The sequence below is a fragment of the Micromonospora sp. L31 genome (genome assembly GCF_052068075.1).
In the GTDB taxonomy this organism is placed as follows: domain Bacteria; phylum Actinomycetota; class Actinomycetes; order Mycobacteriales; family Micromonosporaceae; genus Micromonospora; species Micromonospora purpureochromogenes.
On the sequence record NZ_JBQHDC010000004.1, the window covers coordinates 338443 to 396113 of the forward strand.

General features: G+C 70.2%; 52 protein-coding genes and 1 pseudogene (1 of these 53 running past the window's edge). 23 read left to right on the plus strand and 30 right to left on the minus strand.

The features are described from left to right. A protein-coding gene (locus ACTMS9_RS14295; protein ID WP_441165158.1) for a peptidoglycan recognition protein family protein crosses the window boundary here: on the plus strand, positions 1–179 show its end. It extends 1564 nt beyond the left edge of the window; the window shows 179 of its 1743 coding nt (coding positions 1565–1743); its start codon lies off the left edge, out of view; its stop codon occupies positions 177–179. Between the two features lie 313 nt (positions 180–492). Next, complete coding sequence (locus tag ACTMS9_RS14300) at positions 493–1164, plus strand: DNA alkylation repair protein (RefSeq protein ID WP_441165159.1); 672 nt, start codon at positions 493–495, stop codon at positions 1162–1164. Positions 1165–1317: 153 nt separating this feature from the next. On the opposite strand, the gene ACTMS9_RS14305 is transcribed toward ACTMS9_RS14300, so the two are convergent. Beyond that, the gene (locus tag ACTMS9_RS14305) at positions 1318–1881 is read right to left on the minus strand and encodes a PadR family transcriptional regulator (RefSeq protein ID WP_441146485.1); all 564 of its coding nucleotides are present in this window, start codon (positions 1879–1881) and stop codon (positions 1318–1320) included. Between the two features lie 77 nt (positions 1882–1958). Here ACTMS9_RS14305 and ACTMS9_RS14310 point away from each other — a divergent pair, with 77 nt between their 5' ends. From ACTMS9_RS14310 to ACTMS9_RS14330, 5 genes are all read left to right on the plus strand, one after another. Beyond that, the gene (locus ACTMS9_RS14310) at positions 1959–2375 is read left to right on the plus strand and encodes a nuclear transport factor 2 family protein (protein WP_441165160.1); all 417 of its coding nucleotides are present in this window, start codon (positions 1959–1961) and stop codon (positions 2373–2375) included. A 16-nt stretch (positions 2376–2391) separates the two neighbouring features. Then, positions 2392–3417, plus strand: coding sequence for an LLM class F420-dependent oxidoreductase (locus tag ACTMS9_RS14315; protein WP_441146489.1), 1026 nt, complete (start codon positions 2392–2394; stop codon positions 3415–3417). A 117-nt stretch (positions 3418–3534) separates the two neighbouring features. Continuing rightward, positions 3535–3687: a hypothetical protein gene (locus tag ACTMS9_RS14320; RefSeq protein ID WP_441146491.1), complete on the plus strand. Its 153-nt coding sequence runs from the start codon at positions 3535–3537 to the stop codon at positions 3685–3687. Next, complete coding sequence (locus ACTMS9_RS14325; protein WP_441146493.1) at positions 3684–5150, plus strand: carboxyl transferase domain-containing protein; 1467 nt, start codon at positions 3684–3686, stop codon at positions 5148–5150. Before ACTMS9_RS14320 ends, ACTMS9_RS14325 begins: the two co-directional genes overlap by 4 nt. 170 nt (positions 5151–5320) lie before the next feature. Next, positions 5321–6508, plus strand: coding sequence for a hypothetical protein (locus ACTMS9_RS14330; protein WP_441165161.1), 1188 nt, complete (start codon positions 5321–5323; stop codon positions 6506–6508). Between the two features lie 218 nt (positions 6509–6726). Here ACTMS9_RS14330 and ACTMS9_RS14335 read toward each other — a convergent pair whose 3' ends face one another. The 3 genes from ACTMS9_RS14335 to ACTMS9_RS14345 form a co-directional block, all read right to left on the minus strand. Continuing rightward, the gene (locus ACTMS9_RS14335) at positions 6727–8451 is read right to left on the minus strand and encodes an FAD-dependent oxidoreductase (RefSeq protein WP_441165162.1); all 1725 of its coding nucleotides are present in this window, start codon (positions 8449–8451) and stop codon (positions 6727–6729) included. An 82-nt stretch (positions 8452–8533) separates the two neighbouring features. Beyond that, positions 8534–10048 (minus strand): glycerol kinase GlpK, encoded by a 1515-nt coding sequence (gene glpK, locus ACTMS9_RS14340; RefSeq protein WP_441146499.1) that lies wholly within the window; start codon positions 10046–10048, stop codon positions 8534–8536. Between the two features lie 47 nt (positions 10049–10095). Next, a complete protein-coding gene (locus ACTMS9_RS14345; protein WP_441146501.1) occupies positions 10096–10929 on the minus strand; it encodes an MIP/aquaporin family protein in 834 nt (277 codons plus the stop codon). A gap of 193 nt (positions 10930–11122) precedes the next feature. On the opposite strand from ACTMS9_RS14345, the gene ACTMS9_RS14350 reads away from it, so the two are divergent. After that, complete coding sequence (locus ACTMS9_RS14350; RefSeq protein WP_441165163.1) at positions 11123–11890, plus strand: IclR family transcriptional regulator; 768 nt, start codon at positions 11123–11125, stop codon at positions 11888–11890. A 40-nt stretch (positions 11891–11930) separates the two neighbouring features. After that, on the plus strand, positions 11931–13454 hold the full coding sequence (glpK, locus tag ACTMS9_RS14355; RefSeq protein WP_441146505.1) for a glycerol kinase GlpK: 1524 nt from the start codon (positions 11931–11933) through the stop codon (positions 13452–13454). Between the two features lie 50 nt (positions 13455–13504). On the opposite strand, the gene ACTMS9_RS14360 is transcribed toward glpK (ACTMS9_RS14355), so the two are convergent. Beyond that, positions 13505–14833, minus strand: a complete 1329-nt coding sequence (locus tag ACTMS9_RS14360; RefSeq protein WP_441165164.1) for an RICIN domain-containing protein — start codon at positions 14831–14833, stop codon at positions 13505–13507. Positions 14834–16146: 1313 nt separating this feature from the next. Between ACTMS9_RS14360 and ACTMS9_RS14365 the strand changes: the two genes are divergently transcribed. After that, the gene (locus ACTMS9_RS14365; RefSeq protein ID WP_441165165.1) at positions 16147–17346 is read left to right on the plus strand and encodes an SMI1/KNR4 family protein; all 1200 of its coding nucleotides are present in this window, start codon (positions 16147–16149) and stop codon (positions 17344–17346) included. A 144-nt stretch (positions 17347–17490) separates the two neighbouring features. Here ACTMS9_RS14365 and ACTMS9_RS14370 read toward each other — a convergent pair whose 3' ends face one another. The 4 genes from ACTMS9_RS14370 to ACTMS9_RS14385 all read right to left on the minus strand — a co-directional run bounded on the left by ACTMS9_RS14370 (position 17491) and on the right by ACTMS9_RS14385 (position 23340). Continuing rightward, a complete protein-coding gene (locus ACTMS9_RS14370; RefSeq protein WP_441165166.1) occupies positions 17491–18654 on the minus strand; it encodes a type III PLP-dependent enzyme in 1164 nt (387 codons plus the stop codon). Beyond that, complete coding sequence (locus tag ACTMS9_RS14375) at positions 18651–20345, minus strand: IucA/IucC family protein (RefSeq protein ID WP_441165167.1); 1695 nt, start codon at positions 20343–20345, stop codon at positions 18651–18653. Before ACTMS9_RS14375 ends, ACTMS9_RS14370 begins: the two co-directional genes overlap by 4 nt. A 143-nt stretch (positions 20346–20488) precedes the next feature. Continuing rightward, a complete protein-coding gene (locus tag ACTMS9_RS14380; protein WP_441146514.1) occupies positions 20489–22144 on the minus strand; it encodes an IucA/IucC family protein in 1656 nt (551 codons plus the stop codon). Beyond that, positions 22141–23340 (minus strand): ATP-grasp domain-containing protein, encoded by a 1200-nt coding sequence (locus tag ACTMS9_RS14385; protein ID WP_441165168.1) that lies wholly within the window; start codon positions 23338–23340, stop codon positions 22141–22143. Before ACTMS9_RS14385 ends, ACTMS9_RS14380 begins: the two co-directional genes overlap by 4 nt. 957 nt (positions 23341–24297) lie before the next feature. Between ACTMS9_RS14385 and ACTMS9_RS14390 the strand changes: the two genes are divergently transcribed. The 3 genes from ACTMS9_RS14390 to ACTMS9_RS14400 are packed head-to-tail and all read left to right on the plus strand — an operon-like array spanning position 24298 to position 26600. Then, positions 24298–25284, plus strand: a complete 987-nt coding sequence (locus ACTMS9_RS14390; protein WP_441165169.1) for a serine hydrolase domain-containing protein — start codon at positions 24298–24300, stop codon at positions 25282–25284. A 32-nt stretch (positions 25285–25316) separates the two neighbouring features. Beyond that, positions 25317–25601 (plus strand): hypothetical protein, encoded by a 285-nt coding sequence (locus tag ACTMS9_RS14395; protein WP_441146520.1) that lies wholly within the window; start codon positions 25317–25319, stop codon positions 25599–25601. A gap of 6 nt (positions 25602–25607) precedes the next feature. Then, positions 25608–26600 (plus strand): DUF1152 domain-containing protein, encoded by a 993-nt coding sequence (locus ACTMS9_RS14400; protein WP_441165170.1) that lies wholly within the window; start codon positions 25608–25610, stop codon positions 26598–26600. Positions 26601–26684: 84 nt separating this feature from the next. Here ACTMS9_RS14400 and ACTMS9_RS14405 read toward each other — a convergent pair whose 3' ends face one another. Continuing rightward, positions 26685–27536, minus strand: a complete 852-nt coding sequence (locus ACTMS9_RS14405) for an ATP-grasp domain-containing protein (protein WP_441165171.1) — start codon at positions 27534–27536, stop codon at positions 26685–26687. 286 nt (positions 27537–27822) lie between these two features. Then, entirely contained in the window at positions 27823–28839 is a 1017-nt protein-coding gene (locus ACTMS9_RS14410; protein ID WP_441165172.1) for a hypothetical protein, read from the minus strand. 26 nt (positions 28840–28865) lie between these two features. On the opposite strand from ACTMS9_RS14410, the gene ACTMS9_RS14415 reads away from it, so the two are divergent. Next, a complete protein-coding gene (locus tag ACTMS9_RS14415) occupies positions 28866–29051 on the plus strand; it encodes a hypothetical protein (protein WP_441146526.1) in 186 nt (61 codons plus the stop codon). 59 nt (positions 29052–29110) lie between these two features. Here ACTMS9_RS14415 and ACTMS9_RS14420 read toward each other — a convergent pair whose 3' ends face one another. From ACTMS9_RS14420 to ACTMS9_RS14460, 9 genes are read right to left on the minus strand one after another with little or no spacing between them, the layout of a single operon-like run. Continuing rightward, positions 29111–29512: a hypothetical protein gene (locus ACTMS9_RS14420; RefSeq protein WP_441146528.1), complete on the minus strand. Its 402-nt coding sequence runs from the start codon at positions 29510–29512 to the stop codon at positions 29111–29113. Further along, positions 29512–30678, minus strand: a complete 1167-nt coding sequence (locus tag ACTMS9_RS14425) for an acyl-CoA dehydrogenase family protein (protein WP_441165173.1) — start codon at positions 30676–30678, stop codon at positions 29512–29514. Before ACTMS9_RS14425 ends, ACTMS9_RS14420 begins: the two co-directional genes overlap by 1 nt. Before the next feature lie 20 nt (positions 30679–30698). Further along, positions 30699–31730, minus strand: a complete 1032-nt coding sequence (locus ACTMS9_RS14430; protein WP_441165174.1) for a YeiH family protein — start codon at positions 31728–31730, stop codon at positions 30699–30701. Next, a complete protein-coding gene (locus tag ACTMS9_RS14435; RefSeq protein WP_441146534.1) occupies positions 31727–33286 on the minus strand; it encodes a long-chain-fatty-acid--CoA ligase in 1560 nt (519 codons plus the stop codon). The genes ACTMS9_RS14430 and ACTMS9_RS14435 overlap by 4 nt, the downstream gene beginning before the upstream one ends. Then, positions 33283–33870 carry an RBBP9/YdeN family alpha/beta hydrolase gene (locus ACTMS9_RS14440; protein ID WP_441165175.1) on the minus strand — a complete coding sequence of 196 codons (588 nt, stop codon included), beginning with the start codon at positions 33868–33870 and terminating at the stop codon, positions 33283–33285. The genes ACTMS9_RS14435 and ACTMS9_RS14440 overlap by 4 nt, the downstream gene beginning before the upstream one ends. Further along, positions 33867–35183 carry an MFS transporter gene (locus tag ACTMS9_RS14445; protein WP_441165176.1) on the minus strand — a complete coding sequence of 439 codons (1317 nt, stop codon included), beginning with the start codon at positions 35181–35183 and terminating at the stop codon, positions 33867–33869. The genes ACTMS9_RS14440 and ACTMS9_RS14445 overlap by 4 nt, the downstream gene beginning before the upstream one ends. A gap of 42 nt (positions 35184–35225) precedes the next feature. Continuing rightward, positions 35226–36278, minus strand: coding sequence for a 3-keto-5-aminohexanoate cleavage protein (locus ACTMS9_RS14450; protein WP_441146540.1), 1053 nt, complete (start codon positions 36276–36278; stop codon positions 35226–35228). Between the two features lie 34 nt (positions 36279–36312). After that, positions 36313–37215 carry a TauD/TfdA dioxygenase family protein gene (locus tag ACTMS9_RS14455; protein ID WP_441146542.1) on the minus strand — a complete coding sequence of 301 codons (903 nt, stop codon included), beginning with the start codon at positions 37213–37215 and terminating at the stop codon, positions 36313–36315. 26 nt (positions 37216–37241) lie between these two features. Continuing rightward, positions 37242–38231: a quinone oxidoreductase family protein gene (locus tag ACTMS9_RS14460; RefSeq protein ID WP_441165177.1), complete on the minus strand. Its 990-nt coding sequence runs from the start codon at positions 38229–38231 to the stop codon at positions 37242–37244. A 26-nt stretch (positions 38232–38257) separates the two neighbouring features. Between ACTMS9_RS14460 and ACTMS9_RS14465 the strand changes: the two genes are divergently transcribed. After that, entirely contained in the window at positions 38258–39436 is a 1179-nt protein-coding gene (locus tag ACTMS9_RS14465) for an AraC family transcriptional regulator (protein WP_441165178.1), read from the plus strand. A gap of 605 nt (positions 39437–40041) precedes the next feature. Here the strand turns inward: ACTMS9_RS14465 and ACTMS9_RS14470 are convergent. Both ACTMS9_RS14470 and ACTMS9_RS14475 read right to left on the minus strand, forming a co-directional pair. Beyond that, positions 40042–40221, minus strand: a complete 180-nt coding sequence (locus ACTMS9_RS14470; protein WP_441165179.1) for a hypothetical protein — start codon at positions 40219–40221, stop codon at positions 40042–40044. Between the two features lie 638 nt (positions 40222–40859). Beyond that, positions 40860–42056, minus strand: a complete 1197-nt coding sequence (locus ACTMS9_RS14475; protein WP_441165180.1) for a helix-turn-helix domain-containing protein — start codon at positions 42054–42056, stop codon at positions 40860–40862. A 367-nt stretch (positions 42057–42423) separates the two neighbouring features. On the opposite strand from ACTMS9_RS14475, the gene ACTMS9_RS14480 reads away from it, so the two are divergent. The 4 genes from ACTMS9_RS14480 (at position 42424) to ACTMS9_RS14495 (ending at position 45696) form a co-directional block, all read left to right on the plus strand. Further along, positions 42424–42885, plus strand: a complete 462-nt coding sequence (locus tag ACTMS9_RS14480) for a hypothetical protein (protein ID WP_441165181.1) — start codon at positions 42424–42426, stop codon at positions 42883–42885. A 239-nt stretch (positions 42886–43124) separates the two neighbouring features. Continuing rightward, a complete protein-coding gene (locus ACTMS9_RS14485; RefSeq protein ID WP_441165182.1) occupies positions 43125–43472 on the plus strand; it encodes a hypothetical protein in 348 nt (115 codons plus the stop codon). A gap of 78 nt (positions 43473–43550) precedes the next feature. Continuing rightward, positions 43551–44350, plus strand: a protein-coding gene (locus ACTMS9_RS14490; RefSeq protein ID WP_441165261.1) for an IS5 family transposase whose coding sequence is annotated in 2 segments (ribosomal slippage) — positions 43551–43887 and positions 43887–44350 — 801 coding nt in all. Because the reading frame shifts where the segments join, the coding sequence is not laid out codon by codon here. Between the two features lie 239 nt (positions 44351–44589). Further along, positions 44590–45696, plus strand: a complete 1107-nt coding sequence (locus ACTMS9_RS14495; protein ID WP_441165183.1) for a S8 family peptidase — start codon at positions 44590–44592, stop codon at positions 45694–45696. A 619-nt stretch (positions 45697–46315) separates the two neighbouring features. Here ACTMS9_RS14495 and ACTMS9_RS14500 read toward each other — a convergent pair. Beyond that, positions 46316–47956 (minus strand): RecQ family ATP-dependent DNA helicase, encoded by a 1641-nt coding sequence (locus ACTMS9_RS14500; protein ID WP_441165184.1) that lies wholly within the window; start codon positions 47954–47956, stop codon positions 46316–46318. A gap of 209 nt (positions 47957–48165) precedes the next feature. Between ACTMS9_RS14500 and ACTMS9_RS14505 the strand changes: the two genes are divergently transcribed. Both ACTMS9_RS14505 and ACTMS9_RS14510 read left to right on the plus strand, forming a co-directional pair. After that, positions 48166–48300: a hypothetical protein gene (locus ACTMS9_RS14505; protein ID WP_441165185.1), complete on the plus strand. Its 135-nt coding sequence runs from the start codon at positions 48166–48168 to the stop codon at positions 48298–48300. A 270-nt stretch (positions 48301–48570) separates the two neighbouring features. Then, a pseudogene (locus ACTMS9_RS14510) lies at positions 48571–49756 on the plus strand (IS3 family transposase). A 73-nt stretch (positions 49757–49829) separates the two neighbouring features. Here the strand turns inward: ACTMS9_RS14510 and ACTMS9_RS14515 are convergent. The 7 genes from ACTMS9_RS14515 to ACTMS9_RS14545 form a co-directional block, all read right to left on the minus strand. Continuing rightward, positions 49830–50807: an ABC transporter permease subunit gene (locus ACTMS9_RS14515; RefSeq protein WP_441146554.1), complete on the minus strand. Its 978-nt coding sequence runs from the start codon at positions 50805–50807 to the stop codon at positions 49830–49832. Beyond that, positions 50804–51703, minus strand: a complete 900-nt coding sequence (locus ACTMS9_RS14520; protein WP_441165186.1) for an ABC transporter ATP-binding protein — start codon at positions 51701–51703, stop codon at positions 50804–50806. The genes ACTMS9_RS14515 and ACTMS9_RS14520 overlap by 4 nt, the downstream gene beginning before the upstream one ends. Beyond that, complete coding sequence (locus ACTMS9_RS14525) at positions 51700–52095, minus strand: GntR family transcriptional regulator (RefSeq protein ID WP_334613590.1); 396 nt, start codon at positions 52093–52095, stop codon at positions 51700–51702. The genes ACTMS9_RS14520 and ACTMS9_RS14525 overlap by 4 nt, the downstream gene beginning before the upstream one ends. Before the next feature lie 282 nt (positions 52096–52377). Beyond that, positions 52378–53364 (minus strand): nucleotide-binding protein, encoded by a 987-nt coding sequence (locus ACTMS9_RS14530; RefSeq protein WP_441165187.1) that lies wholly within the window; start codon positions 53362–53364, stop codon positions 52378–52380. 85 nt (positions 53365–53449) lie between these two features. Next, complete coding sequence (locus ACTMS9_RS14535; RefSeq protein ID WP_441146561.1) at positions 53450–54439, minus strand: LLM class flavin-dependent oxidoreductase; 990 nt, start codon at positions 54437–54439, stop codon at positions 53450–53452. Between the two features lie 31 nt (positions 54440–54470). Continuing rightward, complete coding sequence (locus tag ACTMS9_RS14540; RefSeq protein WP_441146563.1) at positions 54471–54863, minus strand: SCO5389 family protein; 393 nt, start codon at positions 54861–54863, stop codon at positions 54471–54473. Positions 54864–55000: 137 nt separating this feature from the next. Further along, positions 55001–55405: a Fur family transcriptional regulator gene (locus ACTMS9_RS14545; RefSeq protein ID WP_441165188.1), complete on the minus strand. Its 405-nt coding sequence runs from the start codon at positions 55403–55405 to the stop codon at positions 55001–55003. Between the two features lie 336 nt (positions 55406–55741). On the opposite strand from ACTMS9_RS14545, the gene ACTMS9_RS14550 reads away from it, so the two are divergent. Then, on the plus strand, positions 55742–56800 hold the full coding sequence (locus tag ACTMS9_RS14550) for a permease (RefSeq protein ID WP_441146566.1): 1059 nt from the start codon (positions 55742–55744) through the stop codon (positions 56798–56800). Then, entirely contained in the window at positions 56797–57597 is an 801-nt protein-coding gene (locus ACTMS9_RS14555) for a TIGR03943 family putative permease subunit (RefSeq protein WP_441165189.1), read from the plus strand. Before ACTMS9_RS14550 ends, ACTMS9_RS14555 begins: the two co-directional genes overlap by 4 nt. The last annotated feature ends 74 nt before the right edge of the window (positions 57598–57671 follow it).

The window sequence follows — 57671 nt, forward strand, 5'->3', positions numbered from 1 at the left end:
AGGTGGTGCTCACCACGGCGGGCACCGCCCGGTCGGCCACGGTCACGGTCACGCCCGGCGCGCACACCCTGCAGATCCGTGCCGTGCACCGGCTGGGGTGGACCGACACCACCACCGCACAGTCCGTCATCGGCGACGCCGCCCAGCCGACCATCGGGACGCAGAGGAAGACTCGCTGACCGACGCGTGGGCGACGTCGGCGACAACTCGGCACCGGTACGCGCGGCTTAGGCACGCGCGTACCGGTGCGCGAGGTGAGCGTGCCGACTCCCCAAGGGCAGGGGCGCCGGTCAGCGCCCTGGGCACGCATTCGGCTTCTCCACTTCGTGCTGTGTTGAGGAACGCTCGCTCCCAGGTGGCGCCCGAGAACCGCTGCAGATTTGTGAGGACGAGTGATTTCGGGTCGGTGGTTGTCGCCGAACCGGCGTGTACGACTGGAGGCCGCCCTCCCGTCGTAGGCTGCATCCCGCACGTGATGGACAGGAGGCTGAGGTGGCCGAGACGACGCTGACCGAGGTGATGGCCGAGCTGGCCGAGCTCGAGGACCCGAAGGCACGCCAGGTGAACGAGAGACACGGCGACGATCACGGTGTGAACCTCAGCAAGCTGCGCGCGCTCGCCAAGCGGCTGAAGACGCAACAGGAACTCGCGTGCCAGCTCTGGAAGACGGGTGACACCGCGGCGAGACTGCTGGCGATCCTGATCTGCCGCCCGAAGGCGTTCGAGCGTGACGAGTTGGACGTCATGTTGCGCGAGGCGCGCGCACCCAAGGTGCACGACTGGCTCGTGAACTACGTGGTGAAGAAGAACCCGCACTCCGAAGAGCTGCGCCTGGCCTGGTCCGCCGATCCGGATCCGGTGGTCGCGAGTGCCGGCTGGGCGCTGACCACCGAACGCGTGGCGAAGAAGCCCGAGGGCCTGGACCTCGCAGGACTGCTCGACGTCATCGAGGCGGAGATGAAAGACGCCCCGGATCGCCTGCAGTGGGCGATGAACCACTGCCTGGCTCAGATCGGGATCGAGCACGCCGAGTACCGCACCCGCGCAATCGACATCGGTGAGCGCCTGGCGGTGCTCAAGGACTACCCGACCTCCCCGGGCTGCACATCTCCGTTCGCGCCCACCTGGATCACCGAGATGGTGCGCCGACAGCACGACAAGTAGGAAGGTCCGCGCTCACACCCCAACACGGGCTGCGCCTTCATGGCGCCATCCCGCGCGGCTGACAGCCACTCTTCGCGAGGTAGGTGCGTAGCGCCGCCATGATCACCTTGGTTCGTAGCGCCCCACCCTGCGCTGATGGCACTGATAGCGGGGTCAGGCCGGCAGCGGCGCCCGGGCGCGCAGCAGCGCCGCGGCCTGCTCGCACCACTCGCGGTTCTCCTGCTCGAACCGGCGGCCGCGCAGACACGTCAGGTACGGCCCGATCCGGTCGCCTTCGCGCAGGAACGTCTCCTCGTCCAGCTCGCCACGCAACCGCCGGAGCATCCGGTCGAAGATCTCCACCTTCGCCGCGGCCGCGACCGCCCGCTCCTCGAGCTGGGCGATGACCGGGGCCGGGTCCAGCCGGTCGACGGCCTGGACCATGACGAGCAGGTCCTCCCGGATGGACGTCGGCTTCGACGGCGTCGCGGTGAACGCGGCCAGCTCCGCGAGGCCGGCGTCGGTGACCGTGAACAGTCGCTTGTTGGGCCGGTCGTGCTGGATGACCTTTCGGCCGACGATCAGCCCCTCGCGCTCCAGCTTGGCCAGTTCGCCGTAGAGCTGCTGGGGCACCGCGTACCAGAAGTTCGCCAGCGACACGTCGAAGACCTTGGCCAGCTGATACCCGCTGTACTCGCCGTCGAGCAGTGCCGCCAGCACCGCGTGGCGCAACGCCATCGGCGCAACCTCCCACTTCCCTCGTCGCATAGTCAGTGATATGACTATTCCTATCGTTGACTATAGGGGAGGCCGCCGTGACGACCGTCGAGCGGTTCCGTGCCGCCGTCGAGGACCGCGACCTGGACGCGTTCGACGGGCTGTTCAGCCCGGACGTCCGCTTCTTCAGCCCGGTGAAGTTCACGCCGTTCGAGGGGGCGCAGGCCGTTCATGGGCTCCTCGGCGTCCTCCTGCGCACCTTCGAGGACTTTCGGTACGTCGGGCAGCTGGCCGGCGAGGCCGAGATCGGCACGGCGGGCCGGCCGGTCGAGTCGCACATCCTCATCTTCCGCGCGACCGTGCGCGGCAAGCAGATCCACGGCCTCGACCTGCTCCAGCTCGGCGACGACGGTCTGATCGAGGAGTTCACGGTCATGGTCCGCCCCCTGTCCGCCGTCACCACGTTGAGCGAGGCGGTCGTCGCCGGTCTCGCCGCCGACGGCATCGCCCCGTGACATGGAAGGTCGCGCGATGAAACTCGGGTACACCACCGGCTACTGGTCCTCCGGCCCACCCGCCGGCGTCACGGAGGCCATCGCGGAAGCCGACCGCCTCGGCTTCGACTCGGTCTGGGCCGCCGAGGCGTACGGGTCGGACTGCCTGACCCCGCTCGCCTGGTGGGGCGCCAGCACCTCCCGGGTGCGGCTGGGTACCAACATCATGCAGATCTCGGCCCGTACGCCGACCGCCGCCGCGATGGCGGCGCTCACCCTCGACCACCTGTCCGGCGGTCGGTTCATCCTCGGGCTCGGCGCCTCCGGCCCGCAGGTCGTGGAGGGATGGTACGGCCAGCCGTACCCGCGGCCGCTGGCCCGCACCCGGGAGTACATCGAGATCATCCGCACCGTCCTCGCCCGCACCGGCCCGGTCCAGTACGACGGTGACTTCTACCAGCTGCCGCAGCGCGTCGGCACCGGCCTCGGCAAGCCACTGAAGTCCACCGTCCACCCGCTGCGCACCGACATCCCCATCTTCCTTGCCGCCGAAGGGCCGAAGAACGTGGCGCTCGCCGCCGAGATCGCCGACGGCTGGCTGCCGTTGTTCTTCTCCCCCAAGGCGGACGGCTTCTACCGCAACGCGCTGGCCGAGGGCTTCGCCCGCCCGGGCGCCCGCCGCGGTCCGGACGAGTTCGAGATCGCCGCGACAGTGCCGATCGTCGTCGACGACGACGTGGAGCGGGCGGCCGATCGGATCCGGCCGTTCGTCGCGCTGTACGTCGGCGGCATGGGTGCCAAGTCGGCCAACTTCCACCGGGACGTCATCGCCCGTCTCGGCTATGAGCGGGAGTGCGACGTCATCACCGAGGCGTACCTTGCGGGCAACAAGCAGGAGGCGATCGCCGCCGTGCCGACCGCACTGGTCGAGGACATCGCGCTGATCGGGCCGACCGCAAAGATCAAGGACGAGCTGCAGCGGTGGCGCGAGAGCGTGATCACCACGCTGCTGGTTTCGGGCGGCCCACGGCAGCTGCGCCAGATCGCCGAGCTGGTCGACTGACGACACGGGTCGACCGTGGAAGGCACTCCCCTACGCGGGACCCCCTTGACGAGAACCAATCTTCCGAGGTCTTCCTCTCTCTCCATTGCCGGAGCCCGCGACGACTATGGTGTGATCATGGCTGGCGACGAGGTTGACGAGGCCGCCTCGGAAGCACTGTGCCCGACGCTGTGGAGCCGGCGCACCGGTGAGGAGTCATTCTTCGACCGCGGTCCGGGCTGTGCGCGGCTCTCCGGCGGCCGCCCGTACGCGGAGGTCGACCGGGTGTGAGGAGATCGGCACGGGACCTGATCGAACTGGTCATCGACCCCGGCACGTGGGTGTCGTGGGATGAGGCGGTTGCGGATCCGACCCCGCTCGACGCCGATTATGCGGCTGCCCTGGCCGCCGCGCGCCGGACTACCGGCGTCGACGAGGCGGTCATCACCGGCGCGGGCCGGCTCGGCGGGCGGCGGGTCGCCGTCATCGCCGGCGAGTTCGCATTTCTCGGCGGCTCGATTGGCGTCGCGGCGGCCGAGCGGCTCACCCGGGCCGTCGAGCGGGCGACCGCCGAGGGGATTCCGTTGCTTGCCGCGCCCGCGAGCGGCGGCACCCGGATGCAGGAAGGATCGATCGCGTTCCTGCAGATGGTGAAGATCAGCCAGGCGATCACCGCGCACAAGGCCGCGGGGTTGCCATACCTCGTCTATCTACGACATCCGACAACCGGCGGCGTGTACGCGTCGTGGGGGTCCCTCGGGCACCTGACAGTCGCCGAGCCGGGCGCGCTGATCGGCTTCCTCGGGCCGAAGGTGCACGAGGCGCTGACCGGCTCGCCGTTCCCGGCCGGCGTGCAGGTTGCCGAGAACCTCCACAAACACGGTCTGATCGACGCGGTCGTTGCGCCGGAGCAGGTGGCGCCGCTGGCCGACCGAGCGCTGGCCACTCTTAGCGCGCCGCGCCGTCTCCCCCGTCCGCCGAGCCCGGTGGAGGACCCGCCCGGCGAAAGCACCGCCTGGGACGCCGTCCGGCGATCCCGCCGGGCAGACCGTCCCGGAATCCGTCGACTGCTGAGACACGCCGGCCGGGATGTCGTGCCGTTGCACGGCACGCAGAGCGGCGAAACCGGAGCCGGTGTGATGGTGGCGCTGGCCCGCTTCGGGGAAGCCCCCGCCATGGTCGTCGGACACGATCGGCGCGACAGCCCGCCTGACCCCGCCGGCCTGCGGGCCGTCCGGCGGGGGTTCAAGCTCGCCGCAGAGTTGGGGCTGCCCGTCGTCACCGTTGTCGACACGCCGGGCGCCGCCCTGTCGCCACAGGCCGAGGAGGGTGGCCTGGCCGGAGAGATCGCCCAGTGCCTTGCCGATCTCGTCACCCTGCCGGTGCCGACCCTCTGCGTGTTGTTGGGTCAGGGCAGCGGCGGCGCCGCCTTGGCCCTGCTGCCGGCCGACCGTGTCATCGCCGCGGCGCACGGCTGGCTCTCGCCGCTGCCGCCGGAGGGCGCGTCGGCGATCCTCCATCGCACCGTCGAGCGGGCGCCACAGGTCGCCGCCGCGCAGGGCATCCGCGCGCAGGACCTGCGGGCAAGGGGCATTGTGGACCGGATCGTGGCCGAGCGACCCGACGCCGCCGACGAGCCCGCGGCGTTCCTCGACCGGCTGGGGGCGGTACTGGCGCACGAGCTGGCCACCCTGCTCGACGTCGACCCGGCGGACCGCCGCCAGACCCGCCGGGTCCGTTACCGTCAACTCTGACCGCAAACTCTCGCCGCCCCGCGCCGCGCGCGAGATCCCGGGCGCTCTGTCAGCGGCAGAAGAGGATGGCGAAGCCGGGCGGGCATCGCGAACGTGGATCGGCGTCGCGGTGTGCGACGTGCGTACGGTAAGGACCTGGGCCGCTACCTGTCCGGCCGTACCATCTCCCGGTGATCTCCCCCCGCCGACGGCTGGTCGCCGCGTCCATCCTCCTGATGTTGGAGGCGGTGGCGTTCGCGCTGTTCGTCACCGAGTCCGTGACGGGTGCGATCGTCGCCGTTGGCTTCACCTGCGTGTCGTTGTGGGTGCACGTCGTCCTGCACGAGTGCGGGCACCTCGTCGTGGCGAAGCTGCTGCGTCTGCCGGTCATCGCGGTCCGTATCGCACCCTTTACCGGGTGGCGGAACGAAGTATCGGTCCGGCCGGCGCCGTCGGCGACGGCGTTGCCGCTGCGGATGGTGCTGTTCTACCTCGGTGGCCCGATGGCGAACCTGTGCACTGCGACGGTGCTCGGTACCGCAACAGCGTTGACGAGCACGCCGTTGACACGCGTCGCACTGCTCGGCGCAGCGCTTTGTGCGGCGCTGCTCGGGGTGGTCAATCTCATTCCCGGGATATCGCCCCGCAGTGACGGCCGCAACCTGCTTCGCTGGCTCCTGACGCCAACAGCCACCCGCGCCGCGCTACGGGCGGGCTACTACCAGGAGGAGGTAAGCAGGACGTTCCGGACGATTGCCCGAGGGGAGGTTGACGACGATCGTCTCGGAGATCCGGTTCGCGACGGCAACGACCCGCGACTCGCGCTCGCTGCCTTCCAACGGCGCTGGAGCACGGGACACGCGCAGTCGGCGGCGGACTTCATCGCCGACGCGGAGCGGCTCGCGGCGCTGGCTCGCGCCGACAGCACCGATCCCATGGCCGCCGCCGCAATCGGGCAGGTACTCACCGTCCAGTTCGGCTTGTGGTACCTGTACGCCGCAGTGGTGAACGGATCGCCGGTCGAACACCGAGAGGTGTTGGAGATCTCGGAACTGGCTCAGCTCGCCTTCCACGTGCAGCCGCACATGTTGTCCGCGCGTGTCGCCATGAGCCTGGCTCATCTGCTCAACCAGCGGCCGGAGCATGCGCGGTCGCTGCTTCTCGACATTCGGCCGGGTGTTGATCCGCCGGACCTGTGCAGCGTCGCGTTTCTCCTGCGGGCCATCGCCGAGTGTTACCTCGGCAACCACGCCGATGCGGACACCCTCATCAGGGCGGCCGGCGGCGACTACCAGCAACTGACACAGGTCGTTGCCGCGATCCAGGCAGCCGATCCGGTGCCGCCCTTGTTCGCCCTGGCATCGATGGCTAACACCTGACCGGCTTGCCTGCGCCAGCAGACGCGGACCGTGTCAGGCTTGGTCGAGGTGACCGGCGGGATGGCTCCCTCATCGGCTGCCCACCGCGATTTGGTGTGGCTCTCAGATGGCATGCGTCCTGCCGGTCACCGTGGCGGGAGAGGCTCAAGTGCTTGGTGACCTCTTCGGGGCCGCCGAAGAGGTCACCACGCAAGACCCGCTGACCCGCCGGAGCCCGCTCAGGCTGCCATGGCCGCCACCGGCACCACGTCGGGCGTGCCCAGCCGGACGGCGTCGGCCCCCGCGTCGTCGGGCTGCTCGTGCGCGGCCCGCTCGGCCCGGACGCGCGCGACGTAGTGCGCCACCTCCCGGTCGACCCGCTCGTCGTCCCAGCCAAGGACCGGCGCCATCAGTGTCGCCGCAGGCCGGGCGGCCAGCAGGCCACGGTCGAAGGTCTCGATCGAGATGTGGGTGCGCCGGGTGAGCACGTCCTCCAGGTGCAGCGCCCCCTCGGCGGACGCCGCGTAGACGACCTCCACCCGCAGGTAGTCCTCCGCGCCGTCGAGCGGCTCACCGAGCGTGGGATCCTCCCGCAGCAGCGCCAGAACCTCGTCGACGGCGGCGCCGTAGCGCCGCAGCAGGTGCTCCACGCGCTCGGTGTGCATGCCGAACTGCTGCGCCAGCCGGCGACGCTGGTTCCACCGGGCGACGTAACCCTCGGCGCCGAGCAGCGGCATCCGGTCGGTGCAGGAGGCGGGTACCGCAGCGCCGAAGCCGCGCACCGCCTCGTCGACCGCGTCGCGCGCCATCACCCGGTACGTCGTGTACTTGCCGCCGGCCACCACCACGAGCCCGGGCACCGGGCTGACCACGGTGTGCTCCCGCGACAGCTTGGCGGTCGCCTCGGACTCCCCGGACAACAGCGGGCGCAGGCCGGCGTACACGCCCTCGACGTCATCGCGGGTCAGCGGGGTGGCCAGCACCGCGTTGACGTGCTCCAACAGGTAGTCGATGTCCCGGCTGGTCGCCGCCGGATGCGCCTTGTCCAGGTCCCAGTCGGTGTCGGTGGTGCCGATCAGCCAGTGCCGGCCCCACGGGATCACGAACAGGACGCTGGACTCGGTACGCAGGATCAGGCCGGTGCTGGACCGGATCCGGTCGCGTGGGACCACCAGGTGGATGCCCTTGGAGGCGCGCACCTGGAACTGCCCCCGCTCGCCGACGAGGGCCTGGGTGTCGTCGGTCCACACCCCGGTGGCGTTGATGACCTGCCGGGCGCGCACCTCGAACACCTGGTCGGTTTCCAGGTCGTGCACCCGCGCGCCGGTGACCCGGGCGCCCTCGCGCAGCAGACCCACGACGCGAGCCCGCGACAGCGGGTGCGCCCCGTGCCCGGCGGCGGTGCGGACGAGGCAGGTCACCAGCCGGGCGTCGTCGACCTGCGCGTCGTGGTACTGCAGGGCGCCGACCAGCGCCTCCGGCCGCAGCGACGGGCAGGCGCGCAGCGCCCCGCGGCGGCTCAGGTGCCGGTGGGTCGGCACGCCGCGCGCATGGGTGCCGGAGAGGCTCATCGCGTCGTAGAGCAGCACGCCGGCGCCGGCATACAGGCGTTCCCAGCCCCGGTGGCGCAGCGGGTAGAGGAACGGCACCGGGCGGACCAGGTGCGGCGCGAGCCGCTGCAGGAGCAGACCCCGCTCGCGCAGGGCCTCGCGGACCAGCCCGAAGTCCAGCATCTCGAGGTAGCGCAGGCCACCGTGGATGAGCTTGCTGGACCGGCTCGACGTGCCGCTGGCCCAGTCGCGGGCCTCGATGAGCCCGACCGACAGGCCGCGGGTGACGGCGTCGAGAGCGCAGCCGGCGCCGGTGACGCCGCCGCCGATCACCAGGACGTCCAGTTCCTGACCGCTGCTGAGGGCGGCCAGGGACCGCTCACGGGCGGCCGGTGACAGTGTCGCGGAGTGCATCCGTCTTCTCTCTCCTGGGAGGGGTGGGGGCGGCCGGCGACGGGCGCCGGCCGCCCGGATCCTTGAGGGGTGGGGCCGGCGGTCAGTCGACGTCGACCCAGTCGAGGGTGCGCTGGACCGCCTTCTTCCACCGGGTGTAGCCGGTCTCGCGCTGCTCCGGCGACCAGGTGGGCTGCCAGCGGTGGCTCTCGTTCCAGTTCTCGCGCAGCTCGTCGGTGTTCTTCCAGAAGCCGACGGCGAGGCCGGCGGCGTACGCGGCGCCGAGCGCGGTGGTCTCGGCGACCACCGGCCGGCTCACCGGCACGCCGAGGATGTCCGCCTGCAGCTGCATGCACAGGTCGTTGACGGTGACGCCGCCGTCGACCTTGAGGACCTCGAGGTGCACCCCGGAGTCCTGCTCCATGGCCTCGGCGACGTCCCGGCTCTGGTAACAGATGGACTCGAGGGTGGCCCGGGCGATGTGGGCGTCGGTGTTGAACCGGGAGAGGCCGACGATCGCGCCGCGGGCGTCGGAGCGCCAGTACGGGGCGAACAGGCCGGAGAACGCCGGCACGAAGTACACGCCGCCGTTGTCCGCCACCTGGCGGGCCAGGATCTCGCTCTGCCCGGCGTTACTGATGATCTTGAGCTGGTCGCGCAGCCACTGCACGGCCGAGCCGGTGACCGCGATCGAACCTTCGAGCGCGTACACCGGGGCGTCGTCACCGAACTGGTAGCACACCGTGGTGAGCAGCCCCGCCTCCGACCGTACGATCTCCGTGCCGGTGTTGAGGAGCATGAAATTTCCCGTGCCGTAGGTGTTCTTCGCCTCGCCCGGGGCGAAGCAGACCTGCCCGACCGTGGCGGCCTGCTGGTCGCCCAGGTCGCCGGTGAGCGGGACCGGGCCGTTGAACGGGCCGTTCACGGTGCTGCCGTACGAGCGCGGGTCGGACGACGGCCGGATCTGCGGCAGCATGGCCCTGGGGATGTCGAAGAACGACAGCAGCTCGTCGTCCCAGTCCAGCGTCTCCAGGTTCATCAGCATCGTGCGGCTGGCGTTGGTGGGGTCGGTGACGTGCACCCCGCCCTCCGTGCCGCCGGTGAGGTTCCACAGCAACCACGTGTCGGTGTTGCCGAAGAGTGCCTCGCCGCGTTCGGCGGCCTCCCGGACCCCGTCGACGTTCTCGAGGATCCACTGGATCTTTCCGCCGGAGAAGTACGTCGCCGGCGGAAGGCCGGCCTTGCGCCGGATGATGTCGCCCTTGCCGTCGCGTTCCAGGGCCGAGGCGATCCGGTCGGTACGGGTGTCCTGCCAGACGATGGCGTTGTAGTAGGGCCGCCCGGTGCGGCGGTTCCACACGACCGTGGTCTCGCGCTGGTTGGTGATGCCGAGCGCGGCCAGGTCGGAGGCGGTCAGGCCGCGCTCGTTCATCGCGGTCTGGATGACCGTCTGGGTCCGCTCCCAGATCTCGAGGGGGTTGTGCTCCACCCAGCCGGCCTGCGGCAGGATCTGCTGGTGCTCGAGCTGGTGGCGGCCGACCTCGTTGCCGCCGTGATCAAAGATCATGAATCGGGTGCTGGTGGTGCCCTGGTCGACCGCGCCGACGAAGTCAGCCATTCGGGTGTCTCCTTCTGTGTTCGTCGTGAGGATTCAGGTCGGCGATGTCAGACGCGGGCGAGCTCGTCCTCGGCCGCGGCCTTCTCGGTGGCCAGGGCGCCCGGCTCCAGCTCGTCCTCGCTGGGCAGGAAGCGGCCGATGATCAGCTCGTAGAGGCCGGCGCCGATGACGCCACCGACGAGCGGACCGACGATGGGCACCCAGAAGTACGGATATCCGCTGGTGTCCTGGAAGGCCGTTTCGTAACCGGTCAGGAACGAGGCGAGGCGGGGGCCGAAGTCGCGGGCGGGGTTGATGGCGTAGCCGGCGTTGACGGCGAAGGCCATGCCGATCGCCACCACGATCAGGCCGACGATCAGCGGGGCGAGGTTGCCGGCGGGCAGCGAGTTACGCGCGTCGGTGACCGCCAGGACGAGGAACAGCAGGATGGCCGTACCGATGATCTGGTCGCGCAGCGCGCCCCACTCGGTCACACCGGCGCCCGGCAGGGTGGAGAAGACGCCCTGGCTCTTGCTGGTCAGGCCCGGGTCGAACCGGGACAGCACCTCGCTGTAGTTCCAGCGGATGATCAGGGCCGCGACGAACGCGCCGGCGGTCTGGGCCAGCGCGTACGGCATCACCTTGCGCCAGGAGAAGCCCTTGAAGACCGCCAGGGCGAGGGTGACCGCGGGGTTGAGGTGCGCGCCGCTGATCCGGCCCGCCACGTACACGCCGAGCGTGACGCCGAGGCCCCAGGCCCAGGCGATGCTGTCGAACTCTCCGGTCCCCGCTGCGGCCACCTGGGCGACCACGCCCACGCCGAACAGGATGAGGATCGCGGTGCCGGCGAACTCGGCGGCCAACTCGCCGACGAGCCCGGGGACTTTCAACCGTTGCGCCATGGGTGCCTCCAGAGGTGGTGGGGGGTGACGGCTTTCTCCGTTCGGGGGAAGCGGAGGGCCGGTCGGTTACGCCGAGGCGTCGGACGTCACCGTGTGGTGAACCGTAGGAAACCCGCGAGACCAGGTCAACGAACCCCGGTCGACAATGTCGAACACTGTTGCGGCGGCCGAAATGCCGTTAGCATTCCGGCCCATGCCGGGTCAGGTGCAGTCCATCGCGCGGGCCGCGGCGATCCTCCGCCTGCTCGCCAGCAGCTCCGGCCGGCTCGGCATCGGGGAGATCGCCCGGTCCCTCGACCTGCCCAAAGGCACCGCGCACGGCATCGTCCGCACCCTGCAGGACGTCGGCTTCGTGGAGCAGGACAAGACCTCCGGCAAGTACCAGCTCGGGGCGGCGCTACTGCACCTGGGCACCAGCTACCTCGACGTCAACGAACTGCGCTCACGCTCGATCAACTGGGCCGACCCGCTGGCCGCGCGCAGCGGCGAGGCCGTCCGCATCGGCACCCTGCTGGACGGCAAGGTGCTGGTGGTCCACCACGTCTTCCGACCCGACGACACCCTCCAGACCCTCGACGTCGGGTCCCTGCTCCCCCCGCACGCCACCGCGCTCGGCAAGGTCCTGCTCGCCTACGACGTCGGCGCCGCCAACACCGTCATGCAGGGCGAACCTGAGCCGTACACCCGGCGCACCGTGGTCACCGCCCGGACCCTCAGCCAGGCCCTGACCAAGATCCGGGAAAACGGCTGGGGCGCCGAGATCGAGGAGATGACCCTCGGCGAGGCCGGTATCGCCGCACCCATCCGCGGCTACGGCGGCCTCGTCGTGGGCGCGATCGGGCTCTCCGGCCCGGTCGACCGCGTCTGCGACGGGCAGGGCCAACCCCGCCCGACGCTCGTCGCGTACGTCCGCGACGCCGCCCGCGCAGTGTCCCGGGATCTCGGCGCCGCACGCTGGTGATCCGTCCACCTGCTCCCCGCCAGGCCAGAGAGGACGAGGAATGACTGACAGCTACGTCGTCTCCATCGACCAGGGCACCACCTCGACCCGCTGCATCGTGTTCGACCGCCGGGGCAACCTCGTCTCGGTGGCGCAGCGGGAGCACCAACAGCACTTCCCCCGGCCCGGCTGGGTGGAACACGACGCGCTGGAGATCTGGCGCAACGTCGGAAAGGTGGTGCCGAGGGCCCTCGCCGAGGCCGGCATCGTCGCCGGCCAGATCGCCGCGATCGGCATCGCCAACCAGCGGGAGAGCACGGTGGTGTGGGACCGACGCACCGGCGTCCCGGTGGCGCCGGCGATCATCTGGCAGGACACCCGCACCGACGCGCTGGTGGAGAAGCTGGCCCAGGCGCCCGGCGCCGAGGACGTCCGGCAGCGCTGCGGGCTGCCCCTGACCACGTACTTCTCCGGCCCGAAGCTGCGCTGGCTGCTCGACCACACGCCCGGGCTCTACGAGCGCGCCGACCGCGGCGAGGTGCTCTTCGGGACGATGGAGAGCTGGTTGATCTGGAACCTCACCGGCGGCCCCGACGGCGGTCTGCACCTGACCGACGTGACCAACGCCAGCCGCACCATGCTGATGGACCTGCGCACGCTCGCTTGGCACCCGGACCTGCTGGCCTTCTTCGACATCCCGGCCGCCATGCTGCCCGAGATCCGCTCCTCGTCCGAGGTGTACGGCACCGCGACCGCCGTCCTGCCCGGCGTGCGGATCGCGGCGGCGCTCGGCGACCAGCAGGCCGCCCTGTTCGGCCAGACCTGTTTCGCGCCGGGCGACGCCAAGTGCACCTACGGCACGGGCAGCTTCCTGCTGCTCAACACCGGCACGGAACCGGTGCACTCCAGCCACGGGCTGCTCACCACCGTCGGCTACCAGATCGGCGGCCAGCCGGCGGTCTACGCCCTCGAAGGCTCCATCGCGATCACCGGCTCCCTGGTGCAGTGGTTCCGCGACCGGCTGGAGCTGATCAGTACCGCGCCGGAGATCGAGACCCTCGCCCGCACCGTGGACGACAACGGGGGCTGCTACATCGTGCCGGCCTTCTCCGGGCTGTTCGCGCCGCACTGGCGCAGCGAGGCGCGCGGGCTGATCGTCGGGCTCACGTCGTACATCACCAAGGGGCACCTCGCCCGCGCGGTGCTGGAGGCCACCGGCTGGCAGACCCGCGAGGTGGTCGACGCGATGAACGCCGACTCCGGCCTGGCGCTGACGGCGCTGCGGGTGGACGGCGGGATGACCGCCAACAACCTGCTGATGCAGTTCGTCGCCGACGTGCTCGCGGTGCCGGTGGTGCGCCCGATGGTCGCCGAGACGGTCTCCCTCGGCGCCGCGTACGCCGCCGGGCTGGCGGTCGGCTACTGGCCCGACCTGGAGGGACTGCGCAGCAACTGGCACCTCGCCTCCCGGTGGGTGCCCCAGATGGACGACGCCGTCCGGGCCGAGGAGCGGGACAACTGGCAGCGCGCGGTCGAGCGCACCTTCGACTGGATCAAGCCTGGGGCCCGAACCGGCAACGGATGACCATCACCGCGCAGATCTCCACCTGGGGCCCGATCGCCGAGCCTCGTTGCTCACCAGTACGTGTTGAGCTCCCGGATCAGGTCCCAGGTCGCTCCACCCTCAGGCTTCTGGTAGAAGTCCACCGCGACGTAGTTGGGCTTGCGTCGCGCCGATGGGCCACAGATGTGCCGCACCCGGTCCGACAGCTTCGCGCCGTTGTCGGCGGTGGCCGCCCACTCGGTCGGGATGTTGCGGTAGTGGTTCATCACGTGCAACCGCCGGAATCCCGGTTCCTCCTTCGGCAGCGGGACCTCGTGCCACCGGCTGTAGCAGTCCAGCGCGCCGCCACCCTCCAGGGACCAGTAGTTCTCGGCGGTCCAGTCCCGGTCATACATCACGCCGAAGCCGTCCCGCCCCGGACGCTGGGAGAAGATGAGCAGCCGGCGGTTGCTCGACACCAGGTCGGACAGGCGCGGCCAACCGTGGTCGCGGACGCCGGACCGGTCCGGATAAAAGAGCAGGCCCGGGAGGCCGGGCACCCGCTCGACGGCCGAGCGCAGCTGGTCCACGCTCGTGTAGTCCTCGAGGAAGACGGTGACCACAGCGTCCCGGTTTCCGTCGAGAAAGCCCACCACATCCCGCAGTCCGTCGCTCAGCGTCCGCTCGTTGCCCCAGCACGTCCCGTGACACATCCGCACGTCGCCGCGGTAGGCGTGCACGTCCAGTTGCAGCCCTCGGATGCCGTGGTAGAGCTGGTCGCGCAGCCGGTACGACTGGTTCGGAAAGCGCCCCCAGAACCCCTCGTCGCTGTTGGCCATCGCGTTGTGCGCCACGAGGAAGCTCAGCTGGTCCAAGCGGGGATCGGCGGGCATCGCGCGGCGCGGCACCGCCAGGTCGGTGAGGTACCACTGCGCGCCGGTCTCACCATTGACGCTCACCACTAGTTCCCGCCCGTTCGTCGGCACCTCGTTCCACACGTGCAGGTGCAGATCCCCGGCCGGGTTCGTGATCCGGTAGCGCTCGCCGCCCAGCGCCTGGAAGGCCCAGTCGGTCAGCCCGTCGGCGCAGCGGCGCAGGACGACCCGAGCCAGGTCGCCGTCGTGCTCCCGGCCAAGGCAGAACGCCGGGTCGGTGACGGCTTCGATCTGGTGATGGCTGCCGGCCCGGCGCAGGCGCCACCGCTGGGCACCGGAGCCGTTGTACGTCCACTCCTGGATCTTCCGGCCGTCCCGCATCTCGCCGCGGTCGACGTCGACCATGCGCCCGTTCGGCACGCTCTGGATCGTCAACGGCCCGGCGATGTGCGGGTCGTCCGACGCCGCCGAGGCCACCCCGGGCACCGCGTTCAGCCCGGCGGCACCGACCACTCCCACCAGCAGACCCGCCAGTGCCCTGCGCATGCGCCCTCCACCCGGCCAGCCACCGCACCCCCGGCCCCGGTGGGGCGGCGTGAGACATCGGGGTATCGGAGCATATCCATGTAGGAGGTCGCCCGGAAGAGGGAGCTCGGATGTCGGCTCCGCCCGGATCGCCGCGCTGTGCCCGGAACCGCCAGGCGGGACCGAGGGCCGACCGCCCGGCCCTGCCAGGCGGCACCCCGGTCCACGGGCATCGTGAGGTAGCCACGGCTGTCCTCTGAGGACTGTCGGTACCGGGGGTGACTTCGACTGACTGGCACGTCGTGGTACGACAACACCCATCACCTGGGCGTGGCCCTGGCCGGTGACGGCACCGTCGCGGGCGAGCTGCGCGTCACGGCTGGCACTGGTTCGTCAAGTGGACATGGAGTGATCAATCGACCGGGGCGAAGGCGGCCCTGATGCTCCTGGCGACGCTGGGCGTTTGCTTGGTGTACCTGGTCCTGGCCGGCACCGTCCTAGCGGCTTAGGGCCAGCGGCTGCCCCCGGCGGGCGTCTCCGGCGGAGGACCGCACCCGCCGGACCCCGGACGCCCGCCGCTACCGAATCGCGGCGAGGAAGATGAACGCCGCGAGCAGCGCCAGGTGCACCCCGGCCTGGCGCACGACCGCCCGAGCCCGCGATCAGCACACCGGTCACGGCGGTGTGCGCGAGCAGCGTCAGCCGGGGTTCCACCAGCTCGGGCCCTGTCCCAGACGCTGCTCCGCGCCGATGTCGCGAGTTTGATCACGGGGTGAGGTGCAACCCGTGGCGCCGTCGGTTGACTACTTCGGTCTTCCCGAGGAGTTCACCGACCACAAGGGGGCCGGTAAACACGTTTCTCGTCAGTTGAGGCTTCAACGGCTGGACCCTGGACCCGCGAGGACCGTCCGCTAATCGATCCCCAATGAGTTGCACGGAACGGCTAGGGCCGCGCCCAACACATCGAGGTAGGTTAATTCGTGGGCAGCGTGGCTCCGGGGGAAAACAGCACCATGATGATGCCGGCATCGCGGGCGCCCCGACCAGCAGGCGGTGCAGGGCCGGTGCGCGTGGCTCACAGCGAGCCGCCCAAAGGGGTGGTGGTTCCGTGATACTCACCTTCACCACGATCCCTGAGCGGCTGGAGGCCACCGTTGCCCTCAATCCATGATTTCGCTACTTGGGAGCCGCTGCTGAGGCTCTTGCGGGCGGGTAACGCGCAGGGCCTCGCCGTCCCCGGCGGCTACCTGGCGGGACAGATCGGCCACCGTGCGTGGAGTCTGCCACTGCCGCCGCGGTTCCCGCCGCCGGGTCGAGCCTTCCAGGTCGAGGACATGCAGGACGAGGTCGACGCGGTGGAGCGGGTGCAGAGCGCGCTGGCCGACGTTGGTCTCGACAGCATCTCGTTCGTGGTGGAGATGTCGGCGACCGGGCGAACCGTGCTCTACCTGCTCACTTTCGGCCCGGCTGTAGAGGCCGGCATCGGGCCGTACCCGGGTTCGCTCCTCCTGGTCGAGGGCGCCGTCCCAGAGCCCTGGCGCCGCTCTCCCAATCTGGTGCCCGGGGCGGTGCCGGCCCCGTCAGTGGATCCCGCGTTGCTGGAGCAGACGCTCCGCGAGCGGATCCCCGGCGCCACCGGCGCTACCGAGGCGGAGATCGCTGCTGCGGAAGCTCGCCTCGGCGTTGCGCTGCCCGACGAGCTCAAGGCGCTCTACCGGGTGACGCGGGGGCGGTGGCAGGACTGGGGTGACGACTATGCGGCAGCGGAGCGCGTCGCGCGTGCGGTCGGCTGCGAACTCTTCCCGCTCGACGAGCTGTACATCGCCGATGCGCCATCCCGTCCGTGCCCGTGGCGGTTCGCGGCAACAGCGGCGGTCGTCACCCCGCCCGACGCCGCGGTGCAGGGGGTGGTCGGCTCGCCCGGCTGGATCGCCTTCGGCGACAACGGCGGCGGCGACCGGATCGCCGTCGACCTCACACCGGGCCCGCGCGGACACGTGGGGCAGATCATCATGCTCGACCACGAGCAGAACATCGGCGCCAGCCTGCTCGCCGACTCCCTCACCGACCTGGTAATGCACCGGCGCAGCAACGGGCACGCCAGCCACCGCGGGGACCAGCCGCCGGCCGTGGCCAGGGTCAACATCCGGAGCCTGACAAGCGTCCAGGCCGCCGCCCATCCCAGGCTGGAGGTCCTGAGCATCGGCGTCTGGGACGGTGAGCCGCTCAGCCTCAGCCCCATCACCAGGCTGCCCCGCCTGCGGACGCTCACCGCCTACCCCGGCACGCTCGCCGACCCCTTCGAGATCGCCAAGCTGAGCGGGCTGGAGTATTTGGAACTCGGGCCCGAGGAGTGGCACGTTCTCCTCGATGCCGGCGCCGTCCCGCGCAGCCTGTCTGCGGCGGCCATCGAGGCGCACGGCAACCGACACCCACTCCCGATCGTGGCCATCGCCAACGAACTCCTCGCCCTCTGGGACCGCCCCCCGATCACCCAGACCATCCTCGAACACCAACTCGACCCCGAAAGGTGATCAACGGTAATGGCCGGCGGATTCGAGGGCTGAAGGAGGCCCGGACCCAAGATGGATGCTCGGACAGCGCGCTCATCGACGACGCGACCTTCGAGCAGGCCCAAGCGATCCTGCCAGGCGCACAGCCTCGCGTTCGGCAACGGTTCACCGGACCGGGTCGAGGTATCGCACCACGGGCGGCTGGTGCATGAGGAAGTTCTGGTGGCTGATGTTCCAGGCGTAGGCGCCGGCCATGGCGAAGACGACCACATCGCCGATCGCGAGGCGGACCGGGGCACGTCGGGCGAGGACGTCCTTGGGCGTGCACAGTTGGCCGACAACGGTGACCGGGCCGCCGTCGGTGGCGGGGCTGGCGCCGTCGATGGGTAGAACGACGAAGGGCTGGTCGTGGCCCTTGGCAGCGGGAGTACGCAGGTGGTGGGTGCCGCCGGCGACGACGGCGAACCACTCGCCCCGGCTGCGTTTCACGTCGAGCACGCGCGTGGCGTACCAGCCGGAGTAGGCGGCGACTGCCCGGCCGGGCTCGATCCGCAGGGTGAGCGTGGGATGCGCGGCGAGGAGCGGGCGCAGCGCGCTGCCGTAGGCCGACCAGTCGAATCGGGTGTCCGGCTCCGTGTAGTCGACGGCCATGCCGCCGCCGACGTTGACCTCGGCGGCGGTCGGGTCGTTTCGGGCGGCGAAGCGCAGTGCCCAGTCGACGATCCCGTTGGCGGTGGCGGCCGCGTCGGCGGCGGTCAGTCCGCTGGCGAGATGCGCGTGTACCCCACGCAATTGCAGCCCGGGCAGGTGGTGCAGCTGGCGGACGCAGTCGTCGGCGTCGGTGGGGTCCATGCCGAACGGCGACGGCGCTCCGCCCATGACCAGGGCCGCGCCATCGCGGGCGGTGATGGGCAGGTTCACCCGCAGCAGTACGTCCGCGACGCGTCCGGCCGCCCGGGCGAGTCCGTCGAGGCGGTGCAGTTCCTGCGGGCTCTCGACGTGGAAGCGGTGCACACCGGCGGCGAGTGCGGCGCTGATCTCCGTGTCGGTCTTGCCCGGGCCGCCGAACGCCGCGACCGGAACGCCGGGCAGGGCGCTGGTCAGGTGGGCCAGTTCGCCGCCGCTGGCGACCTCGATGCCAGTGGTGTGCTGGGCGATGACGGCGAGCAGCCTTTCGTCGGGGTTGGCTTTCATCGCGTACAGCAGCTCGACCCGCTTGGGCAGGGCGACGCGGATGGATGCCAGGTGGGTGTCGAGGTGGGCCAGGTCGTACAGGTACGTGGGGCCGTCGACGGCGGTGGCGGCGGCGCGCACGGTGGGGGTGATCATCGGGGCTCCAGTGGAGCGGCGAGCGGGTTGGGGAAGGGAAGGTACCCGCAGTGTCGGTCGGCGCGGCGTTGCCAGCGCAGCAGCAGGTTCGCCTTGGCCGGTAGCGGTACGCCGGCCAGCAGAGCACGCAGTGGCGGCGGCGCGCCGAGGTCGGCGGCGGTGGTGGCGACGATGTCTCGGGCGATCTCCCACAGCAGCGGCTCGATGCCGGGTCGGGTGTCGGCGAGGGCTCCGGCCAGCTCGGTGAGGTGGTTGACGAACAGGCAGTACGCCACCCGGTGCCAGGCGCGTTCCGGATCGTAGCCGACGGCGGTGGCCACCTGTGGCGGCAGCGTGGCGAGCGTCGCCGCGTGCCGGTCGGTGACGAGTTTGGTGCCTTCGAGGTCGCGCAGCAGGACGCGGACCGGCCGGCCGGTGGCGTCGACGACGACGAGCACGTTCTGCAGATGAGGTTCGAGTACGACGCCGTGCTCGGCCCACAGTCGCAGCACGGTCGGTACGAGCAGCGTCAGGTAGGCGTGCCACCAGCCGGCCGGGTCGCCCTGACCCAGCACCGCGCCGACGCCCGTGCGCAGGTCGGCGGTGGCCAGCGCGCCGGCCAGCAGGGGCGTCTGCCCGGGCTGAAGATGCCGGCGGAGGCCGGTGCGCACGATGACGCCGAGCGCCTCGGCCGTGTCGGTGTCGAGACCGACGGTGCGGTACGCCGGTTCCGGCAGCAGCGCGAACGTGTCCGGAAGGCCGGCGGCGCACCGGGCAGCCAGCGGTGCGAGCAGCCGGGTCAGGTGAACCGCGCCGGACAGTTCATAGCGGGAGTTCTTGCGCAGGCAGTTGGTGATCCGTACGTGCAGGCTGGTCTTGACGAAGACATCGGCGTCCGGGGCGTACAGGGTCCGGACGCTCGCGGTCGGCACGACGGGTGGGCCGGCCTCGCCGAGGTCGACCAGGGTGCGGTCGGCCAGTGCGCGGGCGACTCGGGGGGCGATCTCGGCACGGGTCAGCATTCGCCACTGCCAGGGGTGAACCGGCAGCGCGAGGTGGCCGGGTGGCAGCTCGGGTGGCGTGAGCCGCAGGTGCGCGTCGAAGCCGGCGCCGTCGGCGCTGTCCTCCTCGACGAGTTCCCGTGGCACGCCGAGCCAGCGCATCGGGAACGCGGCGCGGAGTTCCGGGGCGTAGGTGTCCCAGGCGTCCTCGTCGCCGGTGCGCCACTTCGGCGCGGGGTGGCGCGGGTGGCCGTACACGAGGGCCTGTTCCGAGGCGACGTAACGGGCGATTGCCGGGTCCGCGATGCGGTGCGGGTCGTCGACCGGCCGCTGGCGCAGTACCCGGGCGAGAGCGTCGCGGCTAATGGTGACCTGGGTGATGAACTCCTCGTTGGGCACTCCCGTGCGCCGCTCGAGCTCGGCGGCGACGAGGGCGGCCAGCGCCGGCGTGTCGATGGCCTGCCAGCCCTCGGCGGTGAGCTGGTGCACCGGGCCCGTGAAGCGGTGAGCTCCGACGACCGAGCGACGGGCGACCCGGACTCGGAGCAACTCGCCCCGGCACGGGAGGTGGACCATCATCTGCCCGTCGTCGGTGAGCGCGAGTTGCCCCTCGGGACCGGCGACTTCGCGGGTGAGACAGCCGAGCAGGGTATGGCTGGCGGCCTCGTCGGCCAGCACCACTGGGCCGTCCATCGTGGGTGTTGACGTCATGACCGCTCCAGGAGAGGCGACCTCGGAAAGCAGGATGCCGGCCGTTGTCGCAATTGCACCGCCGAGCGCGGTCGGCGCTGTCGGACCGCGAGCAGGAAGGCGATCCGGCCCGCGGCGACAACGCCGCTGGCTTGAAGGTACGGTCACCGCCGCGCCCCGGCCAGGTAGTTGGGTCCGGTACGCCGGTAGTACTTGTTGATGTCGGCGCAGCCCAGGCGCTGCTTGGGAAGCAGTGTGCCGGCGGTGACCATTGCCTTGATCGGCAGTCGCGGGGCTTGCAGGACGTGCTCGACGAGCAGCCTGGCGGCAGCCACGCTGCCCGGGTCGGCCGGATCTGTCCACCGGTCCAGCGCGGTCAGCAGTCGCGATCTCAGGGCGGTCGCCGGATCGGCGACGTCCATGCCGCGTTCCCGCAGCGCGTACAGGGGTGCCGCCGCGCACAGGTGCAGGGTGATGGTGGTGAACATGTCCGCCAGCTCGATCGGGTCACTGACGGCGATCCGACGGTCGGCGAAGGCGTCCGCGGTGAGCGGCTGCCCCAAGGCGGAGGCCAGCCGCGGAAGGTCGATGCGTGCGGCGTCGTTGTCCTTGTACAGCAGCGACACGCCACCGTCGGCGGCGATCACGAGGCTGATGTTCTGTTGATGCGCCTCCAGCGCCACGCCGTAGCCCAGCCAGAGCGCGACGTGCCAGTCGATGAGCAGGTCGAGATAGGCGTCCAGGACGCCGGCCGGTAGCAGCGCGGCGAGCGGGCCGGCCGGGCCGTCGGCAGTGAGTGCGGCGACCGGCAGCACCGTTGCGTCAGCGGGATGCGACGGATACCGCCGCAGCAGCCAGGCGAGGTTCTCGTCGCCGGCATGCCCGTAGCTGGACTCGTCCGCGTGCCGGATCCGCCCGCTGAAGGACGGCTCCCGCGCGGCAATCTCCTCCAGCAACCGCTGAGCGGCGGCCCCGTCGGCGAGCGTGCCGGGTGCGATGGTGCGTCTGTTACGGGCGCCGAGAGTAGCCGTCGGTAGCGGCAGCTTGAGGTGCGCGGTGGGGTCGGCGAGCACCGCCACGGTGCGCATGGACAGGGTCGGCGTGACGTCCAGGTACGGCTCGGGTGCCAGCGGCAGGTCCAGTCGCGCGGCGGTCAGCGGGTGCACCGGCAGCAACGGGCCGGCGTCGTCGGCTAGTCCCACCATGGCCGGCGTGGGCCACCAGTCGGGCAAGGTACCGATCACGGTCGCACTGGGCACTGCGGCCCACCGCAGCGCGAAGCGCGGAGCGAACTCCGGCGCGTACGCGCGCAGTTCCTCATGGCTCAGCCCATGGCGGCAGCGGCTGGTCGGGTGCACGGGGTGATCGGTGTGCGCGGCGAGCGCCTCCACCAGCAGGCTGCCGTGCGGGCCCTGCGGTAGCTGGTCGCCTACTGCCTGCCGCAGTGACGCGACGACGACGGCCGCCAACCGGCGGGCGGCGAGATCACGTTGGCATTCGTCGGTGAACGCGGCCCAGCCGGCCTCGGCTTCCTCGTCATCAGGTGGGGAAAGGGCCGCGAGGACGGCCGACAACCGGTCGAGCGTGACGTCGCCGTCGGGGCGGCGCACCCGCAGCGACGCGGCGGCGACCCGCAGATCGGCGAGGAAACCGTCCGGGCGTACCGCGAGGAGCAGGCTCGCGCCCGGCGCCGGCAGGTCGGGCACCTCCCAGCAGCCCTCGCCGGCCATCCGACCCCGGCTGCTCAGGCCGAGGTGGTCCTCGCGCAGCAGCGCGTCGAGGACCCGCGCTATGACCTGCCGTTCGTACCGATCGCTCATGCGATCACCCAGCGGTGGGCCGCCCGGAACTCCGCGATGGCCGCGTCGACCGCGCACCGGTCCGGCCCGATCGCCTCGACCGCCGCCAGATAGTCGCGGTTCGTGCCGCGCAGCGGTGCGTTGGTACCCACGGTACGAAGCGGACGGGCGCTCAGCCGCACCTCCCCGACGGTGAGGTCGACGCGGCCGGGCGCCTCGCGCAGAGTTCCGGCACGGTCGGCGCAGACGTACTCCACGGCGGCGTGCCGTGGCACCGCCGCCGGATCGGGCAGCGCCAGTGCGTCGAGCGGCTCGCCGAGATGCAGTCGGATGACGTGCTCAAACAGCGGCACGTCCAGCAGCCGGGCGAGGACGAGATCCATCCGGTCGCCGATCAACCGGTAGTTGACCTCGATAATGCGCGGCCGGCCGTCGCAGAGCACGAACTCGGTGTGGCAGGCGCCCAGCCCCACGCCGAGCGCGCGCAACTGCGCCAGCAACGACTCCCGTACGGCCGGGTGGAGAGCCGGCGACCAGTCCAGCCGCCGCTCCACGAACGTCGGTGGGGACGCCAGCGTGGTCTGCCAGGACCCGACCACGGCCAGGTCCGCGGCGTCGCCGAGCGTGTCGAAGGTGTACAGCTCGCCGCCGAGGTACTCCTCCACGACGAGCGCGACATCCGGGCGCCGGCGGCGGATCTCCTCGAGGCGGGTGGCCAACTCGTCGGCATCTACGACCAGGTATACGTCCTCACTGGCCACCCCCTGCCGGGGTTTGACCACGGCTGGGTACACCATCGCGGCCGGCGGGCCCTCCCCGGGCGCAAGCACCGCCGCCGCGGTCCGGTCGAGCCCGCAGTCGGCCAGCGCCCTCCGGGTCAGCGCCTTGTCCTTGCAGCGCAGCGCGGCTCGCCAGTCCTTGCCCGGTAACCCGAGAAAGTGGGCGGCCTGGGCGGTGGGCACCTGGAGGTGATCACTGTTGGTGAGCAGGCCGGTCGCAGGACCGGCACGGTGCACCGCGTCGATCACCTCGCGCCCGTCCCGGACCGCGCAGGCGACCACCGCCTCGGGAGGGTACGGATGGTCCGAGTATGCGGCGATGTGCGGGTCGGGTTGGTCGGTGAGGATCACGACCGGTAGCCCCAGCCGCGCGGCGGCCGGCAGGAACCCTTCGGTGACCGCATCGGTCGCATTCAGCGCAGTGAGGAACAGCAACACCAACCCCGTGTCGATTAGGTTAGGGCTACCTAACATCGAGGACCGTGGTGCCGTCAAGCGTGAGTGACGGAGAGCCACGAGGCGCCCCCCACTCCCCCCAGGCGAACGCGACAGGCCTCGGGCTGCGGGTGGCCGCCCCGGACCAGCGCAGCAGCTCTGCGGGCAGGGCACCGGGGATCAGCGAATCCCTGGCACCCGGCGCCTGCAGCCCGCAACGAGTCTGCGGACCGACGCTTTTCAGCGGCGGCATCGACACCCCGCTACTGCGCGGCGCCGTGGGCCCGAACGCAAAGGAGGCGCCATCCGTGCTGCCGGGCGCGCTGCACCCGGTGGGACGGATCGGGCAGGCGGATGAGCTCGCCGCATTCGCGGCCTTCCTGCATGGACGACTCCCAGCGGCGGAGTGCGCCCGGGCCGTCAGCGGTGTGGGCCGGCCGTAAGGACCGGCCCACGCTACTTCGATCACTGCTTGGCGCCGACCCGTTGCGCCATGTGAGCGTGACTCCGCAAGGCTGAAACCCCTCGAGTAAGCGTCGAACGACGCACGATTCCTTGCCTCTTCGAATCGGGCCCAGATATCCATCGGCTTTTCGCAGAACCGGCGCCCCAACTCTTGCAAGGCCCGCCTCGATCGACCCCGGCACCAGGTCAAATGCCCGACATTCCGCCACGCCCGCCGACGACGGAAAGAGGGATCCTGATGCTTGAGTTCATGCTGTCCTGCGACTGCGACAGCGACCTCATCGAGGTGTGGTACGCAAACGGGCCGGCACAGTCCTGGACGTCGACGTCGAGGCTGAGCCAAGAGGTGGCCGTCTCTCGCGACCGAATCATGGCCGCGGCGGGCAGCTGCGGCGGGCCGGGCTGGCCCCTCCCGCTCGGGCCGCTCCAAAGCGGAAACTCCGGTATAACGAGCGTGCAGTTCCGCTGGCCGACATCGCCCTCTCGGAGTGCCCCATGACGACGCAGTTGCGTGCCCGCCTCAGCGAGATACTCCAAGCTGGCCAGGTCAGCGGTCTGCACGCCGTCGCGGCAGTTCGCGGTGGCCAAACCTTGCTGGAGTACTACGGAACCGGCGAGGACTTCGCCTGGGGCGACTCGCTGGGCGTCGTCGAGTTCGGGCCCGAGACGCTGCACGACATCCGGTCAGTCACCAAGAGCGTGACCGCGCTGTTGTACGGCATCGCGCACGGCGAAGGGCTGGTCCCGCCGCCGGCGGAGCCGCTCCTGCGGGGGTTCCCGCAGTACCCCGACCTGGCGGCCGACCCCCAGCGTGCCCGGCTCACCGTCGAGCACGCGCTGACGATGTCGTTGGGCGTGGAATGGCGCGAAGATCTCCCGTACAACAGCCCGGCCAACGCCGAGATCGCGATGGAGCTGGCGCCGGACCGGTACCGGTACATTCTGGAGCGGCCGATCATCGAGCCGCCCGGCGCCCGATGGACCTACTGCGGCGGTGCCACGGCCCTGCTCGGCCGACTGATCGCCGATGGCACCGGGCAGTCGCTGCCGCAGTACGGGCAGGCCGTCCTGTTCGCGCCGCTGGGAATCGACGACTTTGGATGGATGACCGGCGCGGACGGAGTGGCCTCCGCCGCGTCCGGGCTGCGACTCGCGCCCCGCGACCTGGCCAGGCTCGGCGAGCTGATGCTGGCCGAGGGAGCCTGGGACGGTCAGCAAATCGTCCCCGAGGACTGGATCCGCACGATGCTCCAGCCACGCCTGCAGACCAGCTGGGGCGCGCAGTATGGCTACCAGTGGTACATCGAATCCATTGAGGGCCGTCGGCTGGTAGCCGGCATGGGCAACGGCGGGCAGCGCCTGTTCGTCCTGCCCGACCTGGACCTCACCGTGGCCATTACCGCCGGCAACTACGACGACCCCGACCAGTGGCGGACCCCGCTCGGGGTACTGGAGCGGATCATCCTCCCCGCAATGGCCTGACGGCGCCGGGTCCTTCAGTCAGCCGTGTCGGCATGGCAGGCATCTGGGCCAGACGCGACCTGACACATGTGGTTGCTATGCCTCGGACGGCTCACGTCGGCCCGCTGTCGACCGGAATCGGCGTCGGCAACCCAGGCGGTGGCACCTTCCACGCTGTGGTGTTCAAGCACCAGAACGGCCACGCGTTCTCGCTTACCAGCGAGCCGTTCGAGCAGGTGCCGCAGGGCGGCCCAGACCTGACCGCGGACGAGTCCGCGCTGTTGCCGGTCGCGGTGGGCTGCGGTGGCTTGGATAGCACGGGCGTGGCTGATCATTGAGCGGTGATGAACCCTGCCGCGTTGCCGGCCGATCCCGGTGCGTTCTCATTGGCCGTTCCGCCGCTGTTTGCCGCGCTGGCTCCGGCGCGCAGCATCCTCATCGCCGGAGCGGGCGGGGGGTTCGACGTGTACGCCGGGCTGCCCTTGGCGTTCGCCCTGTGGCGCGGCGGCGCACAGGTGCACCTGGCCAGCCTGTCCTTCTCCGAGCTCGAGTTGATCGACCGGGACGCGTGGGTAGCGGAGCACGTCGCGGCGGTGCAGCCGAACACTGGCAGCCCGGACTGGTACTTCCCGGAACGGACGCTCGCCCGGTGGCAGGCGGCTCAGGAGCTGCCGTCGACCGTGTACGCCTTTCCGCCGCTGGGTGTCCAACCGTTACGGGCGGCGTACCGGTACCTGGTCGAGCAACTCAACATCGATGCGGTGGTGCTGGTCGATGGCGGCACCGATGTCCTGCTGCGCGGCGACGAAAGCGATCTCGGCACCCCGGTGGAGGACATCACCAGCCTGGCCGCCGTGGCCGCGCTGGACGTGCCGGTCAAGCTGGTGACCAGTCTCGGCTTCGGCATCGACGCCTACGACGGCGTCAACCACGTCCAGGTGCTGGAGAACCTCGCCGCACTCGACCGCGACGGCGGCTACCTCGGTGCCCTGTCCATCCCCGGTTCCAGCCGGGAGGCGGCGCTGTACCGCGATGCTGTCGCCGACGCCCAGGCCGCCACCCCGGACCGGCCGAGCATCGTCCACGGACAGATCGCCGCCGCCACCAGCGGCGCGTTCGGAGACGTCCGGTTCACCCGGCGCACCGGCGGCGGCGACCTGTTCGTCAACCCGCTGATGGCGATCTACTTCACCGTCGACCTCGACAAACTCGCCGCCCGATGCCTGTACCTCGACCGCATCGAGAACACCATCGGCAGGCGACAGGTCATCACCCGCATCCAAGCGTTCCGCGACGAACTGCTCAGCGCACGCATCCCCCGCGCGTTTCCCCACTGAACGCCCGGACGGCGGCAGATCCCTGCACGGGATCTCATTGAGTGCCGGGTCGGTGGGCGAGCCGCCGGTGGCGCTGTTACGTGGTCAGCGGTCCTCGGTGTTGAGAGCCGCGATCAGGTCGGCAGCCGGGGTGCTGCGTGGCCGGTCGCTGACCTGGCCGTCGCCGATCTCGACGATTCGCCACCGACCATCGTCACGCAGTGCGAAATCCGCCGTCACGAACGGCAGGTCCAAGGCCCGCACCGAAGCTTCCACGGCCGTCAGTTCGAACTCCGCGGCTGGCTGGTGCTCCGGGGTATCCGGGTGCGCGGTGACCAAGCGGCAGGAACCCTCGACCCACCAGGTCCGCACCTCCGCCCCGACGAACGACTCGAACCGGCGCAGCACAAAGCCGCCGGCGTAGTCGTCACCACGCAACTGCCGAAACCGGCTGGCCACCCGCCATGCCGCGTCGCGATCAGCCACGTCCGGGATGAACGACGCCTCATGCCAATAGTGCTTCATCGACTTGCTGTAGTCACGCAGCACTGCCGGGCCGGCGCCGAGGGCCGCGCACGCTTGGAGGAAGTCGCGGCGATCGTCGCCGGAAGTCCAGACCGACTCCGGAGTGTGGCCCGCAAGCGCGGAGTACCAACCAGGAAGCTCATGTGCCCGCCGGTACTGCTCGGGGCTGGTCCGCACGCTCACACCGCGACCCGCGACGGCACGCACCAATGCTGCGTACTGCTCACTTCGCAGCATCCACCCCCGGTAAACCGCATCCGCACCCTCGGGCACCCTGCCGACCGCCGTCCCGTCCGCCTGCCCGCGAACGAAGGCGTCGTGGTCGATCACCGCGACATCGATCCCGGCCTGGCGGGCCGCTTCGGCCTCGTCGGCGAAGTGCTCGTCTGGGCGGCGGGGGCGCAACACATCGGCGGGCACCAGCAACATCATGCAACAACGATCAGCTAAACAGCCGACCACCGCATCCGAGTATCCACCCCGGGCCTGCTCAGCCGGTTGGCGCCCGGCATCACTGCCTACCCACGCTAACGGGTGCGCTGGCGGCAACCCCACCTCACCGCGGCGGATCCGGATGCCGTGGATCCCGGTCAGCGGTGAACTATGCCGGGACGAGTACCGTCCGAACGTGGGGCCTCGGATCTCGGCCAGCAGCCCTTCGTCTGCACGTCGGCACGTGACGGCAGAGATTGCCCGGCTCCGCCGATGGACCCGTCTCTTAAGGAGAATCCGCAGGAAGCAGCTGCGCGCCTGGCGCCGGCGGCGGCACTTCCGCGTCGATCGTCAGGAACAGATTCCGGGTCGCGGGGTCCTCCCCGACCCGAACCGCGGTGATCGGTACCTCGGCGACACCGTCCACCAGCCGCGCCGGTTCCCCGTCTCGGATCTCACCGTCGAGGCGGCCCAGTAGCCGCAGACCCACGCCGTCCGCCCGGGCCTCGACCACCTCGAACCGCCATCGCGGCACCGTTCGGCCCGCCGCTCGCGGCCGATACTCCCGGCTACCCGATCGACTTCGAAAGAACCGGGCACCGAACGCCAGGTCGACCTCCCGCAGCTCGTTCAGCGACGTGTCCTGCATGTGCCGCAGCGCGTGCCGGGCCAGACACATCCGTACGCCGTGCCGGATCACCCACATCCCAGCGCCCCACCCCTCCGCCGGATCCACGAGATCACTGACGAGCGTGTCGACGTTGCCCGTCGCACCCACGGACCGCAATGCCGCCGCAACGACCGTACGGGCATCAGCCGGCACCACCCCGTCGCCCACGAACGGCAACCCCAGCAACAGGCGCTGCTCGCGGCTCAGCACGGGATCGGGCATGTCCGCCAGCGCCCACAGTTCTTTCCAGCACAACCCCGGCCCGTAGAACTCGCCCAACCCGGCGATCCGGACAGCCGACCCGCCGAGATCCGAAGTGACCAGCACGTCGAGCCCGCCATCGTCGGGCATGTTGCGATTGACGATGCGTAACCACCGCCACCACTTGCTATGCGCCGGTGCCAGCCGCACCGACAACACCGGCCACTGCGCCCGGTCCAGCAGCGTCCGCTCCATGTCGGAACGTGCGGACTCGGGTACGTCGAATGCCGCCGACGTGTCATATACCGCCCCGCCCATGTAGGCCAGATACACCGGCCAGAACCCGGGCCGATCAAGCAGCACAGTGCCGCCGACAAGCCGCGCGCCGTCCGGCAGCTCGTACCCTTGGATCGCCAACTCCCCGTCGAACATGGCCGCCATCCTGGCAGAAAGGATCCATGCAGCGGGGCGCACCCACAGCCGAGGGCGAGTACCTGAAGGCGTTCGCCGCTGGGGCCGTGCTGACCGTGCTGGCCACCGCGATGATGCCCGAAGCCCTCAAGGACGGCGGACGGCTGGCCGGACCGCTGACCGTGGCCGGGTTCGCCGCAGCAGGTGCCCTGACCGTGACCGTGGTGGAGTAGACAACGGTGACGGCCGCCGGGTTCACGGTTTGCGGGCTGCTCCGGCGGCCGTGCGGTCGCTACTGTCCCGGCAGATTTGGCATCTCGACGAGTTGGGCGCGCCGCTGCCACAGGTCCGCGAGCCGCGACCGCGCGCGTCGATCACCAGCGGCTGCCGCCTCCCGCCACTGCTGTTCCGCCTCGGCCAGCCGGCCCAGCCGCTCCAGGAGGACGGCGAGGTAGACACGGGCGAACGAGTCGCCCGCGGCTATCGCGTCGCGCCACTCCCGCTCGGCGTCCGCCAACCGATCCAACCGGTCCAGCAAGGCGACGAGCCGGTACCGGGCGAACCTGGCCAACCGGTCGTCCGTTGCCACGATCTCCCGCCACATCACCTCGGCGTCATCGAACCGGCCCTGCGCCTCGAGGAGGATCGCCTGCCTTGACCGGGTGAATGGGTCGGTGGCTGCCGCTTGGTCCATCATGCGGGTCCTCCAGTCAGGAGGTGACGGGCCATGACGATGCGCTGAATCTGGTTGGTGCCCTCGTAGATCTGAGTGATCTTGGCGTCGCGCATCATCCGCTCGACCGGGAAGTCCTGCGTGTAGCCGTACCCGCCGAGGAGTTGGACCGCGTCCGTGGTCACCTTCATGGCCACGTCCGACGCGTAGCACTTGGCGGCCGCCCCGAAGTACGCCAGGTCGGGGTCGTCACGCTCCGACTTCGCCGCCGCCACGTAGACGAGCTGCCGCGCCGCCTCCAGCGTCATGCCCATGTCGGCGAGCATGAACTGGAGGCCCTGGAACTCCGCGATCCGCTTGCCGAACTGCTTGCGCTCCTGGACGTACGCGAGGGCGCAGTCCAGCGCTCCCTGGGCGATGCCGACCGCCTGCGCGCCGACCGTCACGCGGGTGTGGTCGAGCGTCTTCAGGGCGAATTTCAAGCCCTCGCCGGGCGCGCCGATCATCCGGTCGCCGGGCAGCCGCACGTCCTCGAAGAGCAGCTCCCGGGTGGGCGAGCCCTTGATCCCGAGCTTGCGCTCCTTCTCCCCGAAGGAGAACCCAGGGTCGGTCTTCTCGACGACGAACGCGCTGATGTTGGCGCCGCGCCGGCCGTCCGGGTCGGTCACGGCGAGCACCGTGTAGAACTCCGAGACGCCCGCGTTGGTGATCCAGGACTTCTGCCCGTTGAGGACCCAGCCGTCGCCGTCGGGCGTGGCGCGGGTGCGCATCGAGGTGACGTCGCTGCCCGCCTCGCGTTCCGACAGCCCGTACGAGAAGGTCGTCCGCCCCTGCGCCAGCGGTTCGAGGTAGCGGCGCTTGAGGTCGTCCGAGCCGCCGAGGATGAGGGGCATGCTGCCGAGCTTGTTGCAGGCCGGGATCAGCGACGACGAGGCGCAGGCCCGGGCCACCTCCTCGACCACGATGCAGGTGGCGAGCGCGTCGGCGCCCGCGCCGCCGTACTGCTCTGGGACGTGCGGTGCGTGGAAGTCCGTGGCGACCAGGGCGTCGTACGCCGCCTGCGGGAACGACGAGGTCTCGTCGACCTCGGCGGCGTACGGTGCGATCTTGTCAAGCGCGACCGCGCGGACGGCCTGGCGCAGGGCCTCGTGGTCGTCGGAGAGCCGGTACAGGTCGAACGCCGTCATCTTCACTCCAGTGAGTATCGCTACGAAGGGACGATCAGGGCCGCGGCGAGCCCGATGCCGGTGATGAACAGAGTCGATAGGGTCGCGACCGCCAGCGGTGGCCCGCTGCGCCGGACGAGGGTGCCGAGGTGGACGCTGGTGCCCATGCCGAACAGGGCGGCGCCGAGCGTGGCCACCTGGGTCGCGCCGATCCAGCCGAGCACGGCGACCGGGACAGCGCCGGTGCTGCGCAGCGCGGCGCAGGCGAGGAAGCCGAGGACGAACAGCGGCACCAGCGGTGGCCGGCGGGCGCCGGTGCCGGCCGCCGCCGACCTGCGGATCATGCTCACGGTCGCCACCACCGGCGCCAGCAGCAGCACCCTGGTCAGCTTGACGACCATCGCGGTCGCCACGACCGCCGCCCCGGCTGGACTGGCCGCGGCGACGACCTGGCCGACCTCGTGCACGCTGGCACCTGTCCATACGCCGAACTGAAGGTCGGTCAGGTGCAGCGGGCCGCGCAGCAGGGGCAGCGCGACCATGGCGGCGGTGCCGCACAGGGTGACCAGCGCGATCGCGGCGGTCGCGTCCTCCTCGTCGCCGCCCGCGGTCTCCTCCATCGCGGCGACGGCGGAGGCGCCGCAGATGGCGACGCCGGTGCCGATCAGCAGGCCGCGGGGTCCGCCCACCCGCAGCCGCCGCGCCAGCCAGACGGTGAACAGCAGCGTGGCCACCAGGGTGACGGCGACGACGGCGATGACCGGCGCGCCGAGCGCGGCCACGGCCGCGAGCGAGATGGAGAACCCCAGCAGCGTCACGCCGATCCGGAGCAGTTTTCTGGTCAACAGGCCGAGGGCGGGCCTGACCGCCGGGGGCAGCAGATTCAGGTTGGTGGCGACGATTCCCACGCCGACGGCCCAGGTGAGCACCCCGACCTGGGGCACCAACCGATGCCCCACCGCGGCGACCCCGAGGCCCACGGCGACGGCGGCGAGCGCCGGCGCCAGCGTGAGCGGACGGAGTCGGCCCGCGGTGGACGTGGCGACGTCGACGTTGACGTCGGTGGTGGTCACCTGCCGGCCAGCTCGCGCTTGAGGATCTTGCCGGTGGCGGTCATCGGCAGCGCGTCGGTGAACTGCACGATGCGCGGATACTTGTACGCCGCCATGTTCTCCTTGCACCAGGCGATGAGCTCGTCCTCGGTGATCTCCGCGCCCGGCTTCTTGATCACGAACGCCTTCACCTCCTCGCCGTGGCTCTCGTCCGGCACACCTATGACCGCGACCAGCGAGACCGCCGGGTGGGTGAGCATGACCTCCTCGATCTCGCGGGGGTACACGTTGAACCCCCCGCGGATGACCATGTCCTTGGCGCGGTCGACGATGTAGTAGAAGCCGTCCTCGTCGCGCCGGGCCAGGTCGCCGGTACGGAACCAGCCGTCCCGCGTCACCTCGACGGTCGCCCCGTGCCGCTTGTAGTAGCCCTTCATGATGTTGTGCCCGCGGATGGCGATCTCGCCGACCTCGTCGATGCCCTCGACCGTCTTCCACTCCGGGTCGATCAGCTTGACCTCGACCCCCCAGATCGGCACGCCGATCGAGCCAGGGCGCGGGTCCCGCTCGGGGTCGCTGAAGGTGGCCACCGGCGAGGTCTCCGAGAGGCCGTACCCCTCGAGGATCTGAACGCCGAACCGCTCCTTGAACTGCTTGATGATCTCCACCGGGAGTGACGCGCCGCCGGAGACCGCCACCCGGATGTTGCGGGCGATCTCCGCCACGTCGACGTCCTCGGTCAGGGCACCGAGCAGCCCCCAGTACATCGTCGGCACGCCCGCGAAGAACGTGATCTTCTCCCGCTGGAGCAGCGCCACCGCCTGATCGGCCGCGAAGCGCGGCAGCAGCACCAGCGTCGACGCGACCGCGAAGCCGGCGTTCATCTGCACCGTCGACCCGAACGAGTGGAACAGCGGCAGCGTGATGAGGTGACGCTCGTGGTCGGTGGCCAGCGCGCCGAAAAGGCGGTTGCAGGTGAGCGCGTTGAGCACCAGGTTGGCGTGCGACAGCTCGGCGCCCTTCGGCTGGCCGGTCGTGCCGCTGGTGTAGAGGATGACGGCGGTGTCGGTCTCGCCGGTGTCCACCGTGTCGAAGGTGGCCGGCTGGCCCGCGAGGGCCCGCCCGAGCGTCTGCGCGCGGTCGATCGGCGACGCGGCGCCCGGGTCCGCGGTGATGAGGAAGAAGTGCTCGCACCCGTCGGTCTGCTGGAAGCCGGCGAAGCCCTCGGCGCCCATCGGCAGATCGGCGGTGCCCTCGAAGCAGAGGTACGCCTTCGCGTCCGAGTCGGCCAGGTGGTAGGCGATCTCGCGGCCCTTGAGCAGGACATTCAGCGGTACGACCACCGCGCCGGCCTTGAGGATGCCGTAGTAGACGATCGGGAAGTACGGCAGGTTGGGGCAGGACAGCGCTACCTTGTCGCCCGGCCGGATGCCCCGGCTGGCCAGCAGGCCGGCCACCTGGTTCGCGGCGCCGTTGACCTGGGCGTACGTCAGCCTGGTGTCGCCGAGGACCACCGCGTCGCGGTCGGGGTGCCGGCGGGCGCTGTCCTCGAGCAGCGTGGCCAGGTTCAGGGTCATCGGGGTGCCTCCACGGTGTCGAGTTCCTTGATCAGCGGTTCGGCCGCGGGCCAGGGGCCGTAGCCGGACGCGGGATTGAGATGGCCCACGGCACCGAGGTCGCGGTACCGGCTGCCCCAGGCGTCCGCGAGCGCCCGGACCCGCGCCGGTTCGCCGAGGCGGTCGTCAGCGCTCGCCGCGACGATGCTGGGGAACGGCAGCGGCGCCAGCGGGACCGGCAGCCAACCCCGCTGCTCGAGCACGGCCAGGGACGGGTACTCGGCGGGCAGCTCCGCCGCCAGGTCCGGCGGCGTGGCGAGCAGCGCGCCGCGCACAATCCCATCCGGTACGCCGGAGCGGGCGGCCCAGTGGACAGTGACGATGACGCCGGCGCTGTGCGCCACCAGGATCACCGGCGCCCCGGCGGACTTCACGGCGTCGTGGACGGCGGCCACGCGGTCCACCAGGCTGGGGTTGTCGCGGCCGAGCGGCGGGACGGGCCGCACGTTCGGCAGGTCGGCGGCGAGCCGGGTCTGCCAGTGGTCGGCCACCTCCCCCCGCAGCCCGGGCACGGTGACGATCACCGTGCCCGAGCCGAAGGTCACGCCTTGCCTCCGCCGGCGGCGTCGAGGCGCGCGATGCTGGCCGGGTAGGCGCGCCGCCCCAGGATGAGGAAGACGATCGCCGCCGCGGCCACGAACGGGACGTACCGCATGGCGGTCGCCAGGCCCAGCCGGTCGGCGAGGATGCCCGTCACGATCGGACCGGCCGCGAGGCCGAGCAGGTTGTTGAACAAGGTGTACGTGCCGAACGCGGTGGCCCGGATCGACTCGGGAGTGAGCCGGGCCACCATCGCGCCGGTGGGCCCCGTCGTGCCCGCGGCGAAGAAGCAGCCCACCGCGAGCAGCAGCATCTGCAACCCGCCCGGCTTCACCGCGAAGGCCACGCCGAGGAAGACGAGCGTCACCGCCGCGAAGGCGATGGCGGTGGTCCACTTGCTGATCGGCCGGGTCCGCCCGACCCGGTCCGTGACGACGCCGCAAACGATCATGCCGGCGCCCATGACGAGGATGAACAGCGCGGCGAGCTTGGCGGCCTTGTCCGGCGCCATCCCGTGCGCTCGGTTGAAGTAGCTCGGCAGCCAGGCGAACAGCGAGCCGGCGATGAAGAGCTGGAGGCCGCCGCCGACGTACGCGAGGACGACCGCGGGCGTGGAGAAGAGCGTACGCAGGCGGGCGCGCTGCTGCCCGGCGGCCAGTTTGGGCCCGGTGTCGGCGTCGTCGTCGACCTTGTTCGCCGCCAGCTTGCGCTCGCTGATGAGCATCCAGTACAGCAGCGCAAGCGTCAGGCCTAAGATGCCCATCACGGCGAAGGCCCAACGCCAGCCGAACTGCACGGACAGCACGCCGCCGAGCGCGACGCCGAGCACGGAGCCGAACGAGCCGCCGGCCATGAACGCGCCGGTGAGCGACGCCCGTCGGTGCGCGGCGAAGACCGCGAGGACGACCGCGAGGCCGACGCTGCCGTACGCGGCCTCGCCCACGCCGATGAGGAAGCGGGCGGCGAGCAGCTGTCCGTAACCGGTGGCGAGCGCGCAGCCGATGGTGGCGAGGCTCCAGAGCACCGCCATGACGATGACCGACCTCACCCGCCCCCAGCGGTCGCCGACCAGTGACAGCGGCACGGCGAGGATGCCGACGGTGAGGGCCACGATGCTGGTCAGGCTGCCCAGCTGCGTGTCGGTGAGCCCCCACTCGTCCTTGAGGAAAGGGAACACGGCCGACAGGACCTGCCGCGACATGTAGTCCGACAGCAGCAGCCCGAAGGTGAGCGCGAAGACGACCCACGGGAAGACCCGCGAGATCCGGGCGGGAGTGGAGGTGGGGACAGGGACGTCCTCACTGACGTTCACAGCCATGGTCGCTCCAGGGGATGAACTGGGGGTGGGGGTGTTGAGGAGCTATGCGTGGAAGGTGAAGCCGAGCTGGCCCGGCTTGCGGTTCGGCGGGAAGCCCAGCTTGGCCAGGGCCTCGTCGGCGCTGTCCCAGAACTCGCCGATCTTGTAGATGTCGCGCGCTTCCTTGCCGTCGGCGACGCGACGGCCGAGCTCGTCCGCGATCCGTACGAGCTGCTCGATCTGCCGTACCGATGCGATCTTCTCGCCCTTGCGGTACCAGAGGTTGTCCTCGTTGCCGCAGCGAGTGTGCAGGCCCATGGCGATGGCCATGGTGTTGATCGGCAGGACGTTGCGCATGATGGATTCGAGCGTCAGGCACGCGCCGTCGGGCACCCGGCGGATGAACTCCATCATGTTGTACGGGTTGGGGCCGTCGAAGCCGCCGCCGATGGCCACCCACGTCACGTTGAACGGCCCGGTGTAGACGCCGCGGCGGATGAGGCGCTCCACCGTCTCCAGCTGCGCGACGGTGGCGAGCTGGAAGTGCGGCTGGATGCCGGCGGCCCGCAGGCGGCGCAGGTGCTCCTCCACCCAGGCGGGCTCGGCCGGCACGACCATGTTCCGGTACGCCTCGTAGAGCGCCGGCCGCTCGATGGACGTGCCGGCGATGTCATCGGCGGTCATCAACTCGACGATGTTCATCTGGTTGGTGTTGATAGCGATCGTGACCTGGTCCGGCGCCGGGTCGAGGTTGGCCAGCATGTGCCGCGCCTCGTCCTCGAGCCACTTGGCCTCCTCGCCCTCGTTCTCCGGGGCGAAGGAGATGGAGCCGCCGATCTGGAGGATCATGTCGGGCACGGCCTCGCGCAGCCGCCCGAGCAGTTCGTTGAACTGGGAGAGCCGCTTGGAGCCCTTGCCGTTCAGCTCCCGTACGTGGATGTGCAGCACACTGGCGCCGGCGTTGTAGCAGTCCACCGCGGCCTGGACGTGCTGGTCCATGGTGACCGGGAGGTCCTCCGGAAAGTCGGCCGGCTCCCACTCGGGCCCGTACGGCGCCGCGGTGATGACGAGCTTCTCCTGGTTCTCCGGGAAGAGCGAGTCGTCGAGGAAGTGCACAGGGGTCTCCTAACCGAGTTGGTGATCAGAAGGATCAGAAGGTCTTCTCGCCGATGACCCCGGCGCGCTCCATCTTGCGCACGGCGGGCCAGTAGTCCTGCACGGCGTAGTGCTGGGTGCTGCGGTTGTCCCAGATCGCGAAGCTGTTCTTCGTCCAGCGCCAGCGCACCTGGTACTCCGGGACGGCCGCCTGCCGGATCAGGTAGTTGAGCAGCTCGCTGCCGCCGGGTGTGTAGTCGAAGCCGAACCGCACGTTCGCCGGGGTGTGGAAGTTGGTGAAGTGCGTGGTGAACGCGTTGACGAAAAGCACCTTCTCGGCCGTCTCCGGGTGGGTGCGCACCACCGGGTGCTCCGCGTCGGGGAACCGCTCGTGCAGCGCCAGCCGCTGCTCGATCGGCATGTTCGCGCCGAACGACGCCTCGATGCTGTGCCGCGCCCGCAGGCCGTCGATGCGGGCCTTCATGTCCGCAGGCAGCCGCCGGTAGGCCTCGGCCATGTTCACCCAGATGGTGTCCCCGCCGACCGGCGGCGTCTCGACGCATCGCAGCACGCAGCCCATGGGCGGCGCCTCCCGCCACGTCGCGTCACAGTGGTACGCGTTCTCGTAGTGCTCCGCGGGGCTGTCCAGGTCCTTGTAGATGCGTACAAGACCGGGGTGGTCGGGGTCGCTGCCGGCCACCGGGTGGTCCTCCAACGGACCGAACCGCTCGGCGAAGGCGACGTGATCCGCCCGGCTGATGTCCTGGTCGCGCAGGAACAGCACCTTGTATCGGAGCAGGAGCGCCTTGATCTCGGCGAAGACGTCGGCGTCGTGCGCCGCGTCGGCCAGGCTCACGTTGCGCAGCTCCGCGCCGATGTGGACAGTCAACGGATGGACCTCGATGGAGCCGGCGGTGAACGCGCCGACCGGCGCGGTGTCGTCGATGGTGCCCTGCATGCGTGCCTCCTTCGGGGGTGGTGAGGTCAGTTGCCGGCGGTCTCCACGGAGAAGACCGAGGAGCCGATGCTGCGGCCGGCCTCCAGGTCGCGGTGCGCCTGCACGGCGTCCTCCAGCGCGTACCGCTGATTGATTTGGATCTTGATCCGTCCGGACGAGACGTGGCCGAAGAGCTCGCCGGCCAACGCCGCCCGCTCACTCTCATCGGCGATGTAGTCGGCCAGCGCCGGCCGCGTGACGAACAGGGAGCCCTTGATCGCCAGCTGCATCGCGTCGATCGGCGGCACCGGGCCGGACGAGGTGCCGAAGCAGACCAGCAGCCCGCGCCGCTTCAGCGCGTCGAGGGACTGGTGGAACGTCGCGTGGCCGATGCTGTCGTAGACCACCGGCACGCCGGCCCCGTCGGTCAGCTCGCGCACCCGGGCCGCGACGTTCTCGCGCGGGTAGACGATGGTGTGGGCACACCCGTGAGCGCGCGCGACCTCGGCCTTCTCATCCGTGGAGACCGTGCCGATCACGGTGATGCCGAGCAGGCTGGCCCACTGCGTGAAGATGAGTCCGACCCCGCCCGCCGCGGCGTGCAGCAGCACCGTGTCGCCCGGAGAGAGCGGCGCGATGCGCCGCAGCAGGTACGCGGACGTGAGGCCGCGCATCGTCATGGCGGCGGCCGTCTCGTACGGGATGGCGTCCGGCAACTTGATCAGCGGGGCCACCGACATCACTCGTTCGGTGCTGTACGCGCCGAGCGGGCTGCCCGTGTACGTGACCCGGTCGCCGACCCGGAATCCGGTGACGTCCGGACCGACCGCCTCGATGACGCCGGCAGCCTCGACGCCCATGCCGGCCGGCAGTTCAGCCGGGTAGAGGCCGCTGCGGAAGTACGTGTCGGCGAAGTTCAGGCCCACCGCGAGATGCCGTACGCGGACCTCACCCGACCGTGGTTCGCCAACCTCGATCGACTCCCACTGCATCACCTCCGGGCCGCCGGCCCGGTAGAAGCGAATGGCCTTCGCCACCATCGACTCCTCCGTAGTTTTCCGATTTGCGCTGGCCAGCGCCGCTGCGCCGGCCCGCGACCCTGGCAACAGTAGGCGTGACGGTGATCACATGCTTTACTTCCTGGGACAACTTTCTTAGCGGTTTGGGACAGGTGGTGCCTGTGGTGATATTGAGGCCGTCGATCCGCTACGCGTCCCTGAGCGGCTATCTGGAATTGGCGCTCTCCCTCGGGCTGGACCCCGGCGCGCTGATGCGCTCGATCGACCTGGATCCGGCCGATCTTGCGATCCCGGACAAGTGGGTGCCGGCGACGCGCGTCGCCCGCCTTCTGGAGTTGTCGGCACGCGCGTCCGGCCATGAGGACTTCGGCCTGCGGCTCGCCGAGTACCGCCAGCCCTCCACGCTCGGCCCGCTGAGCCTCGTCCTGCGGGACGAGCCCGACCTACGCAGCGCCCTAGGGCTGCTGATGCGCTACGAACACAGCTACAACGAGGCGATCCGGATCCGGCTGTCCGAGGTCAACGGGCTGGCGACCGTACGCCTGTGGCTGGAGCTAGGCGAGCCCGTGCCGTCCCGGCAGGGCGAGGAACTGGCCGTGGCGGCGCTGTACGGAATCATCCGGGATTTCCTCGGCCCCACCTGGCGGCCGCTGTCGGTGTGCTTCTCGCACGGCGCCCCCGCCGACGTCGACACGCACGCCCGGCTGCTCGGCGACCGGCTGCACTTCGGGCACGACTTCACCGGCCTCGTCATGTACGCCCGGGACCTCGACGCCCGCAACGCGGCCGCGCAACAGGACGGGCGGGCGCAGGCCACCCAGGCGCTCCGGTCGCTGGCCGCGCGGGGCGGCGCGGACACCTCGCACCGGGTACGGGAACTGGTGGAGGTCCTGCTGCCGACCGGCCGGTGCTCGGCCGACGAGGTCGCCCGGGCCATGGGCCTCGACCGGCGCACCCTCCACCGGCACCTGTCCCGCGCCGACGAAACCTTCACCACGATCGTCGACTCCACACGCGCCGGACTGGCCGAGCGCTACCTCGCCAACGACCGCTACAGCATGACCGAGATATCGGAGCTGCTCGGCTTCGCGGCGCCAAGCGCGTTCACCCGATGGTTTCGCCACCGGTTCGGCGACAGCCCGAGCCAGTGGCGCGCGCGCAGATCCGGCCTCCCAGCGCCGCGGCCGGCGCCTCCGCCGCGGCCGCAATCTGGCACGGTGTGACGGTTCCCACGCCCGATTTCGTCAACCCCGGCCGCCCCCGCCGATCAGTCGGACATGGGGACGCGCCCCGCAGACTGTAGCCGTCCAGGTCATCGCGGCTGGCGGTTCGCGCCGGGCCAACCGGGCAAAACTTGCACCTGCATCGCTAACGGAGCCAGGAACGCAGCAAAGCCCAGCTCAACGAGCCAGACCTTCACCTAGAACGAGATGTCCATATTATATGGGTGGGCGATACTGGGATCGAACCAGACCTCTTCGGTGTGAACTCTCGGCAAGGCGGTCGGACCGAGCGTCGTACGAGGTCATCCGGCCTGCTGAGGCTCGTCTTGGGCCCGTTCGGCTGGCATGGTTGCTGTACTTCGCTGCTGTACGGCTGCGTCGACGAGTCGGCCGCCCTGACCCAGCCGAGGAAGCGGCGGTGCAGCAGCCGGCCGGCGTCCAGGGCATGTCCTCGGCGGCCTGGACGAGGTAGGAGCCGAGATAGAGGGCGAGCGACACCGGAGCATCCGCGTACTCCGCGCGAAGCTCCCGCCTCCGCGTAGGGCATGGCCACGGCAGGCCGCAGCCTCCGCAGCTCCAGATCGGCATGACCGGGCCATGGGTGGTCACCGCACACCCTCCAGGAACCGGGCGGTGATCGTCCGAGCCTGCTGGCTGGTCGCCCATTCCACCTGCCAGCACGGGTACGGCGTCAGCCGGGACCACCAGGTGCGGCATCCAACGCACAGGCCATCGAGCCCTCGCACGTGCACCGACAGGATCACCTGTTCCTGGTCGTCTTTCACTGCGTCTCCTCACCCGGCCAGTGGCCACGGTTGATAGGGATGCGGTGCCGGGCACGGCAGGGCAGGTCGGCCCCACAGCGGCAAACTTGTCGCCACTTCCGCCAAGACCAAACAGGCCGGTGCCTGCGAGCCAGGGTGAGGGCGACAGCGGCCAGGTACTCCTCGTACGAGACGCGTTGCGTCCGGGGCACCGGAGCATCGTTGACATCCGCGCGCAACTCCCGGTGCCGGTTGGGGCATGGCCAGGATGTGCCACAACCGCCGCAATTCCAGAGAGGCGGCACCGGCCTGTGGGCGGTCATTCGCCGTGCTCGCCGAAGCGCGCCCCCGAGTCATGGGCGAGCGGCCCACCGTCCGCTGGCGAGTGCTGCTGTCTGCCTCGCGCCTGGTCCAACAGCCGCCGCCGGGCTGCCTCCTGCTCCCCTGCCTGGATGCGCTGTCCGATGCCAGGGGTAGCCGGCGGCGGCGGGAGGTACCGGCTGACGATCCGTCGCAGGAGTCCGACAGTCAACGTCACGTGTCCGGCCCTCCGTGTCGAGGGCGCGGAGGGTCACCTGGTGATGCACTATTCCGCGCCCGAGTGCACTGAGGACCAGCGTCACGCCGCGCGCGTCATCGATCCAGAAGGTGACTGTCCGCTAACCAGCCGTGCTGTCCGCTGGTGGTCGGCATCCAGGGGCGAACTCGGTGCACAGGTCGCGCAATGTCGCCGCCTCTGGCACCCCTGTCTGCTCCACCTTCGCCAGCAACTCGGCAGCCCGCCACCAGTTCGACGGCACTACGCGCCCGGACGCCACAGCCTGCGTTCCGAGAACGACCGCCTCGTCCGGCTGCCCGGCGGCGACCAAGGCAAGACCAAGGTCGAGACGAGCCGACGCGGACCGGCGGGGGCGCGCACCCCCATCGCCGTCCGGGTCCAGGTCGGCCAGCACCGCACGCGCTACCTGCTCGGCACCGGGATCACCCGCCCATGCCAAAGTCGTTGCCATGTACGCGGCGGCCTTGGCCGGGTCGTAGCGATAGTGGTGCTCGGCTCGCTCAGGAACCGGCAGATTCGCCGTCAGCCGCTCTACCCGGTCCAACGCTCGCCGGGTCGCACCGACGTCCCCCATCCGCGCCCACGCACGAGCCTCCTGAGCAGTCGCCTGGATGCAGGCAGAGCTGCCCTTCGGGGCGACCCGCTGAGCTTGGTGGGAAAAATCGAGCGCCGTCCGATAGTCACCTTGAGTCAGAACGTCCCAGGCCCGGGTTTCCAGACACCAGGCCTGGATCTCGGCGTGCTCAGCGTGTTCGGCAAGATCACGAGCGGCCCGCAAATGGGCAGCCGCCGCATGCCGCTGCCGCAGGTCGATGTGAACGGTGGCCCGCAGCACCGCCAACCAGCCGCCAGCAACCAACAACCGTCGTCGTTGAGCAAGCGTGACCCGTCCATCCAGCAATCGCCCGACATAGGCGAGGTGCCGCCGCACCAACGGCAAAAGGTCAGCCGGGGCCATCGTTGGATAGGCACTAGCAAGGTCATCAACACCCTGCTCGATCCGGTCCAGCACCTCCCTACTGACATCGCTGGCGGCAACTCTCGCCAGCAGCTCCCCGGCCTCGGCCGCATGGTCAATCGGTGCATCGACCAAGCGAGCAAGCATGCCCCCCGCGTCGAGAATCCGATCCAGGTGGCGCGCCGTGTCGACCGTTGGAGCCTTGAGCCCCGTCTCCAGCTCGTGCAGATGGCTCTTACTCCGATGGGCGAGCTGCCCGAGAGACCGAAGCGACAGACCACGCCGCTCCCGGAACTCACGCAAAGCTACGCCGAAGCGAGGGTCGACGGATGAGGCCATAGCGCCGCTCCAAGCTAAAGGGTTCAAGCAGACTCACCCGGCCGCAACCCAGCAAGCCACCGCTGTCGACGGTACCCCCGGTACGCCGCGCATCGATGACCTCTCGCTTGTAAGTTCTGGGCGCATCGTCCGGCGCCGTCCCGGACCGTCTCCCGCCTCGGCCGACCGTCCGTGCGATGCCGGACCCGGTCGTCTTCATCCCGGCCGGTTGCTGTCACCGCTGCTGTCGACATCACTGACAAGGTCTCCTTGCGTCATCAGGGATGTGGGAGCGATGAGCGCTCCGGCGGCAGATGCTCACCGACGTTGTTGAGCAGGCCCCACGTCGGGGGTAGTCGGACTGATCGGGTTCTGCCATCCTGGCCCGGTGAAGCCCAACCTGGAGAGGATCCCGGGGAAGCAGGACCGGCTGGCAGAGGCGATCCTCGCGCGCGTGCCGCGACGCATGGATCAAAGGTTCGTCAGTTCCCTTGATCCCTCTGCTTCACTCGCCCTGGGACGATACGGCGTCCGTCTCGCCACACTGGCGCTGAGGCAGAACTCTCCCGGCCTACTACGCCGTTCATTGCTTGCAACAGGGCTCGCAGGGTGTTTGGAACCCGACAATGCCCGGGACCTCATGGTGGGTTTGGCATTGCCGTGGATCGTGGCACAGCAGCTCGGTGCGTCCCCGGCCACAGTGTTCTTCACCGTCGCCGACAGTCTTCCGGATGGCCCGGTCGCCAAACTGTTCAAGACCTTCGGTGCCCGGACAGACATCACGTTGGAAGCCTTTGGCTGGGAATTGGTCACGACCGCCAGCGGCCCGGACTTCCGCCCGCTGTACTGACCACAAGGAGCATCCGGCGGCGTCGACGGGGCACCTTGTGCGCCCCCGGGTGACTCCTTGACCCCCAGGCAACCAACACGATCTCGTGAGCTGGCATGGGACGAGCGCTGAGCAGTGAACACCGTCCGACATCATCCCCGCACGTCCGTGTGTGTCCGTCGCGGTCGTCACTCAGTTAGTCACTCAGCCCGCGCTTCCCGATGTGCAAAGCCAGGTCCCGATGCAGCACCATGGACGTCATGGATCAGGAGACTGCGCGCCAGCGGTGGCACCAGGAGCACGTGGCATCCTGGCTCCAGCTCATCGCCACCCTCCGGAGTGAGGGCTGGGAGGCGCATCTGACCTGTGCGGCAGCTCCAGTGCAGGTGGAAGGCTCTCTGCCGAACGGTCAGCGCTTATACTTCCGCGCCCGCCACAGCGATGTGTCGCTGGGCATCGGAGGCGACGACCCCGCCGACATCCCCGAGTGGGAAGAGAGCGAATCGCACACGGAAGCCAGCTGGCTACCAGCAGCCGAGGGCGAGACCATCATCAGACGGCTTGCTTTCCGCTACGCACAGCAGAGCAATCCGACTAAGAGCTCCTAACGAAATGATGTTGGGCGTGTCCTCGGGACGTGATGATCGTTCACTCTGGATGTGAGGAGGGGTGAGCAGCCGCCGTGGATCGTCTCGGACGACCTGTGGGCCGAGATCGCGCCGCTGCTGCCACCCCGACTTGCACGCCGGCGCCGCTACCCGGGCCGCAAACCGCTCGATGACCGCAAGGTGTTGTGCGGGATCCTGTTCGTGCTCTACACCGCGATCCCGTGGGAGTACCTGCCGCAAGAACTGGGCTTCGGGTCGGGAATGACCTGCTGGCGCCGGCTGCGGGACTGGAACGACGCTGGCGTGTGGCAACGGCTGCACGAGGTCCTCCTCGGCAGGCTGCGGGCCGCCGGGAAGCTCGACATGTCCCGGGCGGTGATCGACGGCTCCCACGTGTGGGCGCTCAAGGGCGGCCCAAAGCCGGTCCGAGCCCGGTCGACCGCTGCAAGCCAGGCTCGAAACACCACGTCGTCACCGACGCGGGCGGCATTCCCCTCGCCGCGAGCCTGACCGGCGGCAACCGCCACGACGTCACTGAGCTCATGCCCGTGGTCGACAGGGTCCCGCCTATCAGGGGAATCCGGGGCCGTCCACGACAACGACCCGAGCGGATCTATGCCGACCGCGGCTACGACTTCGACAAGTACCGCCGTGAGTTGCGAGGCAAGGGCGTCACCCCGGTCATCGCCCGACGCGGCACCGACCACGGCTCCGGACTCGGCACCCGACGGTGGGTCGTCGAGCAGACCATCGCCCTACTGCACTGGTTCCGCCGCCTACGCATCCGCTGGGAGATCCGCGACGACATCCACGAAGCATTCCTCACCCTCGCCTGCGCCATCATCTGCTGGCGCAGACTCCAACACTCAAAGAGTTAGGAGCTCTAAGAGGAGCGTGTCAGCGCCCGACTGGGATCCGCCTACCGATCGGCCCGCATCCCCCTCGGTCAGAAGAAGGCACCACCCATGGTGGTCATCGAAGCACGGGCCCCGACCGGGTGTGGGCACACTCAAGGACTGCCGCAACATGGCCCGCCGGCTACCCCAGCTCGTACGGATTGCCCGGCTTGAGGTGTCGCCTGGCGGTGATCAGCTGCCTTCGCTGTTGCGTTTCGCACATGATCATCGATCTACAGATGAAGCGCCGTTGCATCCTGAGGAGAGGTCTCATGTCGATCACGCAGTTACTCACCGGCACCACGCTGGCCACTGTCCTCGTGGCCGTCGCCGCGACGCCCGCCCAGGCGGCTGGCAATGATCCGTTGTACGACAAGCAGTGGGGCCTGCGGCAGGTCCACGCCGAACAGGCCTGGGCGACCAGCACGGGAGCCGGTGTGGTGATCGCGGTTGTCGACACCGGCGTCGACCTCAACCACCCGGATCTGACATCCAAGCTCGTTCCCGGCGCCACCTTCGTCGACTGCGGTGCGACTTCCTGCGGCAACGGCGACTGGCGGGGCCCCAACGGCAAGCCCGACGCCGGCGACGAGCACGGCACGCATGTAGCGGGCATCGCGGCCGCGGCCACCGGCAACGGGGTCGGCATCGCGGGCGTTGCCCCCGACGCGAAGATCATGCCGATCAAGGTGCTGGAGGCGGGCAGTGGCAGCTTCGCCGACATCGCCGCGGGTATCCGCTACGCAGCCGACCACGGCGCGAAGGTGATCAACCTCAGTCTCGGCGCGCTGCCGGGTTCCCAGGCGCTCACCCTCACTGGGCTGGAGTCGGCCGCGACGCAGGCGATCACCTACGCGCACGCGAAGGGCGTGGCCGTCATCGCCGCCGCCGGCAACGAGACGTCACCGCTCTGCGACACCCCAGCGTGGGAAGCCGGCGCCCTCTGCGTCGCCGCCACGGACCGCAACGAGGTGAAGGCGTGGTACTCCAACCTCGGCGTGAAAGCTGACCTCAGGGCGATCGCCGCCCCCGGCGGTGCTGGCCTCGTCAACTGCGACGACGACGTGTGGTCCAGCGTCCCGCTAGGTACCGGCTCGGACACCTGCGGGCAGGGCAACTACGACGCCTACGCCGGCACGTCGATGGCCACGCCCTACGTGTCGGGGGTGGCAGCCCTGCTCTTCGCCCAGCAGCGCCGCCTCGACAACGTGTACTCGGTACTGATGTCGACCGCTCGCACCCCGCTCGGCCTGCGTGGTGTCTACACGCCGATCTACGGCTGGGGAATCGTCGATGCCCAAGCCGCCGTGGCGGCGCCCAGAGCCTGAGGCCGACCGGGACGTCCGGCTGCCACTAAAGTGCGCAACCCCGGCTCGGAGAACGTCCTGAACTGGGCCTCTCGCGGGAGGGACGGCGACATCGCTGCGGGCTGCCTGGGAGCACCGCCCGCTCTGGTAGGCGGACGTGCGCGGGTGGCACAGCAGGACGGGCTGTGGGAGAACGACGCCCCGACCGGCGACGGCCCTTCGTCTCGTTGCGCGCGTTGGCGGCTTTCCGTGACAGCACCCTGTTCCTCGGCGCCTGTTTGCTGCGCGACCTCGGTGCGGGCGGGATCCCGTCCCCCGTCCCCCGGGGTCCCGCCCGTTTCGCCCGAACAGCGCCTACGCCCTGTGATGGCGTTGGGCGCGCAGGCCGGATGCCTGAAGGTGGCAGTCGGTGCAGCCGGCAACCCGGCACTCTCGCTGACACCGTCAGTTGCCCCCGTAGGCGGCCCCGGCAGCCGAGACGTGGCACGCCAGGTCCAGGCGAGATAACGATCATGACAATCGGTGGGGTAGGCCGTGGCGAACACCCCGAGGAGCCGATTCGCCCGGCGCATGCGCCGCCCCGCGACACAGGACGTACCAGACTGATGGCCGTGGCATCGGCGCGGCGGGCGAAGAGGGGTTAGCGGCCATCCGCGGCGAGTGCCAGCAGGCCTTGCGCTTGCACGACGGAGACTGACAGGGTCTTGTAGCCTACGTCGTCGAAGAGCACGGTCATGCGGTCCTTTTCGTACCCGAGGACCATGCCTGATCCCCATTTGGCGTGCCGCACGATGCTGTGCAGTGGGTACGGCCCGTCTTCCGGGAGCACCTCTGAGGTGCCGCCGTGGCAGTTGTCGCAGTGCCCGCAGGGGCGGCTCAACTGCTCTCCGAAGTAGCCCAGCAGCGATTGCATCCGGCAGCCGGGGCTCTCGGCGAAGCGGCGCATCATGTCGGTACGCGAACGCTGCCCGGCCTGATAGCGGGCGTACTCGGCCAGCGCCTCCCGAGCCGCCTGGTCGGGCAAGGGGGCATACCGAGCGACGCTGAGCTCACCCTTGGGCCCCGTCGCTACCGCACCGACCTGCTCAAGCAGACTGATGTGGCTGGCGACCTTGCGCTGGCTCAGGCCGGTGACCTTCGCCAGAGCGGTGCGGATGAGCGGGCCGCGATGCAGGGCGGCTGCGACGGCTCGCAGCTCTCCCAGTTCAGGCGCGCCGCCGTTGAAGAAGCGTTGCAAGGCAACGTCCTCGGCTCGGTGGAGCAGCAACGCCCGGGCCAACTCACCGTCGCGCCCTGCCCGCCCGATCTCCTGGAGGTAGCTGTCCGGTGAGTCGGGCAACGCCACGTGTGCTACCCAACGGATGTTTCGCTTGTCGATGCCCATGCCGAACGCCGAGGTGGCAACCATGATCGGCACCCGGTCGGCGAGGAAATCCTGGTGACGACGGCGACGCACCCCGGCCGCCATGCCGCCGTGGTATGCCTGCGCGGGATAACCCGCGTCGGACAGCCGTTGCGCGAGGTCCTCGGCGGCACGCCGGGTCGGCACGTACACGATACCGGGCGGGTCGGCCTCCTTGAGCAGGGTAAGCAGTCTGCGCCAGCGGTAGTCCTCGCTGGGACAATGCACGGCGGCCACGAATAGGTTCGGACGGTCCAATCCGGATAGAACCAGCCGCGGCTTACGCATGCCGAGCCGCGCGGTGATCTCCTCGCGCACCGGCGGCGAGGCCGTGGCGGTCAGCGCCACCACCGGCGGGCGGCCCAGGCCGCGGATAAGGTGACCGAGAGTGAGGTAGTCAGGGCGGAAATCGTGGCCCCACGACGAGATGCAGTGCGCCTCGTCAACCGCCACCAGCGCCGGACGCAGCGCGCGGACCTCGGCCAGCCGCTCAGGCGAACTGAGCTGCTCCGGCGTGATGAACAGGAACTTCGCAGCACCCGAGCGCAGCTCGGCCAGCGCCGCCGCCTGCTTGCTCGGGCTCTCCGCTGAGCTGATCCGAACCGCCCGCAACGCCGGATCGTCCCGGTCGTTGAGGTTGCCGACCTGATCCTGCTGCAATGCCAGCAGCGGTGAGATCACCACCGTGGGGCCGCGCAGCAGCGTGGCGGGGACCTGATACACAGCAGACTTCCCGCCCCCGGTGGGCAGCACGACCAGCGCGTCGCGGCCGGCCAGTAGCGTGCGCATCGCGCGCATCTGGGTGGGGCGCAGCTTCTGCCAGCCGAAATGCTTACGGGCGGCGCGGCGTAGCCGCAGGGAGCGAAGAAGAAACATCATCGCCGGGCATGCTAACCAACCACACACGGACCTGGGCCATCCCAGGGTCCGTCGTACGCCTCGTCTTCGGCCAACGCGCCACCTCGCCCGCGCTTCGCGAGGGCATGCGGGCCGGCAGCGGGGACCGGGTGGCACTGCCCAGCCAGAAAGCACGCCCGATGCAGATCAGCGGCAGGCCGACCAGTGGAGCGTCACCGTCGCCGGCGCGGATGGCCAAGGTCGTGCGGTTCCTCCCGGTCGACCCCTCACCCGAGAGCCGCCTGCTCACCAACAGCCTTGCTCACGCTGCCGATTGGTTCCTCGCCTTCCACACCGCCGGCACCGAACTCGGCTCCCTGGCATAGCAAGGACTCCCACCGGGCCGCGCGAGGTGCTCATTTCGGCGGTGCCTGAAGACTGAATCCGGTCGTCGTTGACAGCTCGGCCACCATCTGTTGCCACTGGAACCACCTCGCCGAGCCGTACCCGGGGCCGGGTAGCAACCGCCACTGACGCCCACACCGCTGTCCTCGGCCACACGGCGCAGGTGCCCGCGCACCGTAGGGCTGGGCTTCCCCCGCAGGTGTGGACACCCTGAGAACTGGATCTTGAGTCCAGAGGAAGGGGTGTCCCCGTTGGGGCGTCCATCGAAGTACACGCAAGAGTTCCGGCGCGACGCGGTTGACCTGGTGCGCTCGTGCGGGCGGCCGATCAACGAGGTCGCGCGCGAGTTGGGTATGAGCCATGAGACGCTGCGGAACTGGGTCCGCAAGCACGAGCATCAGACGTCGGGTTCGGTCCCGGTGGCGGCTGGTGGCGGGTTGTCGGTGGCGGACAAGGACGCCGAGATCGCTCGACTGCGTCGGCAGGTCGCCGAGTTGCAGGTCGAGAAGGAGATCCTGCGCAAGGCAGCCGCCTATTTCGCCAAGGAGATGGATCGGTGACCAGCCGCTTGCGGTTCATCTCCGCCCACCGCGCCGCCTACGGCGTCAAGCGGCTGTGCCGGCTGTTGGCGGTGTCCCGCTCGGGGTTCTACCGGTGGATCGCCGCCGAGCCGACCCGGGTGGCGCGGGCCGCCGCCGAGGATGTCCTGGCCGCGCAGATCACGGCGGTGCACGCCGCGTCGGGCGGCACCTACGGCTCGCCGCGGGTCACCGCCGAGCTGCGTGATCAAGGTGTGCGGGTCAACCGTAAGCGGGTGGAGCGGATCATGAGCCAGCGTGCCGTCGTGGTTCGCCACCTAGCCGGGGCAAGCGCACCACGATCCCGGACCCGGCGGCGCCGGCGGTGGCGGATCTGCTCGGCCGCGACTTCACCGCGACCGCACCCGACCAGCGCTGGTGCGGCGACATCACCTACCTGCGGGTCGGTGACCGGTTCCTCTACCTGGCCACCGTCATCGACATCGCCACCCGCCGGCTGATCGGCTGGTCACTGAACACCCACATGCGTACCGACCTCGTCATCAACGCGCTCGACGCGGCCGTCGCCGCCCGCGGTGGCCGGGTCCACGGCGTGATCTTCCACCGCGACCGCGGCGCCCAGTACGGCAGCGCCGGTTTCGCCGACGCCTGCCACCGCCACGGCGTACGCCGCTCCAGGGGCCGCATCGGCTCATCGTTCGACAACGCACTCGCGGAGGCGTTCTTCGCCACCCTCAAACGCGAACTCGCCGTCGACCATCGACGCTGGAACAGCGAGGCCGACGCCCGACGCGACATCTTCCGCTGGATCGCCTTCTACAACCACCGCCGTCGCCACTCCGCCCTCGGCTACCGCAGTCCCGCCGAGTACGAACGAACCCTCGACCCCACAGCGTGAACGTCGACACGCCGCCCGGCCGACAAGCCGAACAGCGTGTCAACCAACACCGTGAACGTTTGTGGTCAGGGCACTAGATCATACGGCGCCGTACCCGCCACACCACCACACCGATCAGGACCGCCGCGACGGCGATGAACAGGGCCGCCTCGATGAGCTGGAACGTCCAGAACCGGTCGGCCGGGTGGTAGACCCCGAACTGCTGGATGCCCCGCGCGTGCAGGAACTGGTTGAGGTTGGTGCCGGCCCGGTTGGCGGCGCCCTCCAGCTCGTAGTACTCGGTCCAGCTCAGCCTGCGCCCGGTGGCGTCTGCGTAGCCGTGTTCGATCATCCAGTCAGCGAAGCTGGGCACGGGCCGGTGCCCCGCCTGGTCCTTCGAGCCGCCGACGGGGACCGGCTCCATGGTGGTGAGCGGCGTGGCGTACGCGGGACGGGCCAACAGCGCCACCGGCATCCGGGCGGCGAGGAACGCCCCGAACGCGACGCCGAACGCGGGCAGGCTGCGCCGCAGGATCGCCCCCGCGGCGGTGGCGACGCCGAACGCGAACAGCGCGTACGCCACCGGAACAAGTCCCTCCAGGTCGAAGGCGTCGTACTGGAACCGCCCTTCCCACGCGTCGAATGGCTGACGGAACCAGGTGAGCACCGCGGTGAACATCCCGGTGAGCGTGACGGTGACGCCGGCCAGTGCCGCGAGCTTGGCCGCCAGCCAGCGCATCCGCGGCACGGCCTGCGTCCAGGCGAGCTGCCAGGTGCCGTCCTCCAGTTCGCGCGCGAGCAGCGGCGCACCGAGGAACGCACCGATGACGACGGGGACCAGATAGAAGCCCGCCAGGAGGTTCTCGACGTACCCGTACTCCTCGTCGAGCCGGCGGAAGGAGGCCGCGCAGGCCTCGTTGATACCGGCCTCTCCCGCACACCGGGCGGGACCGCCGGGGAACAGGTCGTGGGCCTGCGTCCCGAGCACGAGCAGGGCAATGCCGAACATGCCGACAAGCAAACCCAGGACGCAGACCTCGGTCCGGTGCTGGCGCCAGATCAACCACGTCATGCCGCCACCCCCGACGTGACCGCGGCGCTCGGCTCGGACGGCCGGCGCAGGTACGCCAGCACCAGGTCCTCCAGCGCGACCGGCTGGGCCTGCCACCCAGGCGCGGCCGGGATCGCGCCGTCGCGTACCAGCAGGGTCGTGTGCCGGTCGCTGTGGACGGCCTCCACGACGGCGCCGGCCCGGTCGAGGTCGGTGGCCGTGCGCGGGCCGACGAGCAGCCGGTGCTCGGCGAGGAGGGTGTCGATGTCACCGGTGAGCGTGACCCGGCCGTGGTTAAGCACGACCAGGTGGTCGCAAACGCGCTCCAGCTCGTGCACGACGTGGGAGGAGAACAGGACGGTCACCCCGCCTTCGGCCACCGCGCCCATGAGGACCTGCAGGAACTCGTGCCGGGCCAGCGGGTCGAGGCTGGCCACCGGCTCGTCGAGGACAAGCAGGTCCGGCCGCTTCGCCAGGGCCAGAGCCAACGCGACCTGGGCCTGCTGCCCGCCGGAGAGCGTACCGGCCCTGCGGTCGAGCGGGATACCCAGCTTCGCCAGCCGGCGCTCGGCCAGCCCCTGGTCGAACCGCAGGTTGCAGGCCCGGCCGAAGCGGAGCATCTCGGCGACGGTGAAGCGCTTGTACAGCGGGTGGTCCTGGGCCAGGAACCCGACCCGGGACAGAGTCTGCGGGGTGCTGGCGGTGACGTCATGGCCGAGGACCTCCACCGTGCCGGTGCTCGGTGCCAGCAACCCGACAGCCAGGCGCAGCAGCGTGGTCTTGCCCGCGCCGTTCGGCCCGACCAGGGCGATCACGCCGCCCGCCGGCAGGGCCAGGGTGCAGTCGCGCAGCGCCCAGCCCCTCCGGTACCGCTTGCCCACACCGTCGGTGCGCAGCGCGAACTCGGTCGCTGTCACGCCACTTCCTCATTCCTCGTCTGCTGGTGGACGGAAGTAAAAAGCGCGTTGACCGCCTGCTCGTCGAGGCCGGCCGCGTAGGCGCGGCGCAACCAGGTCGCCAGGCCGCGGCGCAGCGACGTGTACGTCGATGCCGACATCGCGGCCGACTGCTGTTCATTGACGAACGTGCCCTGGCCGGGCCGGCCGGTGACCAGGTTCTCCTGCTCCATCTGCCGGTACGCCTTGGCGACGGTGTTCGGATTGATCGCCAGGTCCTCGACCACCTCGCGGATGAGCGGGAGGCGGTCACCGGGTTGGAGAAAGCCCAGCAGCACCGCCTGGCGGACCTGCTGGACGAGTTGCAGGTACGGCGGCACGCCGGAGTGGGTGTCGAGCCGGAAGACGAACACGGTAGCCCCTTACTGCTTTGCTAGTACCATAGTAAAGCAGTAAGTTGGCGGTCAAGAGAGCCGACGCGCCCGCACGACCGCGGCACCGGATCCGGGCGCACGCCTGCCCCGACCGCCGGCGGGGTACCCGCGCAGTCGGGGCGCGGCGGCGACAGTGACAACGGACCGGCGATGTACGCGATGAGGCGGCTGGCCGCGTGGACCGCGGCTGGGGCACGTATCGGTATGGCCGTCCTCGGTGGTTCGGTGGCGCGGACGCTCGGCGCGGCCCGCCACCGCCGGTCAGGCGGTGACGGCGGTCGGCAGGTTGAAGGTTTGCGCACCCATTCGGAAGTCGGGGTCGATCTGAGTGGTGAGGTCGGCTCCGGCGCGTTCGTTGGCCCATGCTGCGGCGTTGCGTCGGTGGAACTCGTGGGCCCAGCGGGTGAAGGCTTCCCAGTCCTGGGCCGTGCGGTCGACGGCATCCGTCAGCTGCCCCAGCACGGCTCGGTTGGCTGCTTCGAGTTCGTCCAGCGGCCCCACCGTGCCCCGTTCGGCTCGTCGCACGTAGGTCGAGCGGCTCACCCAGGTGAGGAGGTCCTGGCCGACGTGCTCGCGGAGGAACTCGACATCGGTGGCATCCTCGACCTTGTTGCCGACGACCGACAGCGCCACGCCGTAGTCGCGGGCGTATCCGGCGTACTGGCGGTAGACGCCGATGCTACGCACGGTCGGCTCGCAGACCAGGAAGGTGCGGTCGAAACGGGTGAACAGCCCCGAGGCGAACGAGTCGGCGCCGGCGGTCATGTCCACCACCACGTACTCGCCCGGGCCGTCGAGCATGTGGTTGAGCAGCAGCTCGACCGCGCCGACCTTGGAGTGGTAGCAGGCGACGCCGAGGTCCTCGGCGGTGAACTCGCCGGTCACCGCCAGCCGCACGCCATTCACGGTCCGGACGCACGACGCGTAGACCGGGTTGTTCTCGACCACACGCAGCAGGCGCGAGCCGGTTCCCGGCGGGGTGGTCTTCACCATCTCGGCGGCGCTGCCGATGCGGGGATTACGGCCGCGGAGGTATTCCTTGATCAGCGGCAGGCGCTCGCCGAGCGGGCTCGTCGTCTCGGCGGTACCCACCGGTCCGCCGAGGGCCGCTGCGAGGTGTTGGTTGATGTCGGCGTCGATGGCCAGCACCGGCCGCCCCTGCTCGGTGAGGTGGCGGGCGAGCAGCGCGGCCAGGGTGGTTTTCCCGCTGCCGCCCTTGCCGACGAACGCGACCTTCACCGCACCCACCTGACAACGTTAACGGTAATCGTTTCCACGTACGGCACTGTAACGCCTCGCACGGCCGTCCCGGCGGCAAATCGCCGTTGTGTCGTCAGTCGAGCACGTCCGCGGCGAGGCGATGAATCGTGTCGAGCGTACGATCGCGACCACCCACGCCTTCCACCAGCAGCAGCAGGTGCCGCACGCCGGGCAGGGCGGCGGCCTCGTCCAACGCGTCCCTGCAGCGGCGGGGCGAGCCGACGGGATGGATGGCGATGAGGCGTTCCACATAGGCGGCCAGGTCTCGTCGGCCCGCCGGGGCGCCGTCCAGGCGGACGTACTCGCCGGTCCCGGCCAGCAGCGCCGGGAGTCCGGCGCGGACGGCGTCGGCGGCCCGCCCGTCGTCGTCCTCGACGTGTGCCAGATGGGCGCTGGCATGGCCGACACGCCGGCCATCGTGGCCGTGCGCGGCGGCCACCCGTGCGTAATGGTCGAGCTGGCTCGCTTTCTCGGCGAGGTCGGCGTGCAGGCCGAGCAGCAGCGGCATGCCGTACCGGGCCGCGAGCTCCACCGTCGGCGGCGAGGTCGCCGCGACCCACACCGGTATCCGCCGGGTGGGCCGTGGCACCACCTGCACCGGCCGGAAGGGGAATCGATCGTTGCCGGCCACCGTCGGTGCGCCGGACAACCATCGGTTAAGAAGCTCCAGTGCGTCGTGGAAGCCGGTGTGGAAGCGGTCCAGGCCGGTGCCGAAGACCTCCAGGTCCACCCACGGGCCGCCCCGGCCGACACCGAGGCGGAACCGGCCGCCGGACAGCTCGTCGAGCAGCACCGCCTCTTCACCGAGGGCGACGGGGTGGCGATTGGACAGGATGCAGGCGGCGGTGCCGACCGTGATGGTCCGGGTGGCGCCGAGCAGGTGCGCGGCGAAAGTGACCGCCGAGGGACACACGCCGTAGGAGATGAAGTGGTGCTCGGCTATCCACACCCCGGCGTACCCGGCGGCTTCGGCGGCGCGGCCGTACCGGTGGGCGTCGGCGAGAGCCGTGGCCTGGGTTGCGCCCGGGCGGTGCCCGGCGAGCAGGAACAGATGGACGTCCACGTTCCGGCCTGCTCGCCGGGCGGTCACCGGGTCAGCAGTCACGCAGCTCGGGAGACTGGTTGAGCAGCTGACCACGGACGGAGACGAAGCGGCGGTAGGTGTCGGAGTCGACGGCGGAGGGACGGAACGCCGCGACGCGGTGGCAGTTCTGGAAGGCCAGCTTGACGCCGAAGTGGCGCTCCAGGCCGGCCCGGATGGCGTCGCTGGCCAGGGCACGCAGGAGCTGACCCCGCTCGGCCTCGCTCGGCGGTGGGACGACGTTGTCGGCGAACTCGGCGTCGGACGACCCCAGGTCCGCCACGACCCGGCTGACGACCTGCCAGGCGTACGGCAGCGAATCGCGAACGCAGGACACGAATGCCTCGTCATCGACGGGGCCCGACTCGGCGGCCTGCAACAGGCTCGGTGGCACGGTGAGAGACATGCTCCTCCTCCTAGACGGTAACGATCACGGTTGTCGTTAGCGTCGCGTCATGAGCACATCACGCACGCTCGGTGGCGTCAATGGCACGGGGCGTGTTCGCTGGAGGTTGGTGGGGCTGACCAGCGGTGGGCTCTGACCTATCGGGTGGTGCAGTTCGCGCACGTACCCATGATCTCGAGCGTGTGGTCGACGGCGGTGAATCCGTGCTGGGCGGCTGTGCGGCTCGCCCAGGACTCCACGGCAGGGCCGACGATCTCCACCGTACGTCCGCAGTGCCGGCAGACGAGGTGGTGATGGTGGCTGCGGCTGCACCGGCGGAACATCTGCTCACCCGACGGCAGGCGCATCATGTCCACCTCACCGGCGTCCACGAGGGCCTGCAGGGTGCGGTAGACGGTGGTGAGACCCACCCCGGCACCCCGGTCGCGCAGCTGCGCGTGCAGGCGTTGCGCGCTGCGGAACTCGTCGGACTCCTCGAGCAGCGTGATGACCTCGCCGCGCTGCCGGGTGTTGCGAGCAGCGCCGGGGATCGACTTGACCACCGCCTGGACCCCTCTCGTCGACGGCACGCCGTGCGGTCACGGCAGCACCGGGGACGGTCCGCCGGTTCGAACTGTCCCTGTCGCACTGCGGCTCGTCGCGGCGTTCATGGTAGCGGGCAGCGCCGGTCGGGCCGGTCGAACTGTCGTGGCGGTCGAAGGCCGGCCCGTTGCTCGCCCTACCGCCGCGCCACGGCCGCACGCTTGAACCGGAATGCCGACAGTCACCCGACGAACGGCACTCCTCTATACACTCATCCGCACCAGCAGCCCGGAAGGTGCCCGGAGTCGGCCCCTGCTGCCATTCGCTGACGCTGTACAGACCGGAACGGAATCGGTGTGACTGCTCCCGAGCGCATCGCCCCATCAGGTGAAGAGCCGCCCGGCGAACCTCCGGTTAGCCACGAGTCGCCGCATTCCCGCGGTGCCGCCGTGCGGGCCGTGATCGCCGACCGGATCAGCAGCGTCGAGGTGCTCGCCGCGCTGCTGATCCTCCTGATCGTCCTGCGGGACCCACTCGCCGGCCTGCTGTCCGCGCCGTCCCTGGCGACCTGGACCACGGTATTCGTGTCGGTGATGGTGCAGGCGGTCCCGTTCCTGGTGTTCGGCGTGCTGCTGTCGGCCGTGATCGCGGTGTTCGTACCGCGGTCCTTCTGGGCGCGTGCCCTGCCGAAGCATCCGGCCCTCGCCGTGCCGGTGGCCAGCGCCGCCGGTGTCGTCCTGCCCGGATGTGAGTGCGGCGCCGTGCCGATCGCCGGGTCCCTGATCCGCCGTGGGGTCACCCCCGCGGCGGCGCTGGCCTTCCTGCTCGCCGCGCCGGCGATCAACCCGATCGTGCTCGTCGCCACCGCGGTCGCCTTCCCCAACAACCCCGAGATGGTCCCTGCCCGCGCCGTCGCCAGCCTGGTCGTCGCCATGTTGATGGGCTGGTTGTGGCTACGCCTGGGACGCGCGGACTGGATCCGGCTACCACGCCGGCCCGAGCTTGACGGCCTTCGACGGGGCGAGGCGTTCTGGTCCGCCGTCCGGCACGACGTGGTCCACGCCGGGGGCTTCCTCGTCGTCGGCGCGATGGCGGCGGCCAGCATCAACGTCCTAGTACCTGAACGGTGGCTGCAGACCCTCGCCGACCAGCCGGTGCTCTCCGTGCTGGCACTTGCCGTGCTGGCCGTCCTGCTATCCATCTGTTCGGAGGCAGACGCGTTCGTCGCCGCCTCGCTGTCGCAGTTCTCCCTCACCTCCCGGCTCGTCTTCCTCGTGGTGGGTCCCATGGTCGACCTCAAACTCATCTCCATGCAGGCCGGAGTCTTCGGCCGCCGCTTCGCCGCCCGGTTCGCCCCCGCCACCTTCACGGTCGCGGTCGCGGTCGCCGTCGGCACCGGGGCGGTGCTGCTGTGAACCGCCAAGCCCAGGCCTGCATCATGATCCTCTTCGGCGGCGCGGTCCTCCGGGCCAGCCTCACCGACCTGCATCTGCGCTACGTCAAGGAGGGACTTCGCCCCTTCCTCATCGGCGCCAGCCTGCTGCTGATCATCACCGCCGTGATGACCCTCTGGTACGAACTGCGACCCGCGGCCGCCGCCACATCCGGCGCAGCCGACGAGCAGCAGCCACCCGCCCCGGCTGATCCTGACGGCGCGGTGGGTTCCGCTGCGGCCACCGCACCCGGGCACGACGACCATGGACACCACGGCCATCACGGGCCGCGCGTCGCCTGGCTGCTCCTCCTGCCCGTCCTCGGGCTCCTGCTGGTCAGCCCGCCCGCGCTCGGCTCGTACGCCGCCGGCCAGTCCGGCACCGCGCTCACCGCCGAGCAGAACTACGACTATTCCCCGCTGCCCGCCGGTGATCCCGCGCCGATCTCGGTCATCGACTATGCCGCCCTGGCCCTGTTCGACAAGGGCCGGTCGCTCGGCGACCGCCGCGTCCAGTTCACCGGCTTCATCACCCCCGGCGCCGGCGGCGAGCCGATCCTCGCTCGGATGATCATGTCGTGTTGCGCGGCGGACGGCCGGCCGGTCAAGGTCGGCATGACCGGCGATGCGCCTGCCGGCCTGGCCGACGACACCTGGGTCGAGGTCACCGGCCGGTACAGCCAGCGTATCGGCCGCGACCCGGTCAACAACGAGGAGATTCCCTACCTCGATGTCGAGTCCTGGCGACAGGTGAACGCGCCGGCCAATCCCTACGGATAGCCGGTCTCGTTCTCGGATCGAGGTTGGAAATGCTGGACGTTGAACGCCGGGGCCCGTTCCCGTGGTGCGGGCTG

Coding starts and splice junctions, on each gene's coding strand:
- ACTMS9_RS14305 (WP_441146485.1), bottom strand. CDS start 1,881: ATGGCGTTGCGCCACGCGGTGCTGGCGGCACTGCTCGACGGCGAGTAC.
- ACTMS9_RS14315 (WP_441146489.1), top strand. CDS start 2,392: ATGAAACTCGGGTACACCACCGGCTACTGGTCCTCCGGCCCACCCGCC.
- ACTMS9_RS14320 (WP_441146491.1), top strand. CDS start 3,535: ATGGCTGGCGACGAGGTTGACGAGGCCGCCTCGGAAGCACTGTGCCCG.
- ACTMS9_RS14335 (WP_441165162.1), bottom strand. CDS start 8,451: ATGCACTCCGCGACACTGTCACCGGCCGCCCGTGAGCGGTCCCTGGCC.
- glpK (WP_441146499.1), bottom strand. CDS start 10,048: ATGGCTGACTTCGTCGGCGCGGTCGACCAGGGCACCACCAGCACCCGA.
- ACTMS9_RS14345 (WP_441146501.1), bottom strand. CDS start 10,929: ATGGCGCAACGGTTGAAAGTCCCCGGGCTCGTCGGCGAGTTGGCCGCC.
- ACTMS9_RS14350 (WP_441165163.1), top strand. CDS start 11,123: ATGCCGGGTCAGGTGCAGTCCATCGCGCGGGCCGCGGCGATCCTCCGC.
- glpK (WP_441146505.1), top strand. CDS start 11,931: ATGACTGACAGCTACGTCGTCTCCATCGACCAGGGCACCACCTCGACC.
- ACTMS9_RS14360 (WP_441165164.1), bottom strand. CDS start 14,833: ATGCGCAGGGCACTGGCGGGTCTGCTGGTGGGAGTGGTCGGTGCCGCC.
- ACTMS9_RS14365 (WP_441165165.1), top strand. CDS start 16,147: ATGCAGGACGAGGTCGACGCGGTGGAGCGGGTGCAGAGCGCGCTGGCC.
- ACTMS9_RS14370 (WP_441165166.1), bottom strand. CDS start 18,654: ATGATCACCCCCACCGTGCGCGCCGCCGCCACCGCCGTCGACGGCCCC.
- ACTMS9_RS14375 (WP_441165167.1), bottom strand. CDS start 20,345: ATGACGTCAACACCCACGATGGACGGCCCAGTGGTGCTGGCCGACGAG.
- ACTMS9_RS14380 (WP_441146514.1), bottom strand. CDS start 22,144: ATGAGCGATCGGTACGAACGGCAGGTCATAGCGCGGGTCCTCGACGCG.
- ACTMS9_RS14390 (WP_441165169.1), top strand. CDS start 24,298: ATGACGACGCAGTTGCGTGCCCGCCTCAGCGAGATACTCCAAGCTGGC.
- ACTMS9_RS14395 (WP_441146520.1), top strand. CDS start 25,317: ATGGCAGGCATCTGGGCCAGACGCGACCTGACACATGTGGTTGCTATG.
- ACTMS9_RS14400 (WP_441165170.1), top strand. CDS start 25,608: ATGAACCCTGCCGCGTTGCCGGCCGATCCCGGTGCGTTCTCATTGGCC.
- ACTMS9_RS14405 (WP_441165171.1), bottom strand. CDS start 27,536: ATGATGTTGCTGGTGCCCGCCGATGTGTTGCGCCCCCGCCGCCCAGAC.
- ACTMS9_RS14410 (WP_441165172.1), bottom strand. CDS start 28,839: ATGTTCGACGGGGAGTTGGCGATCCAAGGGTACGAGCTGCCGGACGGC.
- ACTMS9_RS14415 (WP_441146526.1), top strand. CDS start 28,866: ATGCAGCGGGGCGCACCCACAGCCGAGGGCGAGTACCTGAAGGCGTTC.
- ACTMS9_RS14420 (WP_441146528.1), bottom strand. CDS start 29,512: ATGGACCAAGCGGCAGCCACCGACCCATTCACCCGGTCAAGGCAGGCG.
- ACTMS9_RS14425 (WP_441165173.1), bottom strand. CDS start 30,678: ATGACGGCGTTCGACCTGTACCGGCTCTCCGACGACCACGAGGCCCTG.
- ACTMS9_RS14435 (WP_441146534.1), bottom strand. CDS start 33,286: ATGACCCTGAACCTGGCCACGCTGCTCGAGGACAGCGCCCGCCGGCAC.
- ACTMS9_RS14445 (WP_441165176.1), bottom strand. CDS start 35,183: ATGGCTGTGAACGTCAGTGAGGACGTCCCTGTCCCCACCTCCACTCCC.
- ACTMS9_RS14455 (WP_441146542.1), bottom strand. CDS start 37,215: ATGCAGGGCACCATCGACGACACCGCGCCGGTCGGCGCGTTCACCGCC.
- ACTMS9_RS14475 (WP_441165180.1), bottom strand. CDS start 42,056: ATGGCCTCATCCGTCGACCCTCGCTTCGGCGTAGCTTTGCGTGAGTTC.
- ACTMS9_RS14485 (WP_441165182.1), top strand. CDS start 43,125: ATGGATCAGGAGACTGCGCGCCAGCGGTGGCACCAGGAGCACGTGGCA.
- ACTMS9_RS14495 (WP_441165183.1), top strand. CDS start 44,590: ATGATCATCGATCTACAGATGAAGCGCCGTTGCATCCTGAGGAGAGGT.
- ACTMS9_RS14500 (WP_441165184.1), bottom strand. CDS start 47,956: ATGATGTTTCTTCTTCGCTCCCTGCGGCTACGCCGCGCCGCCCGTAAG.
- ACTMS9_RS14505 (WP_441165185.1), top strand. CDS start 48,166: ATGGCCAAGGTCGTGCGGTTCCTCCCGGTCGACCCCTCACCCGAGAGC.
- ACTMS9_RS14515 (WP_441146554.1), bottom strand. CDS start 50,807: ATGACGTGGTTGATCTGGCGCCAGCACCGGACCGAGGTCTGCGTCCTG.
- ACTMS9_RS14540 (WP_441146563.1), bottom strand. CDS start 54,863: ATGTCTCTCACCGTGCCACCGAGCCTGTTGCAGGCCGCCGAGTCGGGC.